The organism is Flavobacterium sp. ov086 (assembly GCF_900187965.1).
GTDB lineage: Bacteria > Bacteroidota > Bacteroidia > Flavobacteriales > Flavobacteriaceae > Flavobacterium.
On record NZ_FZNL01000005.1, the window covers coordinates 1 to 57,671 of the forward strand.

General features: G+C 31.8%; 48 protein-coding genes (1 of these 48 running past the window's edge). 32 read left to right on the forward strand and 16 right to left on the reverse strand.

What is annotated here, in order from left to right; all coding sequences use genetic code 11:
• The 7 genes from CHB81_RS07145 to CHB81_RS07175 all read left to right on the forward strand — a co-directional run.
• Window positions 1-1,604: AraC family transcriptional regulator (locus tag CHB81_RS07145; RefSeq protein ID WP_089351214.1), on the forward strand; the 1,604-nt coding region annotated here is incomplete at its 5' end.
• A gap of 134 nt (window positions 1,605-1,738) precedes the next feature.
• Window positions 1,739-1,921, forward strand: a complete 183-nt coding sequence (locus tag CHB81_RS07150; RefSeq protein ID WP_089351215.1) for a hypothetical protein — start codon at window positions 1,739-1,741, stop codon at window positions 1,919-1,921.
• A 50-nt stretch (window positions 1,922-1,971) separates the two neighbouring features.
• Complete coding sequence (locus CHB81_RS07155; protein WP_089351216.1) at window positions 1,972-3,681, forward strand: S8 family peptidase; 1,710 nt, start codon at window positions 1,972-1,974, stop codon at window positions 3,679-3,681.
• The gene (locus CHB81_RS07160; protein ID WP_089351217.1) at window positions 3,678-5,882 is read left to right on the forward strand and encodes a lantibiotic dehydratase family protein; all 2,205 of its coding nucleotides are present in this window, start codon (window positions 3,678-3,680) and stop codon (window positions 5,880-5,882) included. Before CHB81_RS07155 ends, CHB81_RS07160 begins: the two co-directional genes overlap by 4 nt.
• Window positions 5,883-5,884: 2 nt before the next feature.
• On the forward strand, window positions 5,885-6,733 hold the full coding sequence (locus CHB81_RS07165; RefSeq protein ID WP_089351218.1) for a thiopeptide-type bacteriocin biosynthesis protein: 849 nt from the start codon (window positions 5,885-5,887) through the stop codon (window positions 6,731-6,733).
• A gap of 661 nt (window positions 6,734-7,394) precedes the next feature.
• Window positions 7,395-10,583 (forward strand): SusC/RagA family TonB-linked outer membrane protein, encoded by a 3,189-nt coding sequence (locus CHB81_RS07170; RefSeq protein WP_089351219.1) that lies wholly within the window; start codon window positions 7,395-7,397, stop codon window positions 10,581-10,583.
• A 12-nt stretch (window positions 10,584-10,595) separates the two neighbouring features.
• Entirely contained in the window at window positions 10,596-12,020 is a 1,425-nt protein-coding gene (locus tag CHB81_RS07175) for a SusD/RagB family nutrient-binding outer membrane lipoprotein (RefSeq protein WP_089351220.1), read from the forward strand.
• Between the two features lie 337 nt (window positions 12,021-12,357).
• Here the strand turns inward: CHB81_RS07175 and CHB81_RS07180 are convergent, their stop codons facing one another.
• On the reverse strand, window positions 12,358-12,831 hold the full coding sequence (locus tag CHB81_RS07180) for a hypothetical protein (protein WP_089351221.1): 474 nt from the start codon (window positions 12,829-12,831) through the stop codon (window positions 12,358-12,360).
• 221 nt (window positions 12,832-13,052) lie between these two features.
• Between CHB81_RS07180 and CHB81_RS07185 the strand changes: the two genes are divergently transcribed.
• From CHB81_RS07185 to CHB81_RS07200, 4 genes are all read left to right on the forward strand, one after another.
• Window positions 13,053-14,189 carry a hypothetical protein gene (locus CHB81_RS07185; RefSeq protein ID WP_089351222.1) on the forward strand — a complete coding sequence of 379 codons (1,137 nt, stop codon included), beginning with the start codon at window positions 13,053-13,055 and terminating at the stop codon, window positions 14,187-14,189.
• Window positions 14,190-14,252: 63 nt separating this feature from the next.
• Window positions 14,253-15,923: a toxin-antitoxin system YwqK family antitoxin gene (locus tag CHB81_RS07190; protein WP_089351223.1), complete on the forward strand. Its 1,671-nt coding sequence runs from the start codon at window positions 14,253-14,255 to the stop codon at window positions 15,921-15,923.
• 24 nt (window positions 15,924-15,947) lie between these two features.
• Complete coding sequence (locus tag CHB81_RS07195; protein WP_089351224.1) at window positions 15,948-16,826, forward strand: BatD family protein; 879 nt, start codon at window positions 15,948-15,950, stop codon at window positions 16,824-16,826.
• A gap of 72 nt (window positions 16,827-16,898) precedes the next feature.
• Complete coding sequence (locus CHB81_RS07200; protein ID WP_141130371.1) at window positions 16,899-17,717, forward strand: protein BatD; 819 nt, start codon at window positions 16,899-16,901, stop codon at window positions 17,715-17,717.
• Between the two features lie 73 nt (window positions 17,718-17,790).
• On the opposite strand, the gene CHB81_RS07205 is transcribed toward CHB81_RS07200, so the two are convergent.
• A complete protein-coding gene (locus CHB81_RS07205) occupies window positions 17,791-18,723 on the reverse strand; it encodes an NAD-dependent epimerase/dehydratase family protein (protein ID WP_089351226.1) in 933 nt (310 codons plus the stop codon).
• Window positions 18,724-18,918: 195 nt separating this feature from the next.
• On the reverse strand, window positions 18,919-21,144 hold the full coding sequence (locus CHB81_RS07210; protein WP_141130372.1) for a hypothetical protein: 2,226 nt from the start codon (window positions 21,142-21,144) through the stop codon (window positions 18,919-18,921).
• Window positions 21,145-21,184: 40 nt separating this feature from the next.
• On the opposite strand from CHB81_RS07210, the gene CHB81_RS26660 reads away from it, so the two are divergent.
• Window positions 21,185-21,511: a hypothetical protein gene (locus tag CHB81_RS26660; RefSeq protein ID WP_141130373.1), complete on the forward strand. Its 327-nt coding sequence runs from the start codon at window positions 21,185-21,187 to the stop codon at window positions 21,509-21,511.
• Between the two features lie 139 nt (window positions 21,512-21,650).
• Here the strand turns inward: CHB81_RS26660 and CHB81_RS07215 are convergent, their stop codons facing one another.
• Window positions 21,651-23,651, reverse strand: coding sequence for a DKNYY domain-containing protein (locus CHB81_RS07215; protein ID WP_176427498.1), 2,001 nt, complete (start codon window positions 23,649-23,651; stop codon window positions 21,651-21,653).
• Between the two features lie 340 nt (window positions 23,652-23,991).
• Window positions 23,992-24,888: an AraC family transcriptional regulator gene (locus tag CHB81_RS07220; protein WP_089351229.1), complete on the reverse strand. Its 897-nt coding sequence runs from the start codon at window positions 24,886-24,888 to the stop codon at window positions 23,992-23,994.
• A gap of 182 nt (window positions 24,889-25,070) precedes the next feature.
• Between CHB81_RS07220 and CHB81_RS07225 the strand changes: the two genes are divergently transcribed.
• The 5 genes from CHB81_RS07225 (at window position 25,071) to CHB81_RS07245 (ending at window position 32,082) form a co-directional block, all read left to right on the forward strand.
• Complete coding sequence (locus CHB81_RS07225) at window positions 25,071-26,051, forward strand: aldo/keto reductase (RefSeq protein ID WP_089351230.1); 981 nt, start codon at window positions 25,071-25,073, stop codon at window positions 26,049-26,051.
• A 126-nt stretch (window positions 26,052-26,177) separates the two neighbouring features.
• Window positions 26,178-27,200, forward strand: a complete 1,023-nt coding sequence (locus CHB81_RS07230; RefSeq protein WP_089351231.1) for an LLM class flavin-dependent oxidoreductase — start codon at window positions 26,178-26,180, stop codon at window positions 27,198-27,200.
• A gap of 282 nt (window positions 27,201-27,482) precedes the next feature.
• Window positions 27,483-28,670, forward strand: coding sequence for an FAD-dependent oxidoreductase (locus tag CHB81_RS07235; RefSeq protein ID WP_089351232.1), 1,188 nt, complete (start codon window positions 27,483-27,485; stop codon window positions 28,668-28,670).
• A gap of 13 nt (window positions 28,671-28,683) precedes the next feature.
• A complete protein-coding gene (locus tag CHB81_RS07240; protein ID WP_089351233.1) occupies window positions 28,684-30,441 on the forward strand; it encodes an FAD-dependent oxidoreductase in 1,758 nt (585 codons plus the stop codon).
• A 78-nt stretch (window positions 30,442-30,519) separates the two neighbouring features.
• Window positions 30,520-32,082: a peroxidase, FMP-type gene (locus tag CHB81_RS07245; protein WP_089351462.1), complete on the forward strand. Its 1,563-nt coding sequence runs from the start codon at window positions 30,520-30,522 to the stop codon at window positions 32,080-32,082.
• A 117-nt stretch (window positions 32,083-32,199) separates the two neighbouring features.
• Here the strand turns inward: CHB81_RS07245 and CHB81_RS07250 are convergent, their stop codons facing one another.
• Genes CHB81_RS07250 through CHB81_RS07260 form a run of 3 tightly spaced genes read right to left on the reverse strand, consistent with a single transcriptional unit; the run spans window position 32,200 to window position 34,541 of the window.
• Window positions 32,200-32,844: a carboxypeptidase-like regulatory domain-containing protein gene (locus tag CHB81_RS07250; protein ID WP_089351234.1), complete on the reverse strand. Its 645-nt coding sequence runs from the start codon at window positions 32,842-32,844 to the stop codon at window positions 32,200-32,202.
• Between the two features lie 40 nt (window positions 32,845-32,884).
• Window positions 32,885-34,105: a hypothetical protein gene (locus CHB81_RS07255; RefSeq protein ID WP_141130374.1), complete on the reverse strand. Its 1,221-nt coding sequence runs from the start codon at window positions 34,103-34,105 to the stop codon at window positions 32,885-32,887.
• 7 nt (window positions 34,106-34,112) lie between these two features.
• Window positions 34,113-34,541 carry a hypothetical protein gene (locus CHB81_RS07260; RefSeq protein ID WP_089351236.1) on the reverse strand — a complete coding sequence of 143 codons (429 nt, stop codon included), beginning with the start codon at window positions 34,539-34,541 and terminating at the stop codon, window positions 34,113-34,115.
• Window positions 34,542-35,062: 521 nt separating this feature from the next.
• Here CHB81_RS07260 and CHB81_RS07270 point away from each other — a divergent pair.
• The 3 genes from CHB81_RS07270 to CHB81_RS07280 all read left to right on the forward strand — a co-directional run bounded on the left by CHB81_RS07270 (window position 35,063) and on the right by CHB81_RS07280 (window position 37,669).
• A complete protein-coding gene (locus CHB81_RS07270; protein WP_089351238.1) occupies window positions 35,063-35,653 on the forward strand; it encodes a TetR/AcrR family transcriptional regulator in 591 nt (196 codons plus the stop codon).
• A gap of 224 nt (window positions 35,654-35,877) precedes the next feature.
• Window positions 35,878-36,645, forward strand: coding sequence for an SDR family oxidoreductase (locus CHB81_RS07275; protein WP_089351239.1), 768 nt, complete (start codon window positions 35,878-35,880; stop codon window positions 36,643-36,645).
• A 22-nt stretch (window positions 36,646-36,667) separates the two neighbouring features.
• Window positions 36,668-37,669, forward strand: coding sequence for an NADP-dependent oxidoreductase (locus CHB81_RS07280; RefSeq protein WP_089351240.1), 1,002 nt, complete (start codon window positions 36,668-36,670; stop codon window positions 37,667-37,669).
• Window positions 37,670-37,961: 292 nt separating this feature from the next.
• On the opposite strand, the gene CHB81_RS07285 is transcribed toward CHB81_RS07280, so the two are convergent.
• A complete protein-coding gene (locus CHB81_RS07285) occupies window positions 37,962-38,651 on the reverse strand; it encodes a VIT family protein (RefSeq protein ID WP_089351241.1) in 690 nt (229 codons plus the stop codon).
• A gap of 453 nt (window positions 38,652-39,104) precedes the next feature.
• Here CHB81_RS07285 and CHB81_RS07290 point away from each other — a divergent pair, with 453 nt between their 5' ends.
• From CHB81_RS07290 to CHB81_RS07325, 9 genes are all read left to right on the forward strand, one after another.
• Window positions 39,105-42,908 (forward strand): WG repeat-containing protein, encoded by a 3,804-nt coding sequence (locus CHB81_RS07290; protein ID WP_089351242.1) that lies wholly within the window; start codon window positions 39,105-39,107, stop codon window positions 42,906-42,908.
• Window positions 42,909-42,923: 15 nt separating this feature from the next.
• Window positions 42,924-43,283 (forward strand): hypothetical protein, encoded by a 360-nt coding sequence (locus CHB81_RS07295; RefSeq protein WP_089351243.1) that lies wholly within the window; start codon window positions 42,924-42,926, stop codon window positions 43,281-43,283.
• 25 nt (window positions 43,284-43,308) lie between these two features.
• A complete protein-coding gene (locus CHB81_RS07300) occupies window positions 43,309-43,938 on the forward strand; it encodes a hypothetical protein (protein WP_141130375.1) in 630 nt (209 codons plus the stop codon).
• Window positions 43,939-43,989: 51 nt separating this feature from the next.
• Window positions 43,990-45,204: a hypothetical protein gene (locus CHB81_RS07305; RefSeq protein ID WP_089351245.1), complete on the forward strand. Its 1,215-nt coding sequence runs from the start codon at window positions 43,990-43,992 to the stop codon at window positions 45,202-45,204.
• A 301-nt stretch (window positions 45,205-45,505) separates the two neighbouring features.
• On the forward strand, window positions 45,506-45,658 hold the full coding sequence (locus CHB81_RS26815; protein WP_176427499.1) for a hypothetical protein: 153 nt from the start codon (window positions 45,506-45,508) through the stop codon (window positions 45,656-45,658).
• 92 nt (window positions 45,659-45,750) lie between these two features.
• Window positions 45,751-46,257 (forward strand): PRC-barrel domain-containing protein, encoded by a 507-nt coding sequence (locus tag CHB81_RS07310; protein WP_089351246.1) that lies wholly within the window; start codon window positions 45,751-45,753, stop codon window positions 46,255-46,257.
• Between the two features lie 667 nt (window positions 46,258-46,924).
• The gene (locus CHB81_RS07315) at window positions 46,925-47,116 is read left to right on the forward strand and encodes a DUF4833 domain-containing protein (RefSeq protein WP_254921002.1); all 192 of its coding nucleotides are present in this window, start codon (window positions 46,925-46,927) and stop codon (window positions 47,114-47,116) included.
• 262 nt (window positions 47,117-47,378) lie between these two features.
• Window positions 47,379-47,600 carry a helix-turn-helix domain-containing protein gene (locus CHB81_RS07320; RefSeq protein ID WP_089351247.1) on the forward strand — a complete coding sequence of 74 codons (222 nt, stop codon included), beginning with the start codon at window positions 47,379-47,381 and terminating at the stop codon, window positions 47,598-47,600.
• Complete coding sequence (locus CHB81_RS07325; RefSeq protein ID WP_089351248.1) at window positions 47,590-48,471, forward strand: hypothetical protein; 882 nt, start codon at window positions 47,590-47,592, stop codon at window positions 48,469-48,471. The genes CHB81_RS07320 and CHB81_RS07325 overlap by 11 nt, the downstream gene beginning before the upstream one ends.
• Here the strand turns inward: CHB81_RS07325 and CHB81_RS07330 are convergent.
• Window positions 48,443-49,441, reverse strand: coding sequence for a DNA methyltransferase (locus CHB81_RS07330; RefSeq protein ID WP_089351249.1), 999 nt, complete (start codon window positions 49,439-49,441; stop codon window positions 48,443-48,445). The genes CHB81_RS07325 and CHB81_RS07330 overlap by 29 nt on opposite strands.
• A 272-nt stretch (window positions 49,442-49,713) precedes the next feature.
• The gene (locus CHB81_RS07335) at window positions 49,714-50,124 is read right to left on the reverse strand and encodes a helix-turn-helix transcriptional regulator (RefSeq protein ID WP_089351250.1); all 411 of its coding nucleotides are present in this window, start codon (window positions 50,122-50,124) and stop codon (window positions 49,714-49,716) included.
• A 182-nt stretch (window positions 50,125-50,306) separates the two neighbouring features.
• Between CHB81_RS07335 and CHB81_RS07340 the strand changes: the two genes are divergently transcribed.
• From CHB81_RS07340 to CHB81_RS07350, 3 genes are all read left to right on the forward strand, one after another.
• Window positions 50,307-50,867 (forward strand): hypothetical protein, encoded by a 561-nt coding sequence (locus tag CHB81_RS07340; RefSeq protein ID WP_089351463.1) that lies wholly within the window; start codon window positions 50,307-50,309, stop codon window positions 50,865-50,867.
• A gap of 104 nt (window positions 50,868-50,971) precedes the next feature.
• Window positions 50,972-52,399, forward strand: a complete 1,428-nt coding sequence (locus CHB81_RS07345) for an amino acid permease (RefSeq protein WP_089351251.1) — start codon at window positions 50,972-50,974, stop codon at window positions 52,397-52,399.
• Window positions 52,400-52,603: 204 nt separating this feature from the next.
• Window positions 52,604-54,973 carry a lipopolysaccharide assembly protein LapB gene (locus tag CHB81_RS07350; RefSeq protein WP_089351252.1) on the forward strand — a complete coding sequence of 790 codons (2,370 nt, stop codon included), beginning with the start codon at window positions 52,604-52,606 and terminating at the stop codon, window positions 54,971-54,973.
• 137 nt (window positions 54,974-55,110) lie between these two features.
• On the opposite strand, the gene CHB81_RS07355 is transcribed toward CHB81_RS07350, so the two are convergent.
• The 5 genes from CHB81_RS07355 to CHB81_RS07375 form a co-directional block, all read right to left on the reverse strand.
• A complete protein-coding gene (locus tag CHB81_RS07355; protein WP_089351253.1) occupies window positions 55,111-55,779 on the reverse strand; it encodes an NADPH-dependent F420 reductase in 669 nt (222 codons plus the stop codon).
• 118 nt (window positions 55,780-55,897) lie between these two features.
• Window positions 55,898-56,479 carry a Crp/Fnr family transcriptional regulator gene (locus CHB81_RS07360; protein WP_089351254.1) on the reverse strand — a complete coding sequence of 194 codons (582 nt, stop codon included), beginning with the start codon at window positions 56,477-56,479 and terminating at the stop codon, window positions 55,898-55,900.
• Window positions 56,480-56,795: 316 nt separating this feature from the next.
• Window positions 56,796-57,305, reverse strand: a complete 510-nt coding sequence (locus CHB81_RS07365; protein ID WP_089351255.1) for a 4'-phosphopantetheinyl transferase superfamily protein — start codon at window positions 57,303-57,305, stop codon at window positions 56,796-56,798.
• Window positions 57,302-57,556, reverse strand: a complete 255-nt coding sequence (locus CHB81_RS07370) for an acyl carrier protein (protein WP_089351464.1) — start codon at window positions 57,554-57,556, stop codon at window positions 57,302-57,304. The genes CHB81_RS07365 and CHB81_RS07370 overlap by 4 nt, the downstream gene beginning before the upstream one ends.
• A gap of 4 nt (window positions 57,557-57,560) precedes the next feature.
• Window positions 57,561-57,671, reverse strand: the 3' portion of a protein-coding gene (locus tag CHB81_RS07375) for a beta-ketoacyl synthase (RefSeq protein ID WP_089351256.1). The gene runs 1,164 nt beyond the window's last position; the window shows 111 of its 1,275 coding nt (coding positions 1,165-1,275); its start codon lies off the right edge, out of view — the gene reads right to left on this strand; its stop codon occupies window positions 57,561-57,563.

Genomic DNA, 57,671 nt, shown 5'->3' on the forward strand with positions numbered 1-57,671 from the left:
ATTTTGATAATGTTGGTAATCAAAAGAAACAAATACTATATACAAATGCCTATATGACTAAGGCAATAAGAGAAAATAATAACATAAGGAAAGCTAAAGCTAATTATCAAATTGCCTTGTTTTATTATAAATCTGATGAGAATAAAGCGATTCAATATCTTGACAGTGTTATAAAATACTCGAAAGGAACAAATGATAAATTTTTCCCCGCTGCTGCTTATTGTGAAAAAGGCAATTTTCTCAAATACCAGTTTAAGTTTAAAGAAGCCATGACCAATTATAATCTGGCAGAAAAGGTAGCACTGCAAACTAATATTGACTATTATTATAAAGTAAGAGAATATATTGGGATTACCAAATCTGAAGATTTGGGAGAATACAATGAAGCATTAGATATTTATAAAGAATGTTATCGATATTATAAAAGCAAAGACGTAAGAAGTTCAAAATATTCAGAAGATTATCAAAGTATCATTTTTGGAATAGCAGATTGTTATAAATCTTTACAGAATAGAGATTCAACTTCCTATTATAACATACTGGGATATAAAGAATCTAAAGCAACAAAGAATGACGAATATAAATATCTTTTTGTCTTAAATGAAGGCGCAAACCAAGTGCTTAAAAAGAATTACAAAGTAGCGCTGGACAGTATTAATAAAGTATTACCTAAAATGATTGAATATGATAATACGGGCAATTTATTGGCTGGTTATTATTATTTAGGAAAATCGTATGAGGGGTTAGGAAAAAAAGCAAAAGCGGCTGAGAATTTTATACGAGTAGATTCTATTTATAAAATTACGAAGGAAATAACTATCGAGTTTGTAGATGGATATCCCTATTTGATTACTTATTTTAAAAACTTAGGAGATAAAGAAAATCAATTAAAATACATATCTAAGTATATGATTATAGACAGTACCCTACAGAAAAATTATCGGGAACTAAATAAGTTGGTATATAAAGAATATGATACTCCGCGTTTAATTTCGGATAAAGAAAGTCTTATTACTTCTCTTAATAATGATAAAATTAAAACCTATTGGGGATTAGGGTTTTCATTTTTAGCGATAATTGGAATAGGAGTTTTTGCAATACATCAATACAAAACTAAAAAAAGATACAGATCAAGATTTGAAAAAATAATAGAAGAAGCAAAAGCCAATAAAAAGGAGGAATTTAATACTGAAAATGTAACAAAAATTGACACTCCAAAAATTGAAGAAATAGGTATTGGGGAGGAACTAATAGATCAGATTTTGGAAAAACTCAGCCGTTTTGAAAAAGAAAAAGGATATCTGGACTCGAATCTTACCGTACAAATATTATCATCAACATTTGATACCAATAGTAAATATGTTTCTAAAATAGTGAATGTATATAAAGGAAAATCATTTATACAATATATTAATGCATTAAGAATCGAGCATGCTATTAAACAATTGCAAGAAAACAATAAATTAAGAAAATATACGGTTCAGGCTCTTGCATTAGAATTTGGTTTCAACAATGCTGAATCTTTTTCGACTGCCTTTTATAAAAAAACAGGTATAAAACCAACCTATTTCATTAAAGAATTAGATTTGGCTGTAAATTCATGATAAACAATGTTTTGATTGAAAATATAAACTCGAAATTCCTGAATTCCGACAAGTAAAGAAAATTATTTGTTAGTTCGATAACGTAAGGACTATATATTTGTAATGATAATAATAAACAAAAAAATCAATTTAAGATGAAAACGAAAAACGAAAAAAAAGAAGCTGGTAAATTTGGTATTGAAAGATTTGAAATAGCCAAATTAAAAAGTTTGCATTCAATTGTAGGAGGAGGAAGTACTGGTCCTGTTAATGATGATCCAGCGGATACGAATGATCATAAACAAAAAAAAGATTCAAGTGTTGAATGCCATAAATAGTATTTTTGAGGTTTATCAATCTTTGTGAAAAAATAAAACCAATATTCTTTATGATTAAATTTTTTTATATAATTATTTTGTTTTTTTTCCTTTTAATAAGTTGTAAATCAACTATAGAATCGGGTAATTATTCTAAAAACAATATATTCAAAAAACAGTTAACAACTTTAGAGTTACAAACTTGGTATCAAAAAGATTATGAAGAAGATAGTATTCCCGGTATTTCATTAGACAAGTGGTATCGTTTAAATAAAAAAACACCCAAAAGCAAAAGTATCATTGTAGCAGTTATTGACACTCAGATTGATATAAATCATGAAGATCTACAAGGACAACTTTGGACAAACAACAAAGAAATCCCAAATAATGGTGTAGATGATGACCATAATGGCTATGTAGATGATGTAAACGGTTGGAGTTTCACCGGAACTAAAAGCGGGGGGTATGTAGTATGGAACAGGTATGAATATGTTCGTATTATTCAAAAATGGGGACCATTATTTAAAGATAAAACAGAAGCTCAAATAGATCCTAAAGACCTATATAAGTATAACGAATATCAAAGAGCTTTAAAAAAGTTTGAAGAAAAAGAGCCATATTATAAAAGATGGTTTAAATCCTTGAATTATAAAGCGGCACTTTATCCTATAGCAAAAGATACGTTAAAATATTTTTTTCCAAAAGAAGATTATACCTATAAACAATTAGATAGTCTCTATAAAAAGTATAAAATTAATGATAAAGAATTTTGGCAAAGACGCAATGATAATGATAAAGATCTAGGAGCATTAATCGGTAGTATGATGGCCAATTTAGATATGGATCAATATACATTAGAAGATGTAGTAGATAAGCAAACTCAGCTTGATTCTATTGTAAATAAAAATCTGAATATTGATTACAACGAGCGTTTGCTAATAGGAGACAATCCTAATGTGTTAGAAAAAGGCTATGGTAATAATAATGTTAGCAATAATAAAGCAGGACACAGACCTATTCAGGATCATTGTACAAAAATGGCAGGAGTTATTGGTGCTAATAGAGAAAACAATATCGGTATAAAAGGAATTGTTCAAAATGTTAAGATCATGCCTTTGAATATTTCTCCCTCAGGAGATGAGCATGACAAGGATATAACTATGGCTATACGTTATGCTGTAGACAATGGAGCAAAAGTCATTAATATGTCTTTTAGTAAACAGTTTTCATTACATCCTGAATGGGTCAAAGAAGCAATTAAGTATGCTGAAGAGCACAATGTATTATTAATTCGCAGTGCAGGTAATGAAGGAGATGATATTGATAAGGTAACCTATTATACAACAGATACTAATTTTGATGACCATAAAGAATTTTGTTCTAATTTTATGGTAGTAGGGGCTGTTACCCGAAAGCTGGACAGTACCTTTGTATGTGATTTTTCTAATTATGGCAAACAAAATGTTGATTTATTTGCTCCGGGTGATGATATATATTCGACTGCTGCGGGTAATACATACAAATTTGATTCAGGCACCTCAATGTCCGTACCAATGGTTTCCGGAACTGCAGCGTTAATTTGGCTTTATTATCCAAATCTTACTGCCGCACAGGTTAAACAAATCATTATGGATTCAGGAACATCTTATGATTTGCAAGTTATAGTACCTGGAACAGAGAATAAAAAAGTTCCTTTTTCGGAATTATCGAAATCAGGAAAAGTATTGAATGTCTATAATGCAATGCAACTTGCCGATAAGGTCAGTAAAAAGAAAAGATGATATCAAATTTCAAGATTACGTCTTTTTCTTCCTATGTATTAAGAACTCCTTTATTACCAGTAACATCATATCTTAATACGGTCGAAAATTATTCAATAGAAAAAGCAAAAAAACTTTATCAAAATCCTTTAATCAAAGAAGCTATTAAGCTGGCTTCTCCTGATTTGATAAAAGAACTGGATAAATGGCTAAGTGATGCTTCCAATTTATCTGATGAAAAAGCAAAAAAGTTAGAAATTACATTTCTAAAATACTTGGCTAGAATGTCCTCTAGATGTACGCCATTTGGTCTGTTTGCAGGTTGTTCAATGGGGAGAATAACTACTGAAACGGAAATTATTCTAGAAGATTCTGTCAATTTTAAACGGTTTACTCAGTTTGATATGCAATTCTGGGTGGTTTTATTGCAAAATATCGCTAAACGAGAAGCTGCAATTTCTCATTTAAGATATTTTCCTAATTCTTCTATTTATGAATTTGGTGATTTCTATAGATATATAGAATACAAATATATTAAGACACAACGAGAACATACTATTTCGGCATTACGAAAATCGGATATATTAACCGAAATAATGCTGAAAACAAAATCAGGATTACCTGTTGCTGATATGATTTCATTTTTGGCTGACAATGATTCTGAAAAAGAAGAAGCTACAAACTTTATCCATCAACTTATAAAATTTCAATTTCTGGTAAGCGAATTAGATGCTGTTGTAACCGGCAATAATGAATTTGACAGAATCTTATCGATTTTAAAGAATATTCCCGATTTAAAAAGAGAATATCAATTTCTCAAAAACATTAATAAACAGATTTTAGATCTCGATTATTCTTTAATTCCAACACCAAATCAATACCAAAAGATCAAAAAAAGTATCGATAACGAAGGATTTGATTATGATGAAAAATATCTTTTCCAAACGGATCTAAACACTGCGACAATATCAAATAACTTAGATAGGGGTATTGTAAAAAAAGTAACTCAGGGACTTTATTTTTTAAATGGAATACAGTCTAAAAAAGAATTTAAGAATCTAAAGACTTTCGTTAGAGAATTCTCCAAAAGGTATGAATCGCAAGAAATGCCGCTTATGAATATCTTAGATACCGAAGCGGGATTAGGCTATCCTATAAATCATGAAATGAATGATTCTCATGAACTATTAGAGGGCTTCTCTTTTAAACAAAAGAAAGAAAAAAGTGTGAATCAAAATTGGAATTCACACGATTTTATCTTAGAAAAAAAGCTTCAGGAATGTCTTTCAAATAAGCAAACTAAAATCACTTTATCCGAAAATGATTTCCCCGATTTTGACGCTAGTTTTGATTCTGTTCCTGTTACATTTTCGGCATTAGTTGAAATTTATGGTGATGAAAAAGTAGCCATAGAATCTTCAGGCAATGTGAGTGCGGCGAAGCTATTAGGCAGATTTTGCAACGGAAATTCAGACATTCATAATTTGACTAAAGAAATTATTCAGAAAGAAGAAGCTTTTCATCACAATAAAATTTTAGCCGAGATTGTTCATATTCCCCAATCCAGAACAGGAAATATTCTACGAAGACCTATTTTAAGGGATAATGAAATCGTTTATTTGGCAAATTCAGGGGTCGAAAAGGAAAATGTACTTGATTTGAATGATTTGTTCGTGTCCATAAAAAACGACAAAATTATACTTCGTTCTAAAAAACTCAATAAAGAAATTATTCCTTGTTTATCAAATGCTCACAATTTTTCTAATAACTCGTTACCGCTATATCATTTTTTATGTGATTTACAGGCACAAAACACAAAACCAATCTTTAACTTTGATTGGGGGATTTTAGAGTCTCATTATAATTATTTTCCAAGAGTAGAATATAAAGAAGTTATACTTTCAAAGGCTAAATGGATTATAACTAAAGAAGATTTGACAGATTTTAATGCGGTAAACAGTGCTGATTTGTTTGAAGCATTTTCTAATTGGAGAATAAGCAAAAATATTCCATATTTAGTTAATTGGGCTAATTTTGACAATACATTATTATTAGATTTCCGAACAGAAATTGGTATTCAGCTATTTTTAAAGTCTACTCAAAACAGAAGTAAAATTATCTTAGAAGAATTTCTATTTGCCGAAAATTCTATCATAAAAAATAGTAATGAAGAAATTTTCAGTAATCAGTTTATACTATCATTTTATAAAGAACAGTCATAAAAATGCAAAGAAATTTTTGTTTAGGAAGTGAGTGGCTCTATTATAAAATTTATACCGGAGTTCAAACAACGGATCTTATTTTACTTGAAAAATTTTATCCCATTATTTCACAATTAAAAAAAAGAAAGATCATTCAAAAATGGTTCTTTATTCGATACAATGATAATGATGCTCATTTTAGAATTCGATTTCTAATAGAAGACAAAAAGAATTTATCAAAAGCAATAAACATGCTTTATCCAGTGATAAATGATTTGCTTCAGGAAAATTTAGCATGGCAAGTTCAAACTGATACTTATCAACGAGAACTGGAAAGATACGGGAAAAACACTATTGAAGATTCAGAATTTTTGTTTTGGAAGGATAGCGAAATGATAATCGAATATCTTTCCTTAAAAAAAACATTTGATGAAAAAGAAATGCCGCTTTTATTCAGTTTTTGTTCAATAAATTCTTTTTTAAACGCTTTTAACTTATCAATTTCAGACAAACTAAACTTAATGCACAGTTTACAAGCATCTTTTAAAGAAGAATTTGAAGCAGATAAAATATTAAAAAAGGAACTTGATAAAAAGTATAGAGAATTATTACCAGCAATAGAGCATTATTTTTCGGAAACATCTAAAAATGACTTTCCGTATTTTTTCGAAATCTTAGAAACAAAAAAAAATCAGATTGCAAAAAAGGCATTAGAAATTGAAACTGTAATTCAAATTCCGATTCATGATTTTTTGTCAAGTCACATTCACATGATGCTTAACAGACAATATACTTCTAAACAAAGAATGTATGAATTGGTTGTTTATGACCATTTATACAGATATTACAAAACTCTAAATTACAAGAGGTAATACAATTTTATTCCTCTTTCTGTCAGAATAAACTATTGTAAAGTCAAAAGTTTATTTACTTCTATTACACCCTTTTTTTTCTACTTCCAGGTTTTAAAAACCTTCGATTTCGCCAATTTCTCTTTGCTAAATTGGTAAATTTCTTACACCCAAAAAAAATACCGATAACTATTAACTGCTTTGTTTTTAGTAATTTAAAACTTTACTAAAACTTTAATTGACATTTTTTTTTCAAAAAAAGTGATTAAAATTTTTGTGTTAAAATTTTTAACATACTTTTGTTCTATCAAATTAGTAGAATTTAAAATTAATACAATAAAAACAGCCTATCAGATACATTTTTAGTTTGAACAGGTAAAAGCCATTTGGCAGTTTTGATCTGATGTATCGCTTTTAAAATTTCTCCAATCTCAAATTCATATAAATTTCTAATAAGAGGACGCTTTAATATTTAGCGTTGAAATCTTACAAAGACAAAATCAAATAATAATAATCCAAAATAAGTAAAAATGAAAAAACGAATGCATAGCATATAAAAAAGAACCATTTCTGCGGGAACAGAAATGGTGAAGCTTAAAGAAATTGTACATCTCTATAAGGAAAGTGAGAGCAGAGTAAATCTGTTTTGGGCTTGCCTTATTTATTAAACTAAAACAAAGTAATGAAAAAAAAATTAAATAGATTTATAGGACTATGTATTTTGTTGGTTTCCATAGGAATTAAGGCGCAGGAAACCAAACCATTAATCCAGTCCAGACTCGAAGGAACAGTAATCGATGCGGTTACAAAAGAGCCTGTTATTGGTGCTTCGGTAAACATAAAAGGAACTACACATGGTGTTGCAACAGATTTAGATGGGAAGTTTTATTTCCAAACCGGACAAAAATTTCCGTACACATTAATAGTAAGTTATCTGGGATATAAAAAAGCAGAAACCGTAGTTACTCAAAATTCGGTTGTGATTAGTCTTACTCAGGAGCAAAATGCATTATCTGAAGTAGTCGTTACAGCACTTGGAATTTCGAAAGAAAAGAAATCTTTAGGATATACCACTCAGGCGCTGAAAGGCAAGGAGTTATCAGACACAAAAGAAACTAACTTTTTGAATAGTCTTACCGGTAAATTGGCGGGAGTTCGTATTACGAATTCTCAGGGAGATATGGGATCTTCGCGTATTGTAATTCGTGGAGAAACTTCTATCGCGGGAAATAACCAACCATTATTTGTGGTAGACGGAGTTCCGGTTGATAATTCGCAGTTGAACACTGTTGGAGGAACACCTGCTTCTCGCGATTTCAAAAATGCAATTGCCGATTTAAATCCGCAGGATATTGAATCATTAACGGTATTAAAAGGACCTAATGCTGCGGCTCTTTACGGATCTCGTGCTGCACATGGTGTTGTTTTGATTACTACAAAATCAGGAAGAAATCAAAAAGGACTTGGTATCAATGTTAGTTCAGGTATAACAATTTCTCAGGTTGCTACATTGCCAAGTTTTCAAAACTCTTACGGACAAGGATCAAACGGAAAATTTAGCTTTGTAGACGGTAAAGGTGGCGGAGTTAATGATGGAGTTGATGAAAGCTGGGGACCTAGATTAGACGGACGCCTTATTCCGCAATTTTATTCAAATGGCCAGGCGGTGCCTTTTGTGGCTCATCCTGATAATGTTAGGAATTTCTTTAATACTGGTCTTACTTATGATAATAGTATTTCGGTGGCAAAATCAGATGATAAATCAGATTTCCGTTTAGGAGTAAACAATCAAAAACAATTAGGAATAGTACCTAACAGCGAAGTAAACAAAACAAATTTTACGGTTAATACGAATTATCAAATATCCAAAAATGTAAAAGTAGGAGTAAATGCTAACTATATTGTTACAGATGCTCCAGCATTGCCGGGTGGTCCAACGGGTAACCGTGCTGCGGGTGTAATGCTTCAGTTTCTTTGGTTTGGACGTCAGGTAGACGTTAACGAGCTTAGAAATAACAGAAATGTTAACTGGAATAACAGCTATTATAGTAATCCATATTGGAATGCTTATTACAATACGACAAGTCAACAGCGTAATCGTTTAATTGGAGATATTCACCTGGATGCAAAACTTGCCGAAGGTCTTAATTTTAAATTCCGTACCGGAGTTGATTATTATAACGATCGCAGAAAGTACGAGATTAGATATGGTACAAACGGAACTCCTTTTGGATCGTATGCCGAAGACGCTTATACGGTAAGCGAACAAAATACAGAGGGTATTTTTACATATACCAAAAAACTGAATGACGATTTTAGTCTGGATGCTCTTGCCGGATTCAATATTCGTAACCACAGTGATGCAAACAATTATCAAAAAGCACCACGTTTAGCGGTACCGGATTTATATACATTGACGAATTCAAGAGATCCGTTAACGTCATCAAACTCGTTATCAAGATTAAGAGTATATAGTGCATATGCGTCGGCACAATTTGGATTTAGAAATTATGCCTTTTTAAACGTAACTGCCCGTAATGATTGGTCATCGACATTGCCAAGCAATAACCGTTCTTATTTTTATCCTTCATTTAATGGAAGTTTAGTATTATCTGATGCCTTAAATCTGAAAAGTAATACACTTGATTTCTTAAAGTTACGTGGCGGATGGTCTGAAGTTGGTAATGATGCAGATCCGTATCAATTGTCTACAGTTTACAATTTTCAAACTGCATTTGACGGAAATCCAATTCAAACCTCCTCTCAAAAGAAACTGAATGAGAACCTGAAGCCAGAAACAACACGTTCTACAGAACTTGGACTTGAGGCTTCTTTCTGGAAAAACAGATTGCATTTTGATTTCGCTTATTATAACACCAATAGTTTTGACCAGATTTTAGAGATAAAAACTACTGCAGCAAGTGGATATACTTCGCAATTAATAAATGCTGGTAAAATAAACAATCATGGTATAGAAATTCAATTGGATGGAAATCCTGTTCAAACTAAAGATTTCAAATGGAATGTGGCTGTAAATTATTCAAAGAATATAAGCAAGGTTGATATTCTGGATTACGACAAACAGATTAAAAACTATACAATTGGTACTTCTGGTGGTGTTGATGTATTAGCCTCTGTGGGACAGGCTTATGGAGCACTTTACGGTACAGCTTATCAGCGTGACGCTAACGGAAATATTGTAGTAGGAGCAAACGGATTGCCAAAAGCTGATCCGCAAAAGAAAGTATTAGGACATTATACTCCGGATTATTTAGCGGGTGTTACAAACACTTTAACGTATAAAAATCTTGAATTTTCATTTCTGGTTGATGCCAGTGTAGGTGGAGAACTTTTCTCTGGAACGAACAGAACCGGTAATTACACAGGTGTTTTGGCTCAGACGCTTCCGGGACGTGGTGCTGAAAATGGCGGATTAAATTACTATTATACAGGCACTACAAAAACTTTGCTTCCGGCAGGTGCAAGTGCCCCAGGTGGTGCAGCAGTATATGATGACGGAATGATTTTTAAAGGAGTATATGCTGATGGAACTCCAAATACCTCTGTTCTTAGTGCTCAGGAATATTACAAAGCATCGTACAATATTAGTGAAGCTTATATCTACAGTTCAACTTTTGTAAAATTAAGAGAAGTAAAATTGGCTTATAACTTCAATAAATCATTTGTTAGAAAACTTGGATTAGAAGGAGCGAGTATCACTGCTGTTGGTCGTAATCTTTTCTTTATCTATAAAGATGCGCCAAATATTGATCCTGAAACAGCTTTCAATACTGGAAACGCACAAGGATTAGAGAGTTTGGCTTTGCCAACTACCAGAAGTTATAGCTTCAATGTTAATCTTAAATTTTAAAAACACGAAATCATGCTAAAAAAGCTATTATATACAACACTACTTGCATTGTCACTGACTTCATGCAGTGATACCCTGGATGATATTAATAAAAATCCAAATGCAACCGAAACTCCATTGGCACCGTATCTTTTGACAGGAACATTAAAACAGGGCGCAGATTTATATTGGGGTTCTGATAATAATTTTAATTCGTCTTTGTTATTTGTGCAGCATTGGGCTAAAATTCAATATACAGAACCGGACAGATACGATGTTTCTAATACGTCATTTACTTCTTTGTGGAATACAGGATATTCGACTTTGATTACCGATTTAAATACGATTTTGAATTTTCCGAATGAACAGGCAAATTCAAATTATAAAGGAATCGCACTGACTTTGCGTTCATGGACATTTTTATTGCTAACAGATGCTTACGGAAGTATTCCGTACAAAGAAGCAGGCTTAAAAGTAACACCGGCATATAATACTCAAAAAGAAGTATACACAGGATTACTTGAAGATTTGAAAAAAGCACAATCGTTATTAAACACTGCAAATGGTGCTGTTACCGGAGATTTGGTTTATAAAGGAGATATTTTAAAATGGAAGAAACTGGTAAATTCGCTTCGTTTGCGTATTGCATTGAGAATTTCGGACAAAGAGCCTGCTTTGGCAAAACAAGCTGCGATTGACGCCACAACAGATGCAGCAGGAGTATTGAGCAGCAATAGCGATACTTTTCAGTTTACTTACACGAGTTCACCACAGCAAAATCCGGCTTCGGCATGGTTTGAGACACGAGATGATTTCCGTATTTCTAAAACATTGGTTGATAAGTTATATGAGTTGTCTGATCCTCGTTTACCGGTTTATGCGCAGTTACCTTCTGATGCAAGTGTGGGTAAATATGTTGGTGGTGCTAACGGATTATCAAATAGTGATGCTAATAGTCAGGGTTTTGCCAAAACATCAAAACCGGGTAAATACTTTCTGACCTCGTCATCACCGGCTGTAATAGCTTCTTATTCAGAAACATTGTTCAATCTTTCTGAAGCAGTAGCACGTGGGTATATTGCAGGAGATGCAGAGCAGCTTTATAAAAGTGCGATTACGGCATCGCTAAATCAATTTGGGATTACAGATGCAACAACTGTTGCTAATTATCTTAATCAGGCAACTGTAAAATACGATGCAACAAATTATGCTAAATCAATAGGTACTCAAAAATGGATTGCATTCTTCGGACAAGGTCTTGATGCCTTTGTAGAGTGGAGAAGACTTGATTATCCGGTATTGACAGCTGGTCCCGCTACGGTTCTGGACGGAAAAATACCTTCTCGTTTCTTTTATCCGGGTACAGAACAGTCACTGAACGGAACAAGTTACCAAGCCGCAATATCAGTTCAGGGAAAAGACCTGTTGACTACAAAACTATGGTTTGATGCAAAATAAAATGGATCACGATATTGATCCTGAATAATAAAAGCAATAAAGCTGCCTCATTGAGGCAGCTTTATTTTTATGATGTGGTATTTGTTTAAAATTATGCTTTAATAAATGTAAAAACCATTACATAATGAGCCAGTTTATAGAAAAAGCACTAATGATAAAAATATTGTGCAGGAATACAAGCTGAAGATAATAGCCTTTAAAATTCAGAATGTAAACCGATGGAATAATTTCCAATAGAAAGATCCAGCTTATAATGTGTAATAATCCATTGATAAGACCTATTAGCAGACTTGCCGTCAAGGATATTTTTTCAAATTCAGAATACCATATCAAATCACTAATTCTGATTCTCAACTTCCACTTTGAATTTACCCCAATAAGGATTATCAGCCATAAGAGAATGTCCAATGACCAGAATATGATTTCCTTTTTGTGTTAGATGAATGCTTAAATCCATTCCAAAAGGACCATCTGAAGATTTATCCGGAAAAATAATTTGATTAAAACGGATATTTCCTTTGCCTGGAGCAGGGATAATCTTTGCTTTTAATTCGCTTATATTTTCATTTTTAAATTTGACATATATTCGCGAATGAATTGAATCTAAGGAACCATTGGCTACAAATAAACCTTTTTCGTCCTTAAGTTTCAGGAATATAGTATCGCCAATTTGTTGGTTATCGTCTTTCTTTTCTTCTTTGATTTTCTTTGTTATAATTGAATCTGAAGTAGAAACAGAAGTTTTTTTGTTCTCTTTTTGCTGACAAGAGAAAAAGAAAATCGAGATTGCAAGTATTGTAAAAAATTTCATAGCAGTATATTTAGTAATATATTACAAATTTGACTCTTTTCTACGATATTTTATTATATAATATCATGTAGATTTTCCAGGATTTATAGATCTGTTTTTTCTTATTGTTTTGATAATATTTTGTGTTGTCTAATTTTTTTTTGTTTACTTTTAAAAACCCAATAGTTAAGACAATCTTAAAAGATTTATTACTGCCAAAAACAAAATTGTAAATATCAAAAATGAAAAAGAACCTTATTTTATTTTTTCTAATACTCAATGTTGCAGGTTTTTCTCAGGCATCAAAAAATAATCTTCAAAAAATTCTCTACTCAGATTTGCAAGATGAAAATCTAAAAGGACCTGTAAAATCCTATCATTTAACGGCAAAATACATTGACCTAAAGAATAAATACAATAATGAAAACAGGATTGCGACCCCAAAAGGGAAGTATTATGAAAATGTTTTTGTTGAATATAACAAGTATGGATTAAAGACAAAATCTTTGATGGGTCTTTTTAACGATAGTTTAGAGTTAGAACCAAAAGGATTAGAGGATCTAGATGTATATAAGTACAGTGAATACGATTTGATTTATAAAAACAAACGTACCAGCAAACAAGATTATCCTTCGATGCTATCGCAGCAATTTTATCGTATACCAGCCAATACAAGTGTATATAGGGAAAGCGCTGTCGAATTGCGCGGTGCAGTACATGAACTTTATGGTATGAATTACGATGAAGACAATAGATACATTACAGATAGAGTACTTTACAGAACAGTAAACAAAGGTAAAAAACTCGAAGATGGTGAAAATGAAGATCTCTACGACAAGAATCTGAAGAGTAAATGGCATTTTGAATACGGCTCAAATGGGTTGTTGAAAAAAATTAGCGTTGGCGGAGAGTATAAATTACAAGACATTATTGTAACCTATAATTACGAACGAAAACCTGTAAAAGCAGAAATAGTATGTGATTACGACAAAAAAGATCGTTTGTTAAAATACACCGTTTTTACAATTGTCGAGAAGGTAAAAGAAGAAATAGGTTTTGTAAAATATGACTATAATTCAAAGGATGGTTTTGCAGAAAGCGAAACTATATTTCAAAAATATCCCGAGGAATATTATTTATCAGATGTGCATAATTACACTCGTAAATACAATAAACAAGGAGATTTGATTGCCAATTTACTGCATGTTGAGCCAAAAGACGAAGAACTAGTTAGAAAAACACAGCTTTATTTAGACAAATACTACGAATATAAATACGATGAATACGATAATTGGATAGAATGCAAAATTAGGGTGAATGATCCGTCAAGTGAAGTTTCTGCCATTATGGAAAGAAAGATCGAGTACTTCACCGATTAATGATTCGCTTAAAATTCGAACAGTTATTTATCCTGACAAAATTTTAAAATTTAAATAAAAACAATGTATTTAAGATTTACTCTAATTCTCCTATTTATAGCAAACCTCTCATTCTCTCAAACAAAATTCGTTGAACGAAAATATAATGTTTATGGTACCGAAAAAGGCTATCTGGATGCAGATGGTTTACAGACTGGTTTATGGCAGCGATTTTATTCTTCGGGAAATATCTCAGAAGAACAAAATTATATCAAAGGGAAATATAACGGTGTTGGAAAAGAATTTTATAATAAAGGACAAGTCAAAGTAATTAAAAATTATAAAGACGGAAAGCTCGATGGCGACTTGCTGGAATATTATGAAAGCGGAATAAAAAGATCAGAAGGAACATACAAAAACGGAAATAAATCAGGAACATACACAGACTTTTTTGAAAATGGAAAAATTTCGCAAGTAGAAAAATTTGATAAAAAAGGAAGGTCTGTTTTTATTAGAGGCTATTCTACAAACGGCAGATTGGCGGTTGTAAAAGATATTGATAAAAAAGGAAATGGCATTTATGAAGTAACGAATGAAGATGAAACGGTTAGAATAAGAGAAATTTATAAGGATCACAATCAGATTTTACAATCAGATTTTTATGATTCGGGTATAATAAAAAAAGAAAATCTTTATGGTTACGAAAAAGGAAAAGATACCAGATGGATGGAAAGGGAATATGACAGAACCGGTAAATTAAGAAGTGAGCGACTGCTTTATCCTCAAAACGAAAGTTATAAAAAAGTGTACGGAGATTCAATAACAGAATTATATCATTACGATAATACTTATTACTCCGGTTATTTTGAGTCTCATTATTTTGACGGAAAAATTGCAGAACAAGGGTATTATAAAAAAAACTTCAAAGATGGAATATGGAAAAGTTTTTATAAAGATGGGAAAATAAAATTTATTGGAAAATTTGTTTCTAAAAATCCACAATTAAAAGACAGTATACATACCTATTATTATCCGAATGGGCAAATAGAAAAAACAGAGATTTATAAGATGGTCGAATCTAAAAATGTTAGAGAAGTCTTTCAAAATTATAATACCGGAAGCTGGATAACCTATTATCAAAATGGGAAAATTAAGGAACAGACAGATTATGGAGAAATTAGTAATGATAGAAACGACGTTACGGCAAAACACCTGGTTTATTATGAAAATGGAAAACTAAAAGTAGAAGAACAATTAAGAAACAGAAGTTTAAACGGGCTTTGCAAATCGTACTATGAAGATGGTGTTTTAGCTTCTGAAATTAATTATAAAGGCGGTCGGAGGAATGGCAAAATGACCGGGTATTTTGAAAATGGAAATATAAAATTTTCAGGAGAAAATAAACGGGATAATAATAAATTTGGTGAATGGCAGTATTATTATAAATCAAGCCCCAATAAGGCAGCTCAAAAAGTAACATATACTGACAAAGGTAAAATTGTAGAACTGTTTTATCCAAATGGGAATAAAATGGCAGAAATGACGCAAGAGGATGAAAATGCGAAGTATAGAAATATTAAGGTTTTTAATACTTCAGGAAAAAAGATATCAATTAATGAATTTGCGTCTGTAAACAAGGACTTTGAAGTAAATGATTGTGTGATGCTTTATAGCGAAACAGAGTTTGTGATTGATGTTGAAATTGAGTTCGAAGATGCAAACAAAACTTTTGTTTTTAATAAGACGTTTAAATAAACCAAGCCAAAAAATAGATACAATATGAAGTTTTATAAAGTAATAACGTTGTCTTTCTTATTTCTGCAATCTTTAAATTTAATAGGTCAGGAAATAAAAACCACCACAGACAAATCTGACTATAATATAACAGATAATATAACAGTGACTTATCAAATTGATAAAAGCATTGATTCAGCTGATATAATTGATGAAAGTGAATTTAAGATTATTTCAGGACCTTCACAATCTCTTTCTACAACTTACCTTAATGGAAAGAGTACAAAAAGTACTTCTTACTCGTATATTATAAAGCCGCTCAACGTTGGAAAAATAAGCTTGCCACGATTGATAATGCATGTTGATGAGAAGCCAATAAGATCAGATGAAATGTTTATTCAGGTAACAGGAACATTATTAACAGACAAGCAAATAGAAGATAAAATTAAAACCGAAAATTCTCCGCTTAAAGAATATAAAGCGGGACATACTTTTGATATTAGTATGCCTGCATATTTAGAACGAACTGTTGACGTTAATAATGCTGCAGCAATCCAATACGGAAACACGGCAAAGACTATTTTTGGTTACACATCATTTGAAAAAAAGGAAGATATTCAATTATCAGGAGGAAAATATACTTCGCTTGATAAATATCATGGAAGCACAATTGTTGATTTTTCCAAAAAAATGCCCAAAAAAAAGACAGTATCCCAGCCACTAATTAAAAAAGGTAAAGACATCAATTTTGTAGCAACAGATATAACGTATCATGATGCCGAAACTAACGAGAAAGTCTATTATTTTATTGGATCAGCAGAGACCAAAACAACTTTATACACAGTTGTTTTTTATACACTGATGAAAAACAAAACAAAATTCAAAGCAGATTTCGAAAAGGTATTATACAGTTTGAAAGACTAATTAAAAGGAAAAACAGCTGCTTGATTTTTTAAATTATCAAAACAGTATTATAAAATATAAAGTAAAAATTACATGAACTACAAAACATTAGTGCCGGTACTTTTTTTAATCATGTTCCATTCTTATAATGTAATGGCACAGGGAATTAAAATTAAAATTGACAAATTAAAGTATGGTATAGACGAACCGATATCGATAACGTATACAATTGAGAAAAAGATTGATTCAGCCGGAATAGAAGGTAAAAATTTTACAGTAGAAAGTGGCCCTGATACAAGTACAAAATCAAATTACAGTGAAGTTTCGTTTTCTTTAAAAGCGATTAGACCAGGACGATTGAGACTTCCAAGGGTAACGATGTACAGTCAGGACGGAGTAATAAAATCTAATGACATGTTTGTCGAAATTATCGATAAAGAATTTACCAGCGAAGACTTGAAATTAGTAACCTACAAGGCTGGTCATACCTTTAATATTAGTTTACCGGTTTATATGAGTAAAACTTCGGGAATAAATAGTTATTCGGCAATGGAATATAAAAGTGAAAAAAATGATGTTCGCGGTTATATAATTTATGACCATAAAAAAAATAATAATCTGCCGGAATCTTACGCCGTTAACGATTACTATGAAGCGGTAATTAAAGATTATATGACATACGAAGAACAAAGGAAAGTTTCAGCTCCGGAGTTTTTAAAGAAAGGTCCAATAAATTTTATAGAAACCGATATGACTATTTTTGATACAGAGAAAAAGAAAACTATATACTATTTTATTGGTATTGCAGAAACAAATAAGGCTTTCTATAGAATTATTTCATGGACTCCGGAAGAAAATAAAACCAAGGTAAAAACAGATTTTCAAAACATTCTTTATAGCATAAAAGATTAATATTTCATTTTTTTTCAGAAACTAAACCAACTTTGCAATTCTGATTTATACATCAATAAGTTGCAATTTAATTTTAGACTGATAATTGCTCTTTTTTAATCTGTTCGATGCCTTGCTTGTAAGTTACTACCTTAAAATCAGGAAAACGCTTTTTAAATTTTGAGTCGTCAAATAAATTGTCATATTTATATCTGGGAAGTAACTCTTGTAATTCTTTCAGTCTTTTATCGAATAATGCTCCAATTTTAAAAACAAACTTCGGTATAATTGAATACTTTAATTCTTTTCCATAAATTTTTGAAGCAAGAGTAATAAATTGTCTATAATTTAATCGGTTGTCATCAATCGGTAAATGCCAGGTCTGCCCAAAAGCATCAGGAGTATTACCAATTAGTGCTGTTGCACGGCTGGCATCAGGTGTCCAGATTAAACTTCTTAATTTATCGTCTCTCAATAGCACTTTTAATTTTTTATCTTCTTTTATGTTGTTAAAAATCAAAGTGTTGGTTATACTCTGTGTTTTCCCGGGACCATAAAATTCAGGTGCGCGGCAAATAACGGCTTCCAATTGACCTGATTTCATTTCTCTTAAAATCATTTCAGTCATTTCTTTTCTTATTTTCCCCTTTTTTCCTACCGGAGCAAAAATAGTTTCCTCGGTAAGCAGGCGGCTATCCTGCGGATACATATAAGTATTATCAAAAAAGACCAATTTTGTTTTGTTGATTTTACAGGCATCAATAATGTTTTTTGTGATAAGTGGGAATTGTTTTTCCCATAAATCAGAATTCATTGGGAGACCTAAAGTAAAATAGGCTATTTCACTGCCTTTTAAAGCTTCAATTGCATTCTCTGCAATAGATAGATCTGCAGAAAACACAGTATCTGTATCGTTTATTTTTTCTGCTTTTCTACTTACAATTCGAATATCTGAAGTGAAATTTCGCTTCAATTCTCTTGCTAATTCTTCTCCTATTTGTCCACTTGCACCTAATATTGTCTGCATAATTTTTAGTTTTAGATATTTCCTTATAAATGGCTTTCGGTTGGCGGATTATCCTTTAATGCATATTAATACCAGTTACAACAATTAATAACTTTAAAGTATTCATATATTATCGTTTTTAAAGGATACAAAGTTCCAACATAATTACGGTGTTACGGTATCTCAATCGACTAAATTTGTAACGCTATCTCTGTTTTATTGGTATGACGTACAAAAAAGCACACCAGGATCTTTAAGCCATTTCGAAGAAGGAGCGGTTGCCTTATCAACCTGAATACATTTTAGATCTTTGTTTTTGAGTGCGTCAACAGATGATATTTTACTATTATTTCCGTTTTTGAGATTGAGCGCAGTCAATTCATTCGAAGAGCAAGTTAAACTAAATAATTCTGTGTTTTTGGATAAATCGAGACTTTTTAACTTATTTTGTTTGCATGAAACGGTGGTTAATTGCAGATTATGAGACAGATCTAAACTTTCTAATTCATTTTGCTGGCAGCTAAACTCTTTCAAGGCTGTATTTTTACTTAAATCTAAATCTTTCAATTGATTAGAATTACATTCAAGATACATTAAAAGAGTATTTTTACTCGTATTTAGACTGGTCAATTTATTAGAACTACATTTAAAATACGACAAAACCTTATTTTTTGAGACATCAAAATCGGTTAGTTGATTTGACGCGCAGCTAAAATTACGCAATAGTGTATTTAAACTTACATCTAGTACTTTTAATTTATTCTCATTGCAGTACAACGTGAGCAGGTTTTTATTTTTAGATATATCTAAGCTTGTTAATTGATTAGTAGCACAAGAAAGTTTTTCTAATTTTGGGTTCAGAGTTACATCTAAAGCAGTTAATAGATTATTATTGCAAAACAACCCATTTAAAATTAGAGTTTTAGATAAATCCAAGGCCGTTAATTTATTATTTCCACAGTATAAAATTGTCAAAGCAATATTTTGGGATAGATCTAAATTTGCTATTTTATTATATTGACAATCGGCATAATCCAAACGTATGTTTTTGGATAAATCCAGATTTTTTAGTTGATTGCCATGGCAGTCCAATTCAATTAATGAAGTATTTTTAATAACGCTTAATTCAGTTAATAAGTTATTGTCACAATATAAAGTAGTCAGTGCTTTATTTTCGGAAACATTTAGAATGGTAAGGTTATTATTTTCACAATTTAATTCAGTTAGTGCTTTGTTTTTAGAAACGTCCAAAAGATTCAGGTTATTATAACCACATCTCAAAGTAAGCAACGCTTTGTTCTGACTAACATCTAAATCTATACTATTGGATTCACAATTTAACTCTTTTAAGGCCTTATTTGCAGAAATGTCTAAAGTATCAATCCAATTTTCCTGGCAGTAAAGCGCAGTCAGATTTTTATTGTTTTTGACAATTAAATAGCTCATTTGATTTTTGGCACAAATCAGTTTTGTCAAGGCTTTATATTCGCTGATATCCAGATTTTCAATAAGATTTCCAGAGCAATCCAACGTTTTTAAAGCAACAAAATCCTCCAAACCTTTTAGATCTTTAATTTGATAATTTGAAACATCCAAATCTGTTATAGAGGCAATATTAGCAGTAAAGACTTTTCCGTCCGGCTCACCAGAATCATATTTCAATGCAATTAAAGCTTTCTCAAAGTTAACATCTGGAATCACTGTATATCCGGGTTCCATTTCTACACATGATATTTTGCATTTTGAAAAGTCTGACATATTGCGCCCATCATAAGGTTTACCATCGAAATCTGCACTAATACATTTTAGATCGGGATTTTCCTCAGTAAATATGTAATGTATAGAACGGCAATTTTTAATATTCAAATCAGTTAATTGATTATTAGAACAATCGAAACCCTTTAAAGAAGGGTTATTTGAGAAATCCAACTTTTTTAACTGATTCCCACTACATGCCAATTCGGTCAAAGTTTTGTTTGCGCTAACATCCAACGTAGTCAATTGATTATTGCGACAGTCTATGTTGGTAAGGGCATTGTTTTGCGAAAAATTTACGGTTGTTAATTGATTATCTTGACATTGTATAGAAATCAGATTAATGTTCTGAGTTAAATTTAACAGAGTTAATTTATTATATTGACACTCTAAATTAGTTAATTTTTTATTTTGGCTTAAATCCAGAAAAGCCAATTCATTATTATAGCATTGTAAATTTTCTAAAGTACTGTTTTGACTTAAGTTCAAAGACTTTAGTTGATTTTGGATGCAAATTAAATTGTATAAACTAGTGTTTTTGCTTACGTCTAAAGTTACTAATTTGTTCGTGTAGCAACTTAAGTCAGTTAGCTTTGTATTTTGTGTGACATCTAAAGTTGCTAATTTGTTCCTGGAGCAATTTAGGTCAGTTAGCTTTACATTTTGTGTCACATCTAAAGTTTTCAACTCATTATTGTAACAGAATAAGACACTAAGAACTGTATTTTTGCTTACATTCAATGATCTCATTTTGTTTTCTGAACAAGATAGAAAAGTCAAAACGGTATTTTTGCTGAGACCCAGCTTCGTTAATTTATTTCCGGAACAGTCTAAATTATCTAATGCTTCAAAATCTTCTATCCCTGCTAAATTGGAAATGTTTTTTTCTGAAATATTTAGTGATTTTATATTGGTAATAGCAGCGGTTAATACTTTTCCGTCAGGCTTTCCAGAATCGTATTTCAGCTCAATTAAAGCTTTCTCAAAATTAACGTCAGGGATTAAGGTATATCCTGTTATGGCTTGTGAAAATAAATTATTTGATGCGAAATAAAGTAAAATAATGAATAGTGTTTTTGTCATAAATTCTCTTTTACAAAGATTGGAATTACAGGGTATGATTTTTCAAATATAAATAGGAATGGAACTTTTTTAATCCTATTTATAAATTGAATTTAATAATTCATTAGTTATTAATGGATAGTGAATACAGTAGCGTTAAAAGTCCGGACGGGTTTTCCCTTAAATTGTGCCGGAATCCATTTGGGCATTTTATTTAGGACTCTCAAAGCTTCTTTACCAGAACCATAACCGTAGTCTCTCATTACTTTTACATCAGTAAGTGTTCCGTCTTTTTCTATTACAAAGGACAAATAAACCTTTCCTTCAATCTTTTCTCCATTATCTTTTGGTGCGATAAAATTTTTATCTACAAAGTTTACTTGTGCAGCTATTCCTCCTTTATAATCTGCCATTACATCTACTTCTGTTCTATTATAAATCTTGTTTTCTTCTATACTTTCAGGCGTGACTATTGGCGGTGAAGTATATAGAGGATCAATATTTCCTATGCCTTCAATACGTTTATTTCCTAAAAATTTAATTATGGCTTTATTTGAAATAAGAGCCAGCCAATACCCTTCATCATTTTTAAGTATATAATAATTAGAAGGAGGTGTAGTGTCGAAACCACATCCGGACCTGTTTCCTGTTATAATTGCTAATATTTCAGGATTTTTATTTTTGATTACTTTATTGGTACCGTAGTAGATATAATCATTATCTGTCAGGAAATTAAAGAATGGCTTAACACTTTTTGCATCCAGACCCTTAACAGGAATAAGCTTTTGATCTCTATAGCTGTAAACATTATTTTTGTCCTTATAAAAATCCAGAATCCTTTCAAACGTTTCCGCATCTGCTGTTGTTTCCGTACCATTAATGTATATTTTATTGTTGGCTTTATACAGCTGGTTTTCGTAAATCTTTTTTTCCTCAATTTTGTCAGTAGTATTAAGTATTTTTAGTTTGTCGCTTTTTGCTACATTGATTTGCTCCTGAGAGAGATTTTCATACATTTTTTTTCTTGAGCGATCACAAGCTTGATTTTCATAGATTAGATATCTATAATCACGGCTAAGAAATGTGTTATTGTTCGTAATTTTTTTTGTATAACTAAAAGGAAATTTCGCAGCATAAGATTTTTTTTCTTTGTCATCCCATTCTCGTTCGTAAATACCGCTTTTGTCAAAATAATAATCCGAAGACGCAACCATTCCAAAAGATTTAGCATCAACTTCCAATTTAATAGGACTGGCGTCGCGATATACATTTTTGCCATCTGAAATGTAGGCACTGTTCACCTGATCCCAAACTTTAATATGTTTTGCATTTTTTCCTGTTACGGCAGTTTTTTGGTCTCTGATATACGCAAAGTTTTTATCTACACAGTAAAACCTTGACAAACGACTAAGAGTTTTTGCATCGATGTAAGGAATAACTTTGCGCTCATATAATGTTAGTACTTCTTTTGAAGTTTTCATCAAAAAATCATTTACAGAACGAAGTGTATCTCCATTATGCATTGCTATTTTTCCGTCAATGTAAACAAATTTTTTGTCATAAATTAAATCACCGGATGACTCCGAAAGGGAACTCAAATCAGCATTCTTTACTTTTTTGAAATCGCAATAGAGGTAATTTTTATCCTTAAAGTATCGAGTTACCCTATAACCAGTAGTTCTAAAACTTTCGATATCGATATCTTCTTTAATTTCTATATTATTTCTGAAGATTTTATGTTTTGTTCTCCATACAACATTGATACCGGCTTGACGATTTGCCCTCATAATTTCGGCAATGAATTTAAATCCGGTTGTATCAGTTGCTACAAAATCGCCATTATAATAAACACCGTTTTTGTCAAAAGCAAAAAGACCTTCATAATTATTTTTCGGTAATATAAAGGATGTAATATCTGCGTTTTTTAGAATTTTTCGTTCATAGGCATTTTTCTGAAAAACAATATAGTTTTTGTTTCTGATATAAAGAGGACCCTCATAACCGGCATTGGTATAAATTGTTAAAGTAGAATCTATAATAGGATCTTTTATAGAAATAGATTCGGTATTTTGTGCACAGCTTAAATTTGAAAACAGAATAATTGATAATAAGACGAAGTTATATCTATTCATATGTGGCATTTATTATAGTTTTTTTGTCCTCTTTATTATATAGATGCATCAAAATCTAAAAAGGTTGGGAGAGGAGTGAAATTTTTATGTTTTGTTTTCTTAATCAAATTTGTAAACTATACTTTATATTATTATAAAACAACCAAAAACAAATTGTTCTTATGAAAGTAAAAATTTAGCCCTGTCAGTTTTTATTTTTACAATGAAAATAAACAAGAAAAAAAAGATTGCTTCGTCTAATGAATTTACACTTACGGTGAAATAAAACAGAAACTGGAAGATTTGGATAATAGACAAATCACCAATTTCTTTTAATCTTAGAGGTTTACAATAAAATTCTTTAATTGAGATTTCTATATTCTATAGGTGTGTATCCTGTATTTTTTTTGAACATCCGATTAAAATGCTGCGGGTATTTAAAGCCCAGTTCAAAGGCTATTTGACTCATAGATTTATCAGTATCAAAAATTCTTTCTTTCGCCAGATTAATTAGTTTCAATTGAATATATTCCTGTGCCGTTTTACCGGTTTCTTTTTTAATTAAATCACCAAAATAATTTGGAGAAAGATGCAAATGATCTGCAAAATAACCCACAGACGGAAGACCAATCTCCTGTACTGTATCACTTAAGAAATAATCATTTAGTAAGTTCTCAAATTTTGAGAGTGTATCAGTATTGACATTTTCGCGAGTGATAAACTGCCTGTCATAAAAACGAATACAATAATTAAGCAGTAGTTCTATAGTATTGGCTATAATACTTTTACTGTGTTTGTCAATAAACTGATCCAATTCGTATTGTAATTTATCAAATAAATCTTTAATAATCTGCTGCTCTTTCAAAGACAAATGAAGCGCTTCGTGAGAATCATAAGAAAAAAAAGAATATTGGCTCATTTGCTTCGCCAAAGCAGTTCCTTTTATTAAGTCAGGATGAAATACCAGCGTCATTCCTGTTGGCAGATAATCATCTGGATTGTTAACTTCCAGAACCTGCCCCGGAGCAATAAAAACCATTGTTCCTTCGTCATAATCATAATTATTACGTCCGTATTTTAATTCACCGCATTTTCCACCTTTTAGAAAAATGGCATAAAGACCAAAATGCATACGGTTATTATTTGGCAATGCTTTTGTTGCTGAATTATCGAAAACACTTATTAAGGGATGTTGCGTTTCAACTCCTTTAAGATCATTGTATTGTGAAACTTTTTCAACTTTTATAATGCGTTCCATTTTTGGATTCTTTAAATTTATAGCACAAATATAATATTCAGATCCTTAGTAAGTTAAAGCGATTGCCCAGATCAGTAAAAATGGTAATAATTACCGTAATATGTATTATAAAAACCGCTTAGTATTGAAGGAAATTTGTACTGTTATAATGTTTATACCTATAAATATAAAAAAATACTAAGATGAAAACAAGAATATTAGGAACACAAGGATTAGAAGTTTCTGCATTAGGATTAGGATGCATGGGTTTAAGTTTTGCTTATGGCGCTGCGACGGACAAACAGCAAGCGATAAAAATAATTAGAGAAGCATACGAACAAGGAATTACCTTTTTTGATACTGCCGAAGCTTATGGAATTGCCAATGAAGAGTTGGTAGGAGAGGCTTTGAGTCCTTTTAGAAAAGAAGTCGTTATTGCTACAAAATTTGGTTTTAAAGATGGAAATGCTTTTAACGGACAAGATAGCAGACCGGAAAATATCAGAGCAGTTGCCGAGGAATCTCTGAGAAGATTAAAAACAGATGTTATTGATTTATTCTATCAACACAGAGTAGATCAAAATGTACCTATAGAAGATGTGGCGGGAACGGTTAAAGATCTTATACAGGAAGGAAAAGTAAAATACTTTGGGCTTTCAGAAGCTGGTGTTGAATCTATACGCAAAGCACATTTGGTTCAGCCCGTGACGGCTTTGCAAAGTGAATATTCGATTTGGTGGAGAGAACCTGAATTAGAAATTCTACCAACACTTGAAGAATTAGGAATTGGTTTTGTACCTTTTAGTCCATTAGGAAGAGGATTTTTAACGGGAGCAATTACTGAAAACACAAGTTTTGAAAGTACGGATTTCAGAAATAATTTACCTCGTTTCAGTGAAGAAAACAGAAAAGCAAATCAAAAATTAATTGATCTATTATCTGTAATTGCTTCTCAAAAAAATGCGACTCCTGCACAAATTGCATTAGGCTGGCTTTTAGCACAAAAGCCTTGGATAGCACCAATTCCGGGAACAACAAAATCGCACCGATTAACAGAGAATATTGGAGGAGCTTCAATTGATCTGACTGCAGATGATGTTAAAAAAATTGATGACGCTTTTTCTCAAACCATAATACAAGGAGATCGTTATCCTGCTCATTTTCAAAAAGCGGTAGGGAAATAAACAATTAAAAACAGAATTATGCTTGAAAGCCTCGGTATTAAACGACGACATTTTTCTATACAAATGTTGTAGTTACATTAATAATGATTCGTATATTTGGGATTATAAATTATAACAATGCTATCTATGAAGAAAATAGGATTTTTATCGTTTGGGCATTGGGCCAATCATCCTTCCTATAAGACTCGTACACCAGCCGATACATTGCTTCAGTCGATCGATTTGGCAGTTGCTGCGGAGGAAATTGGTTTGGACGGTGCTTATTTCCGGGTACATCATTTTGCAACGCAGTTGGCATCGCCTTTTCCCTTACTCTCGGCTATTGGTGCTAAAACGAGTAAAATTGAGATTGGAACAGGTGTTATCGATATGCGATATGAGAACCCATTGTATATGGTGGAAGATGCCGGTGCTGCTGATTTAATTTCAGGAGGACGTTTACAATTAGGAATCAGCAGAGGATCACCGGAACAAGTTATTGACGGCTGGCGCACTTTTGGTTATGAACCTAAGGAGGGTGAAACAGATGCTGATATGGGACGCCAAAAAGCGTTGGATTTTTTGGACAAGTTAAAAGGTGAGGGGTTTGCAGAGCCAAATCCGTTTCCGATGTTTCCAAATCCGCCGGGTTTATTGCGTCTTGAACCACATTCTGAAGGATTACGCGAACGAATCTGGTGGGGAGCTGCATCTAATGCTACTGCCGTTTGGGCAGCCGAAAACGGAATGCATCTGCAAAGTTCTACCTTGAAGTATGACGAAAACGGAAAACCTTTTCATATCCAACAGGCCGAACAGATCAGGATATATAAAGAAGCCTGGAAAAAAGCCGGACATCCTTATGAACCGAGAGTTTCAGTAAGCCGTTCTATTTTTGCATTGGTAAACGATCAGGACAAATATTATTTTGGTGATCAGGGCAGAGGTTCTGATAGTTTTGGTAATATTGAACGAGATAAAAGAGCAATTTTCGGGAAGAGTTATGCCGCAGAGCCTGAAAAACTCATCAAAGAGCTGGCAGAGGATGAAGCTATTCAGGAAGCCGATACTTTGTTGTTGACAATACCTAACACATTGGGCGTTGACTATAATGTACATATACTTTCAAGTATTCTAAAATATATAGCTCCAGAGCTTGGCTGGCGTTAGATTTTTTCAAAATAAATATAATGAAGCTCCCTTTTCTTAAAGATAAGGGAGCTTTTTTTTGATTTTCTAAATAATGCAATAAAAAGGCACAAATGTCTCCGGACTTTGTGCTTTTTTATGTTGTAGCCTATTTCATACAATGTATAACTTGTTTTGTGACTCAAAATCTCCGTTTTGTGCCATTTTTTTATAATTGATTTTGTATCTCGAGTAATTTAGATTCATGGCAATACTTAGTTATTGTTCTAAAAACATATCCAAAATCTACTATAAAACAAAACTATGAACACAGAAAATTATGATGTTATCGTTATTGGTGGCGGTCCAATAGGTCTTGCCACAGCATACCATCTTGGCAAACGAAAAGCAAAAACCTTAGTATTGGAGCAATTTACGTTTGTGAACCAGTTAGGGAGTTCTGCAGGAGTTTCGCGCCAGTTTAGAATTCCATATCCACAAGAATATATGGTACAAATGGCATTAGATGCGCAGCCTTATTGGGACGCGCTGGAAAAAGAAACTGACACTGCATTACTCGATAAAGTAGGCACGCTTTGGTTTGGAGATCCCGCAGTACATTCGACAGAAGGTAATATTGCTGAAGCCGAAGAAGCATTAAAGGCATTGGGAGTTCCTTATACAACGCTAACAGCGAAGGAAATCGAAGAAAAGTATCATTTTAAAAACTTACCGGAAAACTATACCGGATTGTTTCAGGCTGATGGAGCCAGCATTAATTTTAAAGCGACAAATGAGACGCTTTTAGAGTTGTGCAAAAAAGAAGAAACGGTTCAATTAGAAGAGAATTCTCCGGTACTGATAATTAAACAGTCGGGGGAACTTTTTGAACTTACCACTCCAAACGGGATTTATATCGCTAAAAAAATAGCCATTATTCCCGGTCCTTACATTAATAGTGTAATCAATCTTCTGGATTTTAAAATAGAAGCTACGTATTGGAATATGTCTTCGGCCTATTTCAAAAAAGCAGATCCTGGTATTCAATACCCAACATGGTTTGTCTTTCAAAATGCAATAGGCGAAAATGGCAATCAGTTTTATGGGTTTCCATCCGTCGATTGGGACCATCCGGAATACATTCGGGTTGCACCGGATTTTGTTATTGATCCTCTTCAAGAACCAAGTGACAGAACTTTAATTCCTAATCCGCAAGAATTAGGATATACGTCCGATTGGGTAAAACAACATATGACAGGATTAAGCACAGAACCAGAATATACTTCAACATGTCTTATTGCACTGAGTAAAATTGCAAATAAAGAATTGTTGATTGATTTTGCCCCAAGCTATGTACCAAACCATAAAAACATTGTGCTATATGCTACAGGATGGGCTGCGAAATTCACTCCGTTTTTAGGAAAAATCATGTCAGATCTTGCTTTAGACGGACATACAGATTTTGATATTACCCCATTTCAATTAGGATACAAATATTTTAGAGCAATTTAAAACGCACAATATTATGAACAAAAATACTCCGTTAAATTCAGGAATGAGTCCTGATTTAAAAATCGAAACTGCTATTATTGGCGCCGGAACTTCTGGACTGTATACTGCTTATCGTCTGGTAACTGATAAAAAACATACCGCTGATCAGGTGCAAATCTTTGACATGAACAGTAAACTAGGCGGAAGACTGGAATCTGTTGTTATGCCGGGAATGAATTTTTGGGGAGAGTTAGGAGGAATGCGCTACCTGACTTCCCAAAAAATTGTAACCACATTGATTGAAGGGTATGTACCTCCGGGGGAACCCGGCAAACATATTCCTATTCTAAAAGATATCATGACACCAGTGCCGTTTCCTATGGGCGATCCGTCAAAGTTGTTAATGTATCTTAGAAAAGAGCGTTTTAAACAAGACGACTGGAATGTTGCTCAGGCAGTAGATAAAAAATTGCCAACCCGATATTATCTAAATGAAAATGATTTTGGGTTTAGTTCAGATCAGCTTTTTAATAAAATTATCTACGATGTTTTAATGGCTGATCCGTGGGTTGCGGAAAATTTTGGAAAGAAAATCATAAAAGGAAGTACTATTTACGATTATAGTTTTGAATTGGATAGTAGGGATTGGGATGATATAAAACCCAAATTGGTTTATAATTTCCCTAATTCTCCTTACGACAAACGTAAAGTAAATGATCTTGGTTTTTGGAATTTAATCAAGGATCAGGTTTCGCAGGAAGGATATGAATTTTTGGCGAATGCCGGAGGTTATTATTCCAATACGATAAATTGGAACTCAGCCGAAGCTTTCCCTTATATGGTGGGCGATTTTTCGGCAGGAACAATTTATAAAACTATCGAAGAAGGATATGATAGTATCGCATATGCATTAGCCAATTCTTATATGGACAATGAAGGCGCCTGCATCTGGTCTGAAAATAAACTGGTGACTTTTACCAAAGAACATTCCGTGAAAACGCATAAATACCAATTGACGTTTCTAAATCTGAAAACAAACAGTATCTGGCATGTATACGCCAATAATATCGTTTTGGCTATGCCGAGAAGATCTTTGGAACTTTTAGATCAGAATAATTTCTTTTTTAATGTAAATGAAAACTCCGTTATCAATAAAAACATTCGTTCTGTAATTATGGAACCCGCTTTTAAAATATTAATGGGCTTTGAATATCCATGGTGGAAAGAATTAGGAATTGACTCTGGACATTCTATTACCGATTTACCTATGAGACAATGTTATTATTTTGGAACAGATCCTGAAAATCAGAATTCAATGTTGTTGGGAAGTTATGGAGATATGGAAACAGAAACCTTCTGGAAAGCACTTTCTGATGATAAAGTCCTTTTTGAGGTAAAACCTAATAAATCAGCTTCGTTAAAAGAGTTGCATCAACTAAATGATGTTCAGGCTACTAAATTAATGGTTGGCGAATTGATGAATCAGCTTCGCGAATTGCACGGTGCAGATGTAACGATACCGGAACCTTATGTAACTTATTTTAAAGATTGGACAGATGATCCTTTTGGCGCAGGTTATCATGCCTGGAAAGCCGGGTACTCTGTTAAAAATGTTATGCCGTACATGAGAAAACCAGATACAAATGAACAAATTCATATTTGCGGAGAAGCATATTCTGATCAGCAGGGTTGGGTAGAAGGTGCTTTTTGTGAAGCAGAGAAAATGCTTCAGGAATATTTTGGACTTGATCGTCCATTCTGGATACCTGAAACGTATTATTTGGGTTGGTAAATCGAATCAATTTCTTAAAAAAGGGTGATGTATTATCTGCCTTTGGGTGTAGGGATTATTAATTATAAAAAAGATATTATGCTAAAACGTAAAAATGCTGAAGATGAGATAAACTTAGCTCAGGCAAACTTAAATTCAGTTGAAAATAGAAAAGAAGTCTTTCCGGGAGCTTTACAGGAGGACAATAAAGTGACATTAGATAAATTGATGACGGGATATTCAAAAGTTCAAATTGAAGATCCAATTAGACCTTTTTATGAAGATAATTTACAGAAAATAGTAAACAATGTAGATTATGGTATTTTAAAAGTATTACAAGGAACTTGGGTGAGTTATAACAATAGCGCACAAAGCCAAAGAAAATTAAATGGAACTGGTATACATACTACCATTATGCCTTCGCCGGGTACAAATGCAGGAACAATTCCCGGAAAATATAGTTTTGAATGTCAGGAATATATAGAAAAACTAACATTTGATTTGGTTCCTGGCGGAGTTCGTAATCGCGGTGGGGCAAATGAACAATTTTGCGGAGCTGTAAAATACGACCAAAGCATTAAAAGCGTAACTACTGTTGAAGGTCAGGAAGCTTTGCAATACACTCCAATTCATGAGGAGAATGGGATGTATTTATGGCTTAGCGATGTGTTTAATTATGCTGCCACCGAAAAAACGATTAAGGATGATCGCGGTGTGCATGCTGTATCACCGACTAATCCCAACAAAGATTTATATAAAAGCGGATATCAGGACGAAACCCTTTTTCTAATTCTAAATGACCTTGGTCAAAAAGAATATGTAACGCAGGAAAATTTAAATGGACGAAAATATTACGAAATTATCGCAGCCAAAGAGCTTAAAGTTGGAGCGGGTCAAACTGGGCAATATTTCATACCGGATTATTCTATTTCCAGAAGTGGAGTAATTCCGCATGGAAGTACCATAACTTTGTTAGGAGATTTGGTTCGAAATAATGCGGGTAAAAAGGATAAAAAATTCTTATTCGAAGGTCCGCCACCATTTCCAGAGGGCGATGCTGCCTGGAAATATGATCATCTTTCGCTTTCGAAAACCATGGGAGGAGCCGGTGCGAGCGAAAAAGACCCTATTAACCTTGACAAACCCGCACCTGATTGGGTGTTCGAAAAACTTAATGATATTAATGATTTCGGAGAAAATAAAATCTATACACAGCGAATACTTGCAGATCCCTTATATCCTTATTCAGTAAGGCCTGATTTACGTCTTCGGGATACCAATAAAGGAGATAACATAATCAATTATGTCCTTATTGAAATGTCATCCAAAAATAAAACCGGAGCACAAGGAGGGATATTAAATGTTCCGTTTGTAAATCGTTTTGTTCCTACAGTCGAAATGAATACGCGCATGTGGATAGAAACTGTTTTAGAAGACGGTAAAGAAATTCTTCAGTTGCAGTATGAGCAAGTTATATTTTTTGAATTTGATTTTGGAGATGATGGAGGTACTACAAGCTGGCCACATATACAAGTTAATACGCTTCGTAAAATCGAAGATGTACCTCTTGATCAGAAACGTTTAATCGAAGAGCAATTTCCGGATTCTAAAAAATATGAATCTTCAGCATCAGCGTCAGGATGTCCTTATCATAAAGAGTAATTATAAAAAAGTCCACGGTATTTTGTATTAAAATGCCGTGGTTTTTAACGATCAATAGTATCGTCCTAAAATTTTTCTGTTAACACAAATAGATGTAAATTTATTTTGCCTGGAAAATTAATCTATTCCTAAAAATTCATTTAATCCAATAGCGTCTTTTCTAATCTCAGATTGCCAGCTTTTTTTATATTTCTTTTTTAAATGTTTAAAAGTCAGTTTATTGTACGCTTTTACATATTCAGGACTACGATCCTGAATTGGCGCATAACTTATTTTATATTTTAGTTGAAATTCATAATCTGGTTTTTTCAAACCATAGTCTAAAATAAAAATAAGAGGGCTGTAATAATCTCTCTTGAAATTGTATTTTGGATCATTGGAGTTTTTTAAATCTTCGGCGGAAATAGTTGTAATAGCATTACGAAATTTTTCTCTTTTTACAGGTATTGGCGGAACTATGCATTCGTTCTCATGTGAATGATCCATTTGCATTATCACTTCAATATCATTTTTAGCTGCACTAACTCTTTGGCGAAAAAATCCCATATAAGTAAAAATTAAGAATTGATCTGAATTCACTTTAATAGAAAAACGACCCTCAAAATCGCTTTGCACATCTGTTTTTGTTCCTTCAATTAAGATATTTGCTCCCGGAATTAGAAGTCCCAGACTATCCATAACGGTCCCGTATACTATTCTGTTTTGTGCAAAGGATAATTGTGAAAACAGAATTAGGATAAAAAATATCTTGAAGTTTTTCATAATTAGATTTTTATTCAATGTTAATTAAAATCTATTGTTTTTAATGGATTTCATCTACTGTCCAATGAAAAAGAGGTTGTAATAATGGGAGCTTTCTCCAAGGCAGTGATTTAGAATAAATAGTAATGCCCAATTCTGGGGAATAAATTTCTAATGTTTTTGAATTTTCCGAGTATTTGTATTGTAATTTTATTTTCTGACCATCGTAATTGGTTAATGTAAATTGATTTTCAGTTTCATTGATTTCTAAATGAAAATCTTCCATTGTGTCATCTGTATATTGAAAAATAAAATAATTATTCCGATGAATGAAGATGCGTTTTATTTTCAGATTTACAGAATTTTTCTCCACTTGCTTCTTTTCTGTTTTTACAACTTCGTAAGCACCATACAACGGATTTCGAGCAATTTTGTCGTCATTAAAATTTTCTTTTTGAACGTATGGAAAAACAGACTCCATGAAAAGGAAAAAAAATACTAATGTTTTTATAGTAATTCTTATGGGCTTAGAAGTAATTAAGGCTGAACCTTCAAGACGAGATAATACAACTGGTTTGTTCGATATAAAAAATTGAATGATCTTTTTCAAATTCGGCGAAAGCAATAAAAAACAAATTAGCAGTAAGAATAAGGAATATAATTTTACCGAAATATCAAATCCAAAATTGATAAAAACAACATTTATTAAAACTCCCAAAAGAATAAAAAGACCAAGAACCCTTGTTTTGTTAAAAAGCAACATCAAAGCAGGAATAACCTCTGTTAAACCCATGAAAATATTGTAACTATAGGAAGTTCCCATAGTGCTCCAAAACAAAATGTCTTTATCGAGCATTCCCAAAGGCGTGTATAAAGTGTTAGGTTCCGGAAGATAGAATTGCACTTTAAAGATTTTATCAAAACCGTATTTGAGCATAATGCAGGCAAGATAATACGTCAATATTATTTGAATTACTTTGAAAATAAAATTCTTGTGCGTTTTCCAAAAATCAAAAAAAGAAAGGATTGAAACTGCAATTACAGCAATCAGAAACAGTATAATAAACAGCAAATATAAGGTTGCAGAATCTGATGTGATTTCAGAATTTGCAATTGTAATTTCTTTGAAATTATAAGTAATAAGGTGAATTAAATCTTCAAAAAAAAGTTTTGTTATTTTAGATTGAAAATCAAGATATCGAAAAGAAAAAGGCACAAATAACACTCCTAGTAATGAAAATATTAGAAGTATTTGGTACGCGAAAAATCCTGATTTTCTCATTTAAGGTTTATTTATTTTTGAAGCCAATGAATACGACTTCATTAGTAGGAGTATTGTACAGTATTTTCTTTGAGGATTTGATAAATTTTACTGTATTTTTTTTATTTAATATAGGATCATTGATAAGTGTATCAGTTAGATGTGTAAAATCTATTTTTTTTAAATCTCTAAATTGTGCTCCAGGCTCGTACTTTTCTTTAGACTGTCTATATTTTACTATAGTTATAGAATTGTTTACGGCAATAATGGTATCTAATCTGCGAATGTATGTATTCGCTATTCCAAAATTGGAACGACTTATATCAAACAAATTATTCTTGTATGCCTTTGCAAAGGAGCTGTTAGATCCGCTGTGGCTCTTGTGTGCGATTATCTTGGTTTGTGCCTGAGATAATGATGTGAAGAGTAGTAAAGCAAATACGACTTTTAGTTTCATGATTATTAGTTTTTTTGATTGTTAAAAATTACGTAATTACTATATACAATTAAGAACTTTAAAGGATTTAGACAATTCTTTATAATCATCAATATCCTGTAATTTTAAATGATAAAAGAAGACAGATAAGTAAATGTTTTTCATATTTAGGTATAAAGTTCGATTCTGAAAAGTAATTAAAAATCAGAGACATTATAATTTCTCTTTTATATATAGAGTATAGTTTATTAAGAAAGGTTGGGAGTGAAGATAAAATTATTTTATAAAGGATGAAAATATTTTTAAATGATTTGAATACCACCACTTTTTGTAGAAGAGGACAGGAGCTTAATTGCAGGAAATTTTTAATTAATAAATCCTGAAAAGGAGTGTTTTTTTTAATAGAAAACGGTTTTGCCTTATTTTTAGATATTTCCACTATAATTTTCATCTTAGGAAACATTCCAAATTGATAATAATATTTTTTTTTTGATTATTAAATATACTTTTTAGTATATTTGCACTATAATTTATAAACTACAATGCTAACAAAGGCAGAAAGAACAAAACAATTTATACTTGAAACTGCAATACCTCTTTATAATGAGAAAGGTATTTCAGGAGTGAATATAGACGATATTCTCGAAGCTACAAAGTTAACAAAAGGTTGTCTTTATGGCCATTTTGAAAATAAAGAAGATTTGTCTGAGCAAGTAATTGATTTATCGCTTAAGATGGTTTCAGACAAAATCAGAGCTGCGGTTTATAGCGGGAAAACGATTAAAGGTAAAATATTTGCCTTTTTAGATTTTTATAAGAATCCTATTGAAACGTATATTTCCGGAGGATGTCCAATTTTTAATGCAGCAGTTGAGGCAGATGATAATTATCCTTTTATAAAAGAGAAAGTTGCCAAAGTATTTAGAAACGGTCAGATGGAATTAACTGCTTTGCTTCAGGAAGGAATCAATATTGGCGAATTTTCTAATAAACTTGATCCAGTAGTTTTTGCTTTCAAATTGGTAGCATCTGTAGAGGGAGGTATTGTAATGTGTAGAGTTATGAATACAGCAAAACCAATGCAGGGTCTTATTAAGAGTCTAAAGGCTGAATTAGAACTGTACATAATTTGATTTTTTTTGTTGTAAAATAGACTTTTTAGTATATTTTAAAATAAACTATAAAGTCTAAAACAAGCAGTAATTGATACCGTTTTTAGAATGAAAAAGTAAATAAGAATGTTTTTAATGTAATAAAAAGGGAATGAAAGCAACAGGAAACACAAAATTCATAAGTGGCAAAAGTGCTGGAATTGGATTAGCATTAGCAAAAAAACAGATTTTTAAATAAAAGAAACATGGATATAAAAGGCAAAACGATCCTAATTACCGGAGGAGGTTCCGGGATTGGTTTAGAATCTGCAAAACAATTTTTAGCCCAAGGTGCAAAAGTAATTATCACGGGCAGGAATCAGGATAAATTAGAGGCGGCAAAAAAGTTATTCCCGTCACTAATCATTATAAAAAGTGATGTTGAAAATCCGGAAGATGCCATTGCTCTTTTTGATAAAGTGGTTTCTTTAGGCGGAATCGATATTTTGTACAATAATGCAGGCGTTGGAAGTCCGGCACTTAATTTAGGGATTGCAAATGAGCAAATTTTGAAGAATGCGTTTTACGAAATGAACATTAATTATTTTGGTGTTATTAGATTGAATAATCTTTTTATAGAAATGCTGAAATCAAGAAAAGAAGCCGCCATAATCAATACAACTTCTATTTTGAGTATGGTACCCGCTCTTGAAGAACCAACTTATTCTGCAACCAAAGCGGCTTTGAGTTTTTATACCAGGATACTTAGAAAGAATTTAGAGATCCTAAAAAGTACTGTAAAAGTGTTTGAATTGCTTCCTCCGGTTGTAGCAACCGAAATGACGGCCCAAAGAAAGGATAAGAAAATAACCCCTGAACAGTTGGTTAAAGCACTGATTACGGGAATTAAAAAAGATCAATACACCATTCGCACAGGCGATACAAAACTGCTTTATATCGTAAGCAGGTTCTTTCCTGAACTGGCTTTTAACCTGGTGAATCCTAAAAAGATTTATGCAAGTCTGCAACAATAAATAAAACTCTAAAGTAGATAGAATGAAAGCATTTGTAATTAATAAATACAGTAAAAACGGAGGTTTACAGCTTGCAGAAATGCCTGTTCCGGAAGTAAAAGACAATGACGTTCTGGTTGATGTTTACGCAGCCGGAGTTAATCTGTTGGATTCTAAGATAAAAACGGGAGAGTTTAAACTCATACTGCCCTACAAAATGCCATTAATTTTAGGACATGACGTAGCAGGAGTCATTGTAAAAGTTGGTAAAAAGGTAAAAAAGTTCAAAATAAGTGACGAAGTTTATGCCAGACCAGCAGATTATCGCATAGGTACATTTGCTGAATTTATTGCTATTGATGAAAATGATGTCGCCCTTAAACCTAAGAATCTTTCTATGGAAGAAGCAGCGTCGATTCCGTTAGTGGCATTAACAGCGTGGCAGGTTTTGGTAGAAAAAGCACAAATTAAAGAAGGTCAAAAAGTATTTATTCAGGCCGGATCAGGAGGTGTAGGTACAATTGCAATTCAGCTTGCAAAACATTTTGGGGCTATTGTTGCTACAACAGCAAGCGCCAAAAGTTTTGATTTACTTAATGAGCTTGGTACCGATCTTATTATCGATTACAAGAATAGTGATTTTGAAAACAGGCTAAATAATTACGATGTTGTATTGAATAGCCAAGATCAGAAAACACTCGAAAAATCGTTAGAAATACTAAAATCAGGCGGAAAACTAATTTCTATTTCAGGACCGCCAACGCCAGATTTTGCTAAAGAAATTAATGCGCCGTGGTTTGTAAAAATGATTCTTTCTCTATTAAGTTTTGGCATTCGCAAAAAGGCTAAAAACAAAAATGTCGAATATTCTTTTTTATTTATGAAAGCAAATGGAGACCAGTTAGATAAACTTACCCAACTTATTGAGTCAGGGAAAATCAAACCAGTCTTAGATAAAGTTTTTCCTTTCGAAAAAACAAACGAGGCATTAGCTCATGTAGAAAGCGGACGTTCTAAGGGAAAAGTTGTCATTAGAATAAAATAAAACATTTTTCAGAATATTTATAATCATTTTCAATTTAAAATGAGCACCTAATTTACAGCGTAGTTACAGATGAAAATTTTTTGATTTTCTTTTGTTGTGGCCCTATAAAGTAAATTAAACGAAAATCAAAAATGATTTAAATTCGGGGACGGAGTTTAACTGATTTAGACCTGAACCGGATGCTTATTTTGAATTGGGAGTGATATTAAAGAGCAAATAAAATTTTAAAATCTTGTTTTTTATTTTATATTGTTTAATCGTTTAATTTTTTATTGAACAAAAAAAAATGTTTTTAAGCAGTCTGAACTCCAAATATATAACCTACAAGCGCAGAAGCTCCCATTGCAAAAGTTCCCCAAATACAGATTCGTAATACCGCTTTTATTGTATTTGAACCTCCGGCTTTAGCCGCTAATACTCCTGAAAAGGCCAAAAAGAGAATCGAAAAACCATACTGAAAAAACAACATTTCTTTTATGGGGGCGAAAATAGCTACCAAAAGTGGCAGTACGCCTCCAATAATAAATGATGCTGCCGATGCAAAAGCTGCCGTTAGAGGGTTGGCCTGTGTAATTTCGTTAATGCCTAATTCATCTCTTGCATGAGTTTCTAATGCATCATACGATGTTAATTGAATAGCTACTTCTCTGGCCAAATCTTTATGTAATCCCCTTTGGATATAAATATCAGTGAGTTCTTCCAGTTCCTCTTTGGGCATGGTGTCAAGGGCATACTTTTCTCTTTTTAAATCAGCCGACTCTACATCAAATTGAGAACTTACCGATACATATTCACCGGCAGCCATTGATAAGGCTCCAGCTACAAGACCAGCTACTGCAGCCAGTAAAACAGGCTCTCTGGAACTGCTTGCAGCCGCAACACCAATAACCAAACTTGTCGTAGACAAAATTCCATCGTTTGCCCCTAGTACAGCGGCTCTTAGCCATCCGCTTCTGTTTATATAATGTTTTTCCATTTCCATAAGAGCTATGTCTTTAAGAATCATTTCAAAAGTAGGACAGCTATTATCATGTTAATAGTGAGGACCTTAATTCCTAAATAAAATTACTTCAAAATATCATAAGTAATCAATATGATGGTATTAGAATGATTCTAAATTTTATGCGGTTTAAATTATGTTGAAATAGTAGTAAACCAAATGTTTATTTATACAATTTTATAACCTTAACGGAATAACTTACAAACCATTTTATGCAAGATTTAAAGAAATCGGTATATTTTTAAGTGAATTTACAGGATAGCTTTTTTAAGTTATTTCAAAATAGCAGATTGTATGTTATATTTGGTTTCTTGAAGTAAATAAAAAAACACTTGTTCCCAACCTTTTTACATTTTAATGCATCTATAATTAATAAGAGAGGTATAAGTTTGCCAAAATTCACTTTTAATGTTTCCATTTATTCTATAAAAATATATGATAAAAAGAGTACTGTTTATATTTATTTTACTTCCGTTTACTGTGCTTTCGCAGAACATGCAGACATTGCGTGAACAGGCCGAAACCTACTATGAAAAGGGAGATTTTTTAGAATCATATCAAACTTTAAATAAGATAAAAGATAAAGAAACTCTTGAAAATACAAATGTCAATTTGTACAAGACTCATTTAGAAAATATAATGCAGTATCGTTTTTTTAAGAAAACGAAGCTAAATGATTCTTTATACAAAGTATATATTAAATCGAGCGTATTAAAATCGCAAGGGATTTATAACGAGAAATCAAAAAAATATACGTTGCCGCCAGTTTATGATTCTATTCCTCTTAATGAACGATATTTCAAATATAAAAGCGTTTATAAAAACAAACAAGAGGCATTAGTAAATATTGAAACAGGAAAAGTTATTGTCCCGTTAGGAAATCATTCCAGTATATTTTACGGGGATTATATTTTAAGTACTGAAAACACTAAAAACTTGTTTTCATATGATGATATTATAACTGTTTTAGATTTAAATGGAAACGTGCTTTTTAAAGATATGGATACTTTTAACTTTGTGTATTATCCAAATTATATAAGGACTAAAAACAAGAATAATAAATACCAAATAATTAATATAAAAACCCAAAAGGTAATCGTAGATGATATTGACCAGTTTTTTGATCCGAGTGGGGGTATTGTACAAAACGAAAGCGTGCCTGATAATATATGGTTGCCATTTCGCAAAAACGGTCAATATTATCTCTATGAAATCACTCCAAATGGAATTATAGACCCTCATAAATTTGATACATTTATTCCGTTGTACGCTAATTATAATTACTTTGATAATGCGATTACAAAGCTTATAAATAGTAAGGATAATGCACCATTTGTTTTAGATCCTACAAAAGCTTCTTTTTTTAGCAATTATACCATAGTAAAAAGAGACAATAAATTCGGGATTTATAATATCTCAAAAGACAAATATTATAAAGAACCGGTTTATGACTCCATCAATAAATTTGGCAATACTTTTTATAATGGAAAATGGATCAATCTTATTTACGGTGAAGAAATCTGCCCGCCTGACTTTGATAAACCTGTGGCAATTGTTTTTAAGAAAAACAATCTGTTTGGACTTATGGATTTGAGCGGTAAAATTATTACCAAAGCTGATTATGATGAAATAAGATTTCTGTGGAATGATGTTTTTATTTTAAGAAAAGGACAAAAATGGGGTTTTACAGGCGTTCAAAAAGGGGATAAACTTATATCGCCACAATTCAACAATATTGAGTATTTAAGTGGCGATTTTGGGAATATTGGCTGCTATAAAAATAAAAAAGCAATCAAGTTTTTAAGAAACGGCGAAAAACCGGATCTTAAAGCTCAAAACAATCGAAAACTCAAAAATTATATAAGTTTTGAAAATTCTATTTCAATAACAAATATGAATGATTATGCAAGGGTAAATGATTTTGACAGAAATGTATTTGAAAAAAATGGGAAGTTTGGTTTGGATGATTTTGATTATAATGAAGTTTTGCCTCCCACATATAGTAAAATTCAATTCGCTAAACACAATACATTCATAGCTTTTCGCGGTTCAAAAGTAGGTTTGATCGATCATAATGGCAAAGAAATTATTCCCGTTAAATGCGCTAAAATTGAATATAGAGACCCTTTTTCTGATTTGTTTTATGTAACATTTGAGAATGGATTACAAAGTATTTTTAATTCTAAAGGAATAGAGATTTACCCGGCTAATATCAAAGAAATTACAAATAGTTATTTTGATATTAAAACAAAAACGGATTATGTTTTTGCTACAGAATTTTTACCTGTAGTCGAAAAAAACAATTCTGAAAAACAAGAGAAATCATATATAAATGTTATTTTAAAAACTAAAGATGACAAAGTCGAAAAACTAAAATTGGAGGGCTACTCTTTTGAATTTCTAAGTTCTAATTTCATAGCTAGTAAAGAGGGAAAACTAATTGTCTATAACTTAAAAAACGGAAAAATTATAGACAACTTACATGGCGAAATTATTAATGATTATGGGAATAATAGGCTTTTTGGCTCTAAAGCTCATGATTATGATACTGTAATTGATAGTTTAAGTAATGAAGTAACATTGGAGCATCCTTTTTATGAAATTAAAAACGACAATTATTTTTTTAAGGAAGAGAATAAAATAGGAGTAATGAACAAAAAAATGCAAGCTGCGAATTTTAGATATCCTGTTTTAAAAAACCTTATCGATGACTATAGCAAGATATATCCGCATCCTTCAAATGAATATTGTGAAAAAGCTTCTTCTTATTTTAGATTTAATTCCAATAGTACTTCAGTAAAAAACGGAATAATAAACTTTGAAGGAACGGTAATTATTGAACCGGAAATTTATGATGATATTAAATTGGCGTATTTTCCGGAAATGAATAAATTCCAATACAGTTTTTTTCCCGAGAATGAGTTTTTAAAACAATATAAAAGTGATTTGTTTGCCTGTACAAATAATGGGAAAGAAAATAAAACGGTACATATTATTAGCAGTCAAAAAGAAATTATTGCTGCATTTGAACTAAAAAATAAAGAGAATTGGAATTTTAGTGCTAATAATGGCGCAATCATTATAAGAAGCACTGATTCAATAAAACTCTATGATCTAAAAAGCAAAAAAATCTTATTGAATATAAAAGTAAATCAGTTTCAGGACGACAAAGATTCTGGCTACACAGCTTCTTATATTGATAACAAAACGACTCAGGATAAATATGTAAAATATGATTGCAAAGGTCAAATGATATTTGATACTATTGTAACAAAGAATCAGCCGTATTACGGAAGCTTTAATGAAAATTATATTCTAAAAAAAAATAACAAATATGGCACCGTCAACGCTAAAGGAAAACCGGGAATTCCATATGTATATGATTATTTAGAGTCTAAAAACGGAAAATTATTTATCAGTAAAAGCAATGATTTATTTGGAATAATAAATGAAGACAATCTAACGATTATAGATAAAAAATATCAAGACATTAAAGGGGGTGAAATCAAAGACAGAAATTCTGATTATACAATTGGATTTTCTGGTTATAAAGTGAAAGAAAAGAACAAGTTTGGACTTCTTGATGCTAATACAAGAACGCTTTTGCCAACTGAATTTGACGAACTTAAACTTTCGCGAACTATAATAACTGCTAAAAAAGATTCGGTTGTAAGTGTTTACGACTATACATTTAAAGAAAGTTTTTCGGCTGCCGTTGATAGTGTTGACATGGACAACAATAACATGTATCATTTGTACAAAAACGGCAAATTGTTTTATATAGATTTTGACGGAAATATTAAGGATAAAAACCCCTACATGAGCTGGGAAGATCGGCTTAAATTAACTTATTCAAAGGAAATAGACGGAAAATATTATCTCTCACAAAATGGCAATTTACTTCATAAAACGCCTGTTGTGAGTTTTAAAATAGTGGACCAAACTATTGATTTTATGGGTGAACGTTTGGAATACTTATTAATACAAGACCAAGATGGTTTTTACGGCTTGTATACAAAAGACTTAAAACAAATTCTGCCTTTTTTATATGAGGAAATTATTATAGTACCAAATGAAGATTTTTATATAATAAAAAAAGCTGGAAAATACGGTGTAATAAATTCACAAAAGCAAACAGTGATTCCGTATAAGTATGACAACATTAATTTTTACAAGGGAATATATTATTGTAAAAAAAACAAGAAAACGGATCATTTAACCCTGGCAATAGATAATTAACCGCATTAGAAAAAAATGAAAAACCCAATACTATTTTTCTTCCTGCTCCTAATACAGCTTTGTCCTGCACAAAATCAGGATTTTTCTTTAAACGGAATGCAGGGAATTATTGATTTGGAAGCTGCTGATACTAAAATTCTGCCATTAAAAATTCCAATTTCATATGGAGAAATAAAGCAAATTGTGAATAAAAAATATCTAATAGCTTCAGATTTTTCTAAAACGGGAGTAATTAACTTAAACAATAAAATTGTAATCCCAATGTTTTACGATTCCGTTTATTGTCAGGAAAATAAGAACTATTTTGTTTGCAGTACCAGTGAAAAGATTAATTACATAACGGCTGACAATGTTGTTATTAAAGACGAAGAATAATTAAATTAAGAGAAATGAAATTTATATGAAAAATCTATATAAAAAACTTTTAATACTTGCAGTTTGCATTTCTTTTATGAGCTGCAATAAAGAGAAAAAGGAAAGTGAAAATTTACCTGTAAGTAATATTGTTGTTGTTAAAAGAATAAAAAGCGAGTATTTAAACAGAATTAGATTAACTCATACTCTATACAAAAAAACGAAATTTTCAGAAGGGGACAGTATTGTTGTTTTAGTCGATTTTGGAGAATCATACGGCGAGACCAGGCGTCAAAAGAACGAATCTATCAATAATTTTTTTGTATACAATAAGAGAAATAATTTAATGATCGCGTCAGGAACAAAATTTTATGATACAGGAATTAATCTCTTTAGGAAATATAATAAAGAAGGAAGAGTGATAGAAGAACGAGATACAAATAAAGGTTTTACTTTTTCAGCTTACGATTTAATCGAAAAGATAAAGAAAACATATAAGATAAACCTTAATGACGGAAAAGAAGATAGAAGTGTGCATAGAGGACTAGATGAAAAAACAAATAAAATGATTTACCATATTAAATACGATATAAACAATGGTCTATTCAAATATATTACAGTCGACGGTTTAAACGGATATATTTTATCAAGTGGAAGCGGACAACTTAGAGACTAATTTTATTTTTATCTTAAAAAAACTGTTATAATTTATCCAAAAATCATTTCTATGAGAACTATTTTTTTATCGCTGCTAGTTGGCTTGACTTTTATTAGTTGTTCGAAAAACCAGAATAAGATTGAAAACTCAAATTACAAAGGCTTTAGTGAGGTTAAGCATAATTCGTCAATAACAAGTTTACAAGGCGACTGGAATATAGACCAATTAATAGAAAGCGACGAAACAAAAGAGTACGCTATATATCCTATAAATCCTGATGGGAATAATCATGGAAATCATATTGCGATAAATGCTGACCAAACTTTTGAATGTGGTTATAGTGCATTTTGTGGCAATGATTGTTTTACAAATACTAAAGGAAAATACAAGATTATAGACAAAAACTATATTTGTTTTTATTTGGAAAAAATTACCAAAAGCGGTGATTGTTCCGGAGATTCTGAGCCTAATAAAGACATGGGTTTGTACTATTATTACAAAAAAGATAAAGCTTTCTATTGGTTAAAAAGCAGCGGTAATCTTGAGCAAGACAAAAAGAATGTGCAGTATCGCGATTTGATCATTGCAAAACGTGCCGAAGTTGAAAAATTTTATAGAAATGACGGTTATAATTCTCAAATGTTTAATTGGAAACCTACAGATTATACTGATCAACAAGAGATTGTTGCATCTTGTATGGCCAAAAATAACATCAAAAACTATGAGATGTTATATTACGACAAAGGAGATATATACTGTACAATGGCAATGGCTTTAGTAAAAGTTAATGGTGAGTTTCGTTATGTGATATATGACACTTCAGGGGAGCCAATGATTTGTTTGTATAATGATTCTAAAATTTTGCCAATAGATAAATTGGTTAATCAAGTTGATAATGATAAGTCGCTGGAAATTAAAAGTTTCAAAGGAAAAAACAAACCAAATGAATCACCTTCTGACAAGAAGACCATAACGGTATTTAAAAAAGGAAGTGAAATTTATAAAGTTACTTATGAAGATTATCCAACTGATATTGAACATAGCTCTATTTTAACAATAATCGTTTATTTTCAAAACTCGGCACCTGAATATATAGATTACCAGTATGCCTTTGTTGGAATCGAAAATAATTACACTAAAAAAGCAGGACTTTATGTTTTGGATTGGCAAAACAATAGGGTATTAATAAAAAATAGGAGTATTGGGGGAATGGAGGTACAGACGGATAGGATTAAACTAGAAGTAAACCGTATCATCGATGAAATTAAAACTAAGAATCTATAAAAAACAAACTTCATTTATTGATTCTGAAACTTGCTTTAGTTTTTATAATGAAAATGAAGGAGAATATAGGTTGTTGTTGATTTGTTAAGGAAATTGTTGGGATAATAACAGTTGAGGAAAGCTTTTTTTAATTGTGTCAAAAAAAATTAATCTTCGCTTCTTCAAAAAATAAAATAATTCCCTAAATACATCTACTGGGAATTGTGTAATATCCTGCTGAAATTAAATACTTTAGAACATATTCTCATTTGTATCTTTAATTAGTATTTAAAAACTATTATTTAATCAAAAAAAATAAGTTATGGCAGAGATTAAAATTGAGAAAAAGAAACCAATGTGGCTATTGATTGTGCTATTGCTAATAATTGGAGGACTTATATACTACATCTATTGTACAGATCATGAAACTCACACCGAAAGCAGCACAGAAATTGAAAACACTACTGCACAATAAGAAACTATAACCGGATATGGCAAACTAATATCAGTTTAGTTTCCTGAAGTTATATCCGGCACAAAAAACAATATAATTTTTATATAAAAAATATGGAAAATAAAGACAAAAACTTATACAAACTGAACGAACTGTCTAATTATAAAATTGCTTCAGATTATTCTGATGTAAGAGGATGGAAGATCGTAGACGCTGAAAACCACACTATAGGCAAAATTGATAATCTCTGGGTTAATAAAGATATGAAACGCGTGGTTTATCTGGATGTTAAATTAGACAAAGGATTACTAGACGACAACCACAATGAGGTTCGTGATGTTATAGCAAACGACAACGGAAAGGAGTTTATCTATAAAGAAGGCGATAGCCATATTATCATACCAATTGGATCTGTAAACATAAATAAAGATACCAAAACTGTGATGGCAAACAGTATAGGATATGATACCTTTAGAAACACAAGCAGGTATAACACACAAAATAATTTTGACAGAGACTACGAAAAAAGAGTTATGAAGTCTTACTATCCGGAAAATGATCCTAACTATGATAGTAACGATGACGCTTTTTACAATCGCAGGGAATTTGACAACCATTAATGTTGCTAATTTTACTTTAGATGCAAATTGTATTTTGATATATAAAAACGGTAAAAAGGCATAAAAAAAATCCCAATTTATATTGGGATTTTTTTTATGCTCTTTACTGTAAAATTATGTTTGTTTTAAACTTGCTGCTAACGTTCTTTTATATCAGTGGTTTGGAACTAAATAAGCCTCTGCTCTCCGAAGTGTTCTCATGAAAAGCTACGCAAATGTCTCTGACTTTGCGTTTTTTTTCTTAGAAATTGTAAACCTGATAAAGTCTTCGAATTTTGACGTTTAGTTCTTATATTACCTTGATTATTTTATATTCAGTAAAACAGCATTTAAGAAAATTAGTTTGAAGTCGGAGACTTTATGAGGTTTCTGTTTTCAATTATATATATTTAAAATGGCGCAAAGTCAGAGACATTTGCGCAGCCTAAAAAAAAGAACACTTCGTTGAGCTGGGAGCTGTAAATTGGTTAAAAAACTGATTAAATAATAAACAACTACCACCAACACACATATTATTCGAGCGCTCAGATATTCGCAACGATAGTGTGGAAATTCTTTCCGTGCCCGTTCCTAATATTAATAAAAACTGGATTTTCTTTTTTAAATCTGTTAAGATATACTTTGCGGGCACGGATTGCAAATCCGCGCGATTGGGGTACCCTTAACCTTGAAAAAGATAGATTCGGATCAAAAATATCATGTTTTTGTAAGTGTAAATCAGAAAAAAATCCAGGTAGAAAAAATATTTGTACGTATTGAAGGAGGTTTTTTTTGGTTACCCAATGTAAAGTATGCTGAAGTTACCGGAATTGAGACTTCGTCAAATAAAATAATTACTGAGAGGATGTTGTTGAAATAGGATAAAAGCTAATACAACAGATTCTTTCATAGGTCTAAATGTAAAGTTGGTTTTCTATTTGTTATTATTTTGCAAATCCAATTAATTTAGTAACAAACTCGCTGATGTGCCAGAACGTTATATGCTATACTCAAAAAACTGAGTGAAAAGAAAAATAATTTAGCTTTTAGTTTTTTATCAAAAATTTATTTAAAAAATGCTAACTATAGTATGTTGTAGTAGATGCATACTATAGTTAGCTTTGTGCATACTATGATTAGCTATGATTGATAATAAAGACATATTAAAAAAATTTGGCGAACAAATAAGGCAATTAAGACTTGAAAAAGGAATTTCACAGGAAGAATTGGCTTCCAGAGCTAATTTGCATAGAACTTATATAGGAATGATTGAAAGAGCTGAAAAAAATATAACTCTTATCAATATTGCAAAAATATCACAAGCATTAGAAACAAGCATTAGTAAAATCTGTAATGGCATATAGAGTAGTTTTAGAAAAAGCAAGCAACCATTTATCTTCAATGAAAGGCACTATAATGCCAGTTTTAGAAGTAGCAAAACCGGAAAATTTAGATTACGCTAAACATCTTGGGAAGATAATTTCAAAACTTTCTCCATTAGTTGGGAATATGATTGAATACAATGTTTGCATTGAATTAAATAAATTAGAGTGGTCAAACACTGGAATATGGAAAAGACAAGACCCAGGATTTCCTGATACTATTTTTGTAAGCGAATTATTTCCCACTCCAGGTATTGAAATTAAAACTTGGTTCCCTCTTGCTACTGAAATAACCGCGCGCTTTAAAGACACTGTTAAGTTCTTTGAACATGACCAAACTAACGTTGCTCTTGTTGCTTGGCTTCCAGAATTTATTATTTACGGAAAACCAAAAATCATAGATGTTTATGTTTGGGTCGGTACTGCAAAAAGTTTAGCAATTTCTAGAGATAATCACTACCACAATCCACCAGATTATTTAGTTTTCGAGCCAGAAGATACAAGTGCTAGAACTTCCAATTTACAACAAACAAATACAAATGGCTATAAATTTCAAGGAAATAGCGCCGAATTTGAAGAGGTAAAAAAAATTGTAGATTCATGGAATGAACCGAAGGGAATCTATAATCATTCTGACGAGTACCAACAAAAAATAAAACAACTTTTAGGTCGTTTTAATTATCGCTTAGACACAAATTTTGCTAAAATAGATCGAATTCAGCATGAAGATTTAGAAAAATTTAAAAAACAGGTTTTAGAAACTAAAATCCACAATCATACTATAAAAGAATGGTCTAAATTAATTAATGATGAAAATACGAATATTACAGATCTACTAAATGATATTCTTTGATAGAAATTTCATCTTCTAATCTTTTTTTTCCAAACTCATATGTACTATAAGTAATTTCGGCTCCATACCCTTTTCTATTTAATTGATTTACAGCTATTAAACATGAAAACAAACCTCCAAACGGTTCCCAAACTACATCATTTTCATCAGAAGAAGATTGGATAATATTTTTCATGAATTTGAGGGGCTTTTGATTTAAATGTAAAGATTTTGAACCGTTTTTTAATCTTTCTTTACCATTCAATGGAGGTTCTCTCCAAACATTATAAATACCAAATTCACATTTGAACTTAGCTCTCATATTACCCCATTCGATTCTAGTTAGTGAATTTATTCCATTTACTGAAAAATATGGATAACCCTCTTTTTTACCATGAAGATTTGCATAGTTAACAATTTTCTCAAAAGCTTCACTAGGGGGATAGTACCATAAGTGGCAATTTGTAAAATATTTTCTAGAAGCAGCGTTTGCAACACCACAAGCTTCATTAGTTTTTGAGAATGGCAGTCCTGTTCTTTTCCATTCATATCGCAACCAGTCTTGCATTGATAAGTTTTTATCCTCAACTTTAAATAATGCTTTTTTCACATATTGAACACAAACTTCCGTAACAACAGGGAATTTCCTCATTGTTTTAGTATTCACATTACCTGCAATATGTTCCTTTCCTTTATCCCAAATATGGCAATTCACAAACTCCCAACCTTGTTCTAAAAATTCATTGTGGACATTCGCCCATCCAAGTTCTGTATTCCAAAACCACAATGTAGTTAAAGGTGTCGACAACTCTGTCCATTTTTTAATATGTGGCTTGTACCATTCTCTAAGTTCATTTGGACTTAATGGGTCTCCTGGATAACCTCCAATTCCATATGGACCATCTGACATTATAACTACTGGCTTTTCCCACTCATCATAAAGATTAATTACATCTTCATTATAAATTTTAATATTTTTAGATTCAAACATATTTGGACTCTGTCTTGCTAATTATAGTATGCAAATATAAAGGAATAATTTTAATTTAAAACTAACTAACGGATAAAACGTAAAAAAAAAAGTAAAGCATAGAACAGCTACTACAAATTATTTTGGAAACTAGTTTAATCTAAAGTTCGTTTTATATTAGAAATGATTAGCAAATTCAAATATGGGCTTAATTTTCTAAACCCGCTGTAGTCCAAACAAAAAAAGAGACTTCAAAAGTCTCTTTTTGCAATTAATATATCTTCTATAAATAATTATTTCCCAACTAATTTTTCAAGCCTAACCATCATTTCATCTTTCTCTTTCAACATACGCTCGTACAAAGCAATTTTTTCATCATATAATTGAACAATTTTGTCAATTGGATTAAATGTACAATGTGGGTTAACTGCATTTAATGTTGATGTATCATTACTTGTAAAAGTGTTAGCAATAATATTTACCGCTTGTTCTTCATCAAAATTCTGAAAAGCTTCAACAGGAATTCTCAATGCATCTGAGATTTGTTTCAGCAAATTATCTTCAATAATGTCTTTTTGTTCGAGCACAGAAATTTTCTTTTGATTCCAGTCATTTCCCAGATCAAAAGCCAATGCTTCTTGTTTGATTCCAAGCATTTCTCTGAAGCGTTTTACGTTTCTTCCCTGATGTATTTTCTGTTCCATAATGAATATCAATTTTTCTAGAGGCTCAAAGATAACCCCATTTGGATTAAAAACCTTGCATTTCAAAGATAAAAAAATATATCGTAAAATATTTATTTTGTAAGAATATCATACAGTATTTCCGAATAGATTATCCTTTGAAAAGAATGGAATTTCGCTTGATAATTTTAAATCTCTGTATTTTGAAAAAGAATAAAATATTCTTCGAAACTAGCTTTTGGGCTGGGCTTTCGGCAGGAAATCCATTTAAGGCAATCGACGCCTTTTTTGCCTTTGCAGATCTTAATTATTATAAACAGAATTTAACCGAAATGGTAAGTTACAGCTATAAAACAAAAGTCTACAAAGAGGAGAACCCTTCTGATGTTTTTGTCTTTTATACGGTTATCTTTTCTTTTGTCAAAGTTTGTTACTGCCTGCAACAGAAAAGCAAAAAATGGAAAGTAAAAAAGTCTTTGTGTTCTGAAACTGTATTTCATTTTACTTCTCTAACAAAGGAAGAATATGATAATCCTTTTATTGTATTTCAAAAAGCATTTGATGAAAAAACTCCCAAAGAATTTGAATTCTTTTTATATTTAATAATAGAGCTTGCATTGTCTGCCTATGCCGCAGATCGGGACTCTGACCTGACGACGCCTTATATTCATTTAATAAAAATGCTCGATGCAGTAGAACTAATGAGAGAAAGGGGCGTTGAGAAAATCAAGAAAACGAATCAGATTGATCTTGTAACTGCATAAAATTTTCCTTTAGCATAACGCATGCTTTGTACGATTCCTTTTTTAACTTATCTTCGCCGTTTATACATTTGTGAGTACATTTTACTCATTTAAAAATCTAATTTGTGAAAAAAACACACGAAGTCTCGCAAGAGAATCAGCTTAAACGTGGGCTGACCAACCGCCACATTCAGTTAATTGCCTTAGGTGGATCAATAGGAACAGGTCTTTTCCTTGGTATTGGTCCAGCGGCTGTATTAGCAGGGCCATCTGTTATTTTAGGATATGCTGTTGCCGGAATTATCGCTTTTTTTATTATGAGACAACTTGGCGAAATGGTTGTCGAAGAACCTGTATCAGGAAGCTTTAGTCATTTTGCCTATAAGTATTGCGGTTCTTTTGCAGGTTTTGCATCAGGTTGGAATTATTGGATTTTATATATTTTAGTCAGTATGGCTGAACTTACGGCCATTGGGGTTTATGTGCAGTTTTGGTGGCCTGGAATTCCGCTGTGGGCATCCAGTTTATTTTTCTTTCTGGTTATTAATGCTTTGAATTTTGCTTCTGTAAAAGTTTACGGAGAAACTGAATTTTGGTTTTCAATCATAAAAGTTGTCGCAATTATTGCAATGATCCTCTTTGGTACTTACTTGCTTATAAGTGGTACAGGAGGAGAACATGCTACAATTCATAATTTATACAACGATGGAGGTTTCTTTCCAAAAGGTATCTTCGAAAAAACTACTGATGGTAGTTTTCAAGGTTTATTAGCAGCAATGGCGCTAATTATGTTCTCTTTTGGCGGTTTAGAACTCATTGGAATTACCGCTGCTGAGGCAGAAAATCCGGAAAAAAACATTCCAAAAGCAACAAATCAGGTTATCTATAGAATCCTTATATTTTATGTTGGTGCGCTGGTAATTTTATTTGCTTTGTCACCATGGCGACAAATTACGACAGATAGTAGTCCGTTTGTAATGGTTTTTCAAAATTTAAACGGAATGGAATTTGAGTTGTTTGGCAATAAAATATTTTTTACACGCCTTATAGCTAACGCGCTTAATTTGATTGTATTAACTGCAGCTTTATCTGTATATAATAGCAGTGTATATAGCAACTCACGTATGTTGTATGGTTTAGCAGATCAAGGCAATGCTCCTAAATTTTTAATGAAGCTAAACAAACAATCGGTACCAATTAATGCCATTTTAATTTCTTCATGCTTTGCAGCTATTTGTATTATAATAAATAAAGTAATTCCAAAAGAGGCTTTTAGTATTTTAATGTCTTTAGTGGTGTCTTGTTTAGTTATTAACTGGGTTATGATTTCGTATACGCATCTAAGATTTAGACGTTCCAAAGACAAGGAAAACATAAAAACGAAGTTTGCTTCCTTATTTTATCCGGTAAGTAATTATATCTGCTTGGTGTTTTTATTGGGTATTTTATCCATCATGTGGATCACTAATATGAAGTTATCCGTAGAATTAATTCCTATTTGGCTGGGGATTCTTTTTGTATGTTACAAAGTTCTTAAAACAAAAAATAAGTAGTTTTTACTACATCATTCATTACCAGGCATTGATTGTCAACATATAGTTGATTTTCAATGCCTTTTTTCAATACTATATTTTCGGTTTTAGTGCCAACAGTAGCCCTCGCAATCAATAACCACTTCTTGTTAAAATTAATCAAGATTTTGTTTTTGCCTTTTTATTTATTTCTTTATATTTCGTCTACCTATAAAATGCACATCAATGAGTAATTTTTCAAACGAACTTAATCACATCATAGAACTATACGACACCCTTGATTTTTCAAATGAAGACGATTTGTTGATAGGTCTTGAAAACAAGAACATCTGCGAAAATATCCTGACAATAGTTGAAACTATACTAAACAAAGAGCCAAATCATCTTGAAGCATTATTATGGCGTATAAGAATAAATAGCAACCCTGTTTTTAACAATGTATCTGCCATACAAGATGATTGTAGCCTTATACTCAATACAAGTAATGATATAACGGGCAGACTTCAGGCTTATGATTGGTTGATTTATATATATCTGGAAAAACTATCGTTAAATGATCTTGCTATTGAAACCTTACAAGATAAACTAGCAGATGTTGCCGGCATAAAAGATAATTACGCTTTACAAGATCAGGCTTTGGGCGATGTTTATTACAGACTGGCTTATCTCTATCAAGAGAAAGGAGAGGAAACCAAAGCGATCGATTATTACCTTAAATCGTTTAAACATGCACCAAAAATAATGACCAGAAATTATGAAGGTGGTTTGCTTTTGCTGGAACTAGAAAGATTTGATGAGGCTGAACTATTATTATCTGAACATTTTGAACTGGCAGATCCCGTTGAGTGTAAAGACTATGCAGAAAAGATAGAGGAGCTATTTAATAAAGGGAAATTAAATAAGCATTGGAATTTGTTTAATTTATTTTATCCTACAGCGTTTGATATACCAACAGAATTTGGATACAAAAACCGAGATGAATTTGTGGCAAAATATCTGCCCATTATTATAAGTGAAACTGAAAGGAATCCCACAAATGCCATTGCTTGGAGGATGTTGAGTAACAACTATTATTTTAATGATAAGAATGCAAAAAAAGGCTTCGATAATTTGACCAAATATTATGAAATAGTTGAGCAGGTAAAAGATTTAGCTATTGAAAGATATTATGATACTGCCGAAGACTTAGATATCGATCTACGAAGTATCGATTTTCCAATTTATCCCAATGGTGAAATGTGTTATCATATACTAACTACCTATCTGGAAAAAGGCAATGAAGCACAGGATAAAAACGATCACTTTTCGGCACAAATGTATTATGAAACGGCAAAAAAATATGGTTTAGCCGGCTATCACGCATTTGATGATTACTTTAATAGTAATAAGGGGTTACCAATTAACAATGAATCACACACTTTTGCAATGCTTTGCAATAATCTGGGTATCGTAATTAAACAAGTGTCTTGGTATCAGCACAAAAGCTATCTTAATGATGATTGTAAATTCGCTTCAGACATACATTGGCAGGGTTACCAAATATCTCCTTTTTGGGAAAATTTAGATAATGGAATGGAAATTTCATGGAGAAATGAAAGTGCGCTGAATCTGGAGAAATTCTGCCTTGAAGTACTTTCTAATTTTGATTATTACAAAAATATACTGGAAGCAGAAAAATGGTATAAGGTTATGTTTTATCTTATAAGTGCTTACCGACAATTAGAAAAATATGAAGAGGCAAAACAGATTTATGAACAAACTATCCGGAAATTTGAAGAAAACGGAGATGAACATAAAACAATTGTAAGCATAGTTCTGGATACGGCTATTGTATATTTCAATTATTTAATGGCTAAGGGTTTGCATAATCAAAGTATAAGCCACCTAAGTAATTTATTTAGCAATCCGGTTTATCAAAAAATGCAAAGTGAAAAAGCAGAGAGTTTTAATTATTATTTTATGGCTCATGCCTATTTGGGTTTAAACGATAAAAATGAAGCCCAGAAGTATTTTAAACTAATTACCGATAAATTTGCAAACACTGAGTTAGACTATATACGTGATGTAGTTAACGATGCTAAAAGTAATTTGAATATTATAAATGCGGGACAGAACTTTGATGAAGTAATTATTTCGCTTTATAAAACTCAACCTACACGACTTTTTGATTATCCTTTAAAATCAAAAGAAGAAAATACTAAATATTTAAAGCAGATTTTAAATTTAGTAACCAACAATGAGATGCCTTCGTCGTCTGCATGGGTAGAGAAAGACATGTACATTGGTTTTGAGTTTAGAACAAAAAGAACCGAAACGGAGGAGATATACGATTCCTTTTTTTACATCCATTTAAAATCTGAAGACTTGGGTATTAGGTACGAACTTGTAGAATGGAAAGATGTAGAAAGTGGATTTTTTGGTTTATCAAAAAAAATAGTGGACCGCAGTACTTTTTATGTCTGTTTCTATACAGCATATAGTTCGAATGCATCTGATACACGAACAGAATTTGAAATGGCATCAGAACACCTGCAGCAAAAGGCTCAATATTTATGGAAAGAATGGATAAATAAATTGCATTATTATCGACCTTGATAGTAAAGCTGTTTTTATATTAAATTAAGTTTTAATCTCGTATAAGATCGTTCATAAACAGGTTTGCAAGGATCACAAAAAAACTCCTTAAGAAATTAAGGAGTTTTTTATGCATTTTTTTTAGAATCATTACTGACTTAAGATTTAGCTATTTTGCTTTTTGCTTCATCAAGCGTTACCGGTTTCCCCAAATTACCAAATTCATGTAAATCACCAAAAACTTCTATTCGTATAGATTGGTCAACACCTCCTATATGAAAAGGTTCAAAACCACTGCTTGCAATAAGTTCTTCGATTATATTATTGCTGTTTGTACTGTCAGATGCATAAAATAATACCTTTCTGTTTGGTTCGCTAAATGCTTCGCTCAATAATGAACCAGCTCCTAATGTTCCAAAAGCTTTTACAATTCTAGAATTAGAGGGAATTAATTCAGAGAGAATTTTTCCGGCAGAATCATTTTCATTTATAATTTTTTTGAAGCCACCATTACCATCAGGTGCAATAGGATTTGATACATCGACAATAACTTTGCCTTGAAGTTCATTTGAATATAGCTGTAGAAACTCCTTTATTTTATCAAAATAAATGGCAGGAATCACAACATCTGCTTCTTTGATCGCATCTGTTATTTCTTTGGCATCTGCAAGATTACCTAATTTGTCTGAAAGGCTTTTTGCTTTTTCAAAATCTCTTGCGGCGACAATCACGGGGTGATTTCCTTTTGTAAGATTTACGGCGATTGCTTCACCAATATTACCTAAACCAATAATGGCTACTTTTGTGTTTTTAGATATTGTATTCATCTTCTTTGTATTTAGTTTGTTAGTAATTAATTTTAACAATACAAAGATGCGATCAGGGAACTGCCTGTGTCTATAATGTAGCTTAAGAAATACTCTTAATATAGATTAAGGGTTTGGCTTAGTTATTCCTTTTTTCGTTTCTAATTTTACTAAGAAATTCTGGTGTAATCCCCAGATAAGAAGCAATTTGAGTATTAGGAAGTCTGTTAGAGAGATTTGGATACTGTTCTAAAAAAAAGTCATATCGCTCTTGCGCTGTTACACTAAATGTTTCCAGCAGCCTGTTTTGAAGTTCAATATATTTATCTTCAATAATTACACGAAAATTTCTGTCAAATTTTGGATAATTGGTATACAAATACCATAAATCCCCTTTTGAAAGCTGTAATATTACCGAAGGTTCAATCGCTTCAATATATAGTTTAGTTGGTTTTTCTTTATGAAGACTGCCAATGTCGGCTATCCAGTCATTTTCGGCAGCAAAATGCAAATTATGTTCATTGCCTTTTTTATCTACACCATACATTTTAAAACAGCCGGAAACAACAAAAGTAAAGTGTCTGCAGATATCGTTTTCTTGTAAAATAAATTGTCTTCTCTTAATTTTTCGCTCAATTAACCTACTAGACAATTCTTCTTTTTCTATATCATTAAGAGGAAGATATTGATCAAAATGTGATATAAGTTGCTGTATGCTCATTATGTGGGATTTTCTTTTTTTTATACAGTAATATAAAAACATCAATGAAGTAAAATTTGATGGATTTGTAATATAATTTAAGCTAATATAAGAAATATTCTCACCATAGATATTTAACTTTTTAAAGTTTGTTAAAGATAAAGTTTTTCAAAGGCCCTAAGTTTTTTTAGGGAATAAAAGCAATACAATTACTAGTAGCTTACAAACCTTCAAAACTTTTTTTGATGCGTTTTAAAAGGTTACCTATAGCTGCGTGTTGCGTGTTATAAGTAGTAAACGGGATATTTAGAGTATTAAAAGGGATTGGATCTTTTTTTTAGCTTTTTTTTATAATGGTGACCACCTTTTCAAACCTGCCATGATGACTAATAGAGACATCCTGAAATGTATTAGATAAGAAATTACATAAGTACGGAATACCATTATTGTCTTTAATTATGTCCTTGTTTTCGATCTCAATTACATTTTCTAAATCGTCTAAAGAATTAACTGCTATAGTATGGATACTTTCTTTTAAGAAGATTGTTTTTGTATAATAGACATTTTGGGCGCAATTCACTTTTCCAATCATACAATTGTTGTCTTGTGATAGTACAGAACAAATTAACTTTTTAGGAATATATTCTCTTCGTCTCGTTTGCCGATTGTAAATTTTATAAGCCGCTTCTTTCATGCTCCAAAACAACCAGACCGAGATTTCAGGATCTAGTGCATTTGAGATCATTAATTGCTCGTTAGCAGTAAAGAGTTTTTGTATGAAACCTTTGCGCTGCCAATTACTTTCGTGACGTGATTGTATGATATCTACGATATCATTACCAATCATTTTGCGGCTAGTTTAGTTGCTATAATTTCTACAGCGGTTTTAACATCAAGCATACGTTCCATATCAGTATTTTCAATTACGATATTAAAAGTTTCTTCGATATCAAGCACAATATCTACCAGATTAGCCGAATTGATATTAAGGTCGTTAATGAAATCTGTACTTTCTGTAAGATTGTCATAAGCTTCTGTATTTGTTGTGTATGGCTTTATAATTATTTTTAATTGAGCAATAAGTTCTTCTTTGTTCATGGGATTATTTTTGAAATTTTTTAAATATGATACAGGCGTTAACATCGCCAAAACCAAAACTTGCTTTGGCAATTATAGAAGGGCTAATGTTTAGTGTTTTTAAAGGAACTTTTAA

What these genes read in the sequence shown, in the direction of transcription:
- CHB81_RS07150 (WP_089351215.1), top strand. Translation starts at nt 1,739, where the DNA reads ATGAAAACGAAAAACGAAAAAAAAGAAGCTGGTAAATTTGGTATTGAA.
- CHB81_RS07155 (WP_089351216.1), top strand. Translation starts at nt 1,972, where the DNA reads ATGATTAAATTTTTTTATATAATTATTTTGTTTTTTTTCCTTTTAATA.
- CHB81_RS07160 (WP_089351217.1), top strand. Translation starts at nt 3,678, where the DNA reads ATGATATCAAATTTCAAGATTACGTCTTTTTCTTCCTATGTATTAAGA.
- CHB81_RS07165 (WP_089351218.1), top strand. Translation starts at nt 5,885, where the DNA reads ATGCAAAGAAATTTTTGTTTAGGAAGTGAGTGGCTCTATTATAAAATT.
- CHB81_RS07170 (WP_089351219.1), top strand. Translation starts at nt 7,395, where the DNA reads ATGAAAAAAAAATTAAATAGATTTATAGGACTATGTATTTTGTTGGTT.
- CHB81_RS07175 (WP_089351220.1), top strand. Translation starts at nt 10,596, where the DNA reads ATGCTAAAAAAGCTATTATATACAACACTACTTGCATTGTCACTGACT.
- CHB81_RS07180 (WP_089351221.1), bottom strand. Translation starts at nt 12,831, where the DNA reads ATGAAATTTTTTACAATACTTGCAATCTCGATTTTCTTTTTCTCTTGT.
- CHB81_RS07185 (WP_089351222.1), top strand. Translation starts at nt 13,053, where the DNA reads ATGAAAAAGAACCTTATTTTATTTTTTCTAATACTCAATGTTGCAGGT.
- CHB81_RS07190 (WP_089351223.1), top strand. Translation starts at nt 14,253, where the DNA reads ATGTATTTAAGATTTACTCTAATTCTCCTATTTATAGCAAACCTCTCA.
- CHB81_RS07195 (WP_089351224.1), top strand. Translation starts at nt 15,948, where the DNA reads ATGAAGTTTTATAAAGTAATAACGTTGTCTTTCTTATTTCTGCAATCT.
- CHB81_RS07200 (WP_141130371.1), top strand. Translation starts at nt 16,899, where the DNA reads ATGAACTACAAAACATTAGTGCCGGTACTTTTTTTAATCATGTTCCAT.
- CHB81_RS07205 (WP_089351226.1), bottom strand. Translation starts at nt 18,723, where the DNA reads ATGCAGACAATATTAGGTGCAAGTGGACAAATAGGAGAAGAATTAGCA.
- CHB81_RS07215 (WP_176427498.1), bottom strand. Translation starts at nt 23,651, where the DNA reads ATGAATAGATATAACTTCGTCTTATTATCAATTATTCTGTTTTCAAAT.
- CHB81_RS07220 (WP_089351229.1), bottom strand. Translation starts at nt 24,888, where the DNA reads ATGGAACGCATTATAAAAGTTGAAAAAGTTTCACAATACAATGATCTT.
- CHB81_RS07225 (WP_089351230.1), top strand. Translation starts at nt 25,071, where the DNA reads ATGAAAACAAGAATATTAGGAACACAAGGATTAGAAGTTTCTGCATTA.
- CHB81_RS07230 (WP_089351231.1), top strand. Translation starts at nt 26,178, where the DNA reads ATGAAGAAAATAGGATTTTTATCGTTTGGGCATTGGGCCAATCATCCT.
- CHB81_RS07235 (WP_089351232.1), top strand. Translation starts at nt 27,483, where the DNA reads ATGAACACAGAAAATTATGATGTTATCGTTATTGGTGGCGGTCCAATA.
- CHB81_RS07240 (WP_089351233.1), top strand. Translation starts at nt 28,684, where the DNA reads ATGAACAAAAATACTCCGTTAAATTCAGGAATGAGTCCTGATTTAAAA.
- CHB81_RS07245 (WP_089351462.1), top strand. Translation starts at nt 30,520, where the DNA reads ATGCTAAAACGTAAAAATGCTGAAGATGAGATAAACTTAGCTCAGGCA.
- CHB81_RS07250 (WP_089351234.1), bottom strand. Translation starts at nt 32,844, where the DNA reads ATGAAAAACTTCAAGATATTTTTTATCCTAATTCTGTTTTCACAATTA.
- CHB81_RS07255 (WP_141130374.1), bottom strand. Translation starts at nt 34,105, where the DNA reads ATGAGAAAATCAGGATTTTTCGCGTACCAAATACTTCTAATATTTTCA.
- CHB81_RS07260 (WP_089351236.1), bottom strand. Translation starts at nt 34,541, where the DNA reads ATGAAACTAAAAGTCGTATTTGCTTTACTACTCTTCACATCATTATCT.
- CHB81_RS07270 (WP_089351238.1), top strand. Translation starts at nt 35,063, where the DNA reads ATGCTAACAAAGGCAGAAAGAACAAAACAATTTATACTTGAAACTGCA.
- CHB81_RS07275 (WP_089351239.1), top strand. Translation starts at nt 35,878, where the DNA reads ATGGATATAAAAGGCAAAACGATCCTAATTACCGGAGGAGGTTCCGGG.
- CHB81_RS07280 (WP_089351240.1), top strand. Translation starts at nt 36,668, where the DNA reads ATGAAAGCATTTGTAATTAATAAATACAGTAAAAACGGAGGTTTACAG.
- CHB81_RS07285 (WP_089351241.1), bottom strand. Translation starts at nt 38,651, where the DNA reads ATGGAAATGGAAAAACATTATATAAACAGAAGCGGATGGCTAAGAGCC.
- CHB81_RS07290 (WP_089351242.1), top strand. Translation starts at nt 39,105, where the DNA reads ATGATAAAAAGAGTACTGTTTATATTTATTTTACTTCCGTTTACTGTG.
- CHB81_RS07295 (WP_089351243.1), top strand. Translation starts at nt 42,924, where the DNA reads ATGAAAAACCCAATACTATTTTTCTTCCTGCTCCTAATACAGCTTTGT.
- CHB81_RS07300 (WP_141130375.1), top strand. Translation starts at nt 43,309, where the DNA reads ATGAAAAATCTATATAAAAAACTTTTAATACTTGCAGTTTGCATTTCT.
- CHB81_RS07305 (WP_089351245.1), top strand. Translation starts at nt 43,990, where the DNA reads ATGAGAACTATTTTTTTATCGCTGCTAGTTGGCTTGACTTTTATTAGT.
- CHB81_RS26815 (WP_176427499.1), top strand. Translation starts at nt 45,506, where the DNA reads ATGGCAGAGATTAAAATTGAGAAAAAGAAACCAATGTGGCTATTGATT.
- CHB81_RS07310 (WP_089351246.1), top strand. Translation starts at nt 45,751, where the DNA reads ATGGAAAATAAAGACAAAAACTTATACAAACTGAACGAACTGTCTAAT.
- CHB81_RS07320 (WP_089351247.1), top strand. Translation starts at nt 47,379, where the DNA reads ATGATTGATAATAAAGACATATTAAAAAAATTTGGCGAACAAATAAGG.
- CHB81_RS07325 (WP_089351248.1), top strand. Translation starts at nt 47,590, where the DNA reads ATGGCATATAGAGTAGTTTTAGAAAAAGCAAGCAACCATTTATCTTCA.
- CHB81_RS07330 (WP_089351249.1), bottom strand. Translation starts at nt 49,441, where the DNA reads ATGTTTGAATCTAAAAATATTAAAATTTATAATGAAGATGTAATTAAT.
- CHB81_RS07335 (WP_089351250.1), bottom strand. Translation starts at nt 50,124, where the DNA reads ATGGAACAGAAAATACATCAGGGAAGAAACGTAAAACGCTTCAGAGAA.
- CHB81_RS07350 (WP_089351252.1), top strand. Translation starts at nt 52,604, where the DNA reads ATGAGTAATTTTTCAAACGAACTTAATCACATCATAGAACTATACGAC.
- CHB81_RS07355 (WP_089351253.1), bottom strand. Translation starts at nt 55,779, where the DNA reads ATGAATACAATATCTAAAAACACAAAAGTAGCCATTATTGGTTTAGGT.
- CHB81_RS07360 (WP_089351254.1), bottom strand. Translation starts at nt 56,479, where the DNA reads ATGAGCATACAGCAACTTATATCACATTTTGATCAATATCTTCCTCTT.
- CHB81_RS07365 (WP_089351255.1), bottom strand. Translation starts at nt 57,305, where the DNA reads ATGATTGGTAATGATATCGTAGATATCATACAATCACGTCACGAAAGT.
- CHB81_RS07370 (WP_089351464.1), bottom strand. Translation starts at nt 57,556, where the DNA reads ATGAACAAAGAAGAACTTATTGCTCAATTAAAAATAATTATAAAGCCA.